Source organism: Citrobacter sp. Cf132, from assembly GCF_030333885.1.
Taxonomy (GTDB): Bacteria; Pseudomonadota; Gammaproteobacteria; order Enterobacterales; family Enterobacteriaceae; genus Citrobacter; species Citrobacter freundii.
Window position 1 is genome coordinate 57043 of the sequence record NZ_JAOWFA010000053.1, and the last position, 57671, is coordinate 114713.

The window sequence follows — 57671 nt, forward strand, 5'->3', positions numbered from 1 at the left end:
AGCTCATGGATTACGTCGGCGCGAGCGGCTCGGTTGTAAAGGTCACTGCGCTCAATGACTACACCACCGTAATCCCTCTCAGTGATTTCAAAAAATACAATGCCATCCTTGCGTTAAAAATCAACGGAAAATATATGCGCATCCGTGATAAAGGTCCTTTATTCATTGTGTACCCCTATGACAGCATGCCGGAACTGAATAATCAGATTTATTATTCAAGGTCTGCATGGCAGGTCAGTAGTATGGATATTGAGTAAACGTTCAGAGGAACATCATGAACAGAATACTGGCTGGCATCATCTTTTTTCTTTTTATATCTACCGGATATATCTCTTTCCTCGTGCATGAACGGCAACAAGAGTTACAGAAACTGACTCACTACACCGATTCCTGGTCTGCTGCTCAGCTGGTATCACAATATTACCGATTCGAGTCATTGCTGGGTCTTTACACTATCGATGACACGATGAATCTCGATGATGTACGCATGCGCCTCGACATTATGCTCAGCCAGAGTGATTTAATAAAAGAAGGTGACCTGGGGCGCTACATAGAAAGCAATATAGCCCACCGTGAGCTGGCGGTAAAACTTGAAAACACTCTTAGTTTTCTGGATGTTAATCTAGAGAAAATGAACCGTTCAGCACTCCAGGCTTATCTGAAAAAAATGCATACTCTGGATGCGCCACTGGGTCGTCTTTCATCTGGTGCGTTAAACAAAGATGTTAACTCGATCAATAACGCCAACCAAAAAATTCAAACGCTGTACTATATTTACTCAGCAACCTCGGTGCTGCTGATAATACTGAGTGCGATCCTGGGCGTGCTCATTTTCTATCAAAACAGAAATATTCTGCGGGCGTACCTGCAGGTCAAGAGTCTTGCCGAAGAACTGCAGAAATCTAAAGAAAAGCTGCAAATCCAGAATGCTAAACTGGAATATGACGTCTACCATGACTCTCTTACCGAGATGAATAATCGTCAACTATTCTGGAGCGATTTAAATAAAACAATTGAGATAGCAGAAAAAAATCACGATTCTGTGACTGTGATGTTGTTTGATTTAGATCGATTCAAAGAGGTAAATGATACGTATGGTCATGATGCCGGTGATATGTTGCTACGCCAGATATCAGACCGACTGGTTTCAATGAGCCTTACTTCGGATACGCTGTATCGCCTGGGTGGAGATGAATTTGCGTTTCTCTCAAGTGGCCTGACAGAAAGCCACGCCGTTTCGCGGGCCCAGAAAATATGTGAATTTATCAGCCAGCCCTACACTATTTATAACACGATTATCAACATAACCACCTGTGTTGGCATTGTTATCTCAGACACTGAACGTCGTTCCGACTATCTTTATAAATTTGCCGATCTGGCCCTTTATGAAGCCAAAGGTGAAGGCTCAGGTAAGATAAAAGTCTTCCGACAACGAATGTTAGAAAAGCTACAAGAAAGCAGAACGCTTGAGCATGATATGGCATTGGCAATAGTGAACAAAGAATTCGTGGTTTATTACCAGCCCATTGTTGACTCCTTCAGCCAGGAAATTTATAGCTATGAAGCCCTAATTCGTTGGCTCCATCCTCTGAAGGGCCTCCTGTCGCCGGATAGCTTTATTCCTGTTGCTGAAAAAACCGGAATGATTAATGAGATGGGGAAAGCAGTGCTTGAAATTGCCTGCAGGGAAGCGGCTTGTTGGGCGGTTCCTGCTAAAATTTCAGTAAATGTCTCTCCTGTCCAGCTAAGCAGCAAAGCCTTTGTCGGTATCGTACTGTCTATTCTGAAAGAAACTGGACTCCCAGCCGATCGTCTTGAACTGGAAGTAACAGAGTCCTCTCTCTTCACTGAGAGTACGACACCGATGAATACGCTTAATAAACTCAGAGCCCTGGGCGTAAAAATCTCCATCGATGATTTTGGTACCGGATATTCTTCTCTTTCGCGCCTGAGCAAGCTTGCCTTCGATAAAATTAAAATAGACAAATCTTTTGTGCATTCAATATCCACACATGAAGATGCGCTTAATATCATCAAACTGATCACGGGCATGGCGAAATCACTCAATATGAAGGCTGTTGCTGAAGGTGTTGAAACTCAGGAACAACTAAAAAGCCTTCAGGCGCTGGGCTGCGATTTCGCCCAAGGATATCTGTTTGGTAAACCTCAACCTTGTGTCAATGAGGAAATCAGAAATGGTCAAGTTGTGCCAATAAACAACAGAAAAACGATGCCATGAAGATTTTCTATCAGGCTTCAACTGCCCGTAACGCGCTGAATGGCAATGTCGATGCTAAACTCACCCTGACCTGAGGTTTAAAAAATGAGTACTTTTCATCAACTTACCGCCACCAGCCTGAATGGTCAGCTTATTTCAATGGCCGACTATGCAGGCAAACTGGTACTGGTGGTTAATACCGCCAGCCATTGTGGCTTTACGCCACAGTATGCGGGCCTTGAAGCACTGTATAAGAAATACAACACACAGGGCCTGGTGGTGCTTGGTTTCCCCTGCAACCAGTTTGGTAAGCAGGAACCCGGTGGGGCCGACGAAATCGCGCAGACCTGCTACGTCAACTACGGCGTGAGTTTTCCAATGTTTGAGAAAGTGGAGGTTAACGGTGCCGCTACACACCCAGTATTTCGTTACCTGAAAGATGAATTACCCGGCATACTGGGTGGGAGGATCAAGTGGAACTTCACTAAATTTTTGGTCGGACGCGACGGAAAACCGCTTAAGCGTTTTGCCCCCTTCACCACTCCAGAAAAAATAGATACCGTCATCTTTGATGCACTAAAAATCTAATGGTTGCTGTCATTCAAATATCACATTAACACTGTGGATATTCATTGGTTTTTATCTTCAGTAAGTCACCGTATTAGCCAAAATAAGCGGCAATCTTCAGCTAAAGTTGGTAAATCCCCTGAACGGTTCTATAGTCTGGACTGCTTTTCATTACAGGGTTTACTAATGCGATTTAACGGACTGACTAAAGGTTTCTTCATTTTCATACTTGCCCTCGTGACCTGGGCATTCTTCGATGTGCTGTCCCCCTACTTTTCCGCCATTTTGTGGGCCGCGATATTAACGACTATCTTTAACCCGGTAAAAAACAGACTGCGCAGCGCGCTTGGCGAACGCAACGGACTGGCATCGTTGATTACCATCGTCATTATCTGTCTGATTGTCTTTATCCCGCTGATGGTAATCCTGTCATCGCTGGCCATTGAACTGAACGTGGTGTACACCAAACTGCAACAGAATGACACGCAGTTCCCGGAGGTCGTCGCTTCTGTTCTTTCGTATCTTCCTGACTGGGCCAGAGGTTTTCTGGCAGAACACAATCTGGATGATGTCGCGCAGATCCAGAAAAAACTGTCCGATGTCGTGCTGCAGGGTGGACAATACCTCGCCGGCAGCGCGTTCCTGATTGGTAAAGGAACATTCGGCTTTGCTATTAGCTTTGGCATCATGCTGTATCTACTGTTCTTCTTACTGAAGGACGGACCGTACCTGGTGCGCCAGATTCTGGACTCATTACCGCTTTCTGATTTTGCCAAACAGCACCTGTTTGCAAAATTCGTCGGCGTGACGCGGGCAACCGTCAAGGGCACGGCGGTCGTCGCTTTGGTTCAGGGTATTCTTGGCGGCATCGCGTTTGCGATTGTAGATATCGATGGTAGCGTTCTGTGGGGCGCGTTGATGGCGTTTCTCTCCCTCGTGCCCGCCGTCGGTTCAGCGATCGTCTGGGTACCAGCAGCAATATTTCTGTTCGCCACCCATCAGCTATGGCAAGGGCTGTTTATCGTTGGCTTCTTCGTGATTATCGTCGGGCTGGTGGACAATATCCTGCGCCCGCTGCTGGTAGGTAAAGACACCAAAATGCCGGACTATCTGATTTTGATTACCACTCTCGGCGGCATGGAGATCTACGGTATTAACGGCTTTGTGATTGGCCCCCTGGTTGCCGCACTATTCATTACCTGCTGGAACCTGTTTTCCGGGCGTGACCATGAAGGTAACGTAGAAGGAATCGACGAAGCCTTTATGGAAGAAGGAAAAAATCCTCCAGATTTTTGATTGCAGGACGATAACAGAAGGCGGTTTAAGGACCGCCTTTTTTATTTTCACGCAAAATCATACGTTTCCTATAATTTCAATCATGCGTATTCATTAATCGTCGCAGAAGGAACTAATCAGTGCGAATAGCCACAATCACCAACTGGGCCTATAGCGCGACGGTATGTCTGACCATCGCTTCAGGCGTTGTCATGCTGATGGCATCCAGCGCCGATAACACAGAACGCCAGGTGGTAGAACAGCGTTATCAGTTCGATCAACTTACCGAAGAAGTCGAACTCGATGCCTGGTCGCTGTCCGACCTGGCGCGCGACTATGTTATTGCAAAAGATCCTGAGGTGCTCAACGCCTACCGCCAGAAAGAAGCGTCGCTGAAAGCCGTTGAGCATCGTCTGTCGAAGCTCAAAGACCTTGGTGCAATGGATGAAGAGCTGGCGCTATTGCATGAAGGGCTGCGGATTGTGGATGCTCTGCAGGATGAGCAGGCCGAGGCGCTTGCCAGCGTCGCGCGTGGAGAAGAGTCGCAGGCCATCGCCCTGCTGTACGGAAAAGCCTATGAACAGGAACTGGAGCGAGCCCAGGACCGTATAGATCATTTCCGCCAGTTACTCGATAGCCGCGTACGCAACACGATTGAAGATGCAACCCAGTCATCCCGCATGCTGCGGACGGCCTCTGAAGTGATGGTCGGTCTGACGGCGCTGCTGTTTTTATTCGTTCTCGGTTTCATTTTAAAGCGTCGTGTCCTGCGCCCCGTCGTGCGTTTGAGCGATGTCGTAAACCGTCTCGCATCGCAGGATTATGCCGTTGAGACGCCCAGCTTTAACCAGATAGACGAAATAGGCGACATGGCACAGGCGATCCGGATATTCCGCGAGAACGGTCTGGCTCGTCAGAGACTGGAGAAGGAGCGAGATGCCGACTGGGCAATCCGCGATCTGCTGGCACGTATGACGCAGCGTCTGCAGGGCTGCGAGAATTTTGCCGATGTCATCAATGTGGCGGAACTGTTTGCACCGAATATTGCCCCAGGTATTGCCGGGCGGCTTTACATACTGGACCGGGAACCCTGGCAAATGCGCTGCGTTGCACAATGGCTCTCACCGCAGGGTAAAGCGGATGCGTTCCACCCGGACGAATGCTGGGCTGTGCGCCGCGGCCAGAGCCACCCTCCGGTACAAGGTGAACCCGATATCGCCTGCTACCATCTGCCGGACTCATGCCAGCAGCATACCCTGTGCGTTCCACTGATTGCCCAGGGAGAAGCCATCGGTCTGCTCTCATTCCAGAACCTTAGCGATGATTCCGCCCCCTCTCGTGCGTATCTGGAGCTAATGGCAGAAGCACTCGGCCTCGCATTAGCCAACCAGCGTCTGCGTGACGCCCTGCTGGAGAAAGCGCTCTACGATCCGCTAACTGGTCTACGCAACCGTCATCATCTGGAAGATACCTTACGCACTCAGATGAGCCAGGCCGTACGCAACAAGGAGCCGATCAGTTGCCTGATGATCGATATTGACCATTTTAAAAATATTAACGATCGCTTTGGTCACGAGGCGGGAGACAGCGTGATAAAAAGTATCGCCGCCACCATTCAGCGCGTGGTTCACGACAGCGGCATGGCCTTCCGCTATGGCGGTGAGGAGTTTCTGGTGCTGCTGGCCAATACGGATGAACAGGCCGCCAACCGCCTTGCGACGGATATTTATAACGGCGTACGCGAACTGTCGCTGCGCTTTGGCGTCTCTGAAATTGGTCACGTCGATGTTTCTATTGGCGTAGCCAGCTATCCGCAGCACGCCCAGAGCGACAACCTGCTGCGTGCTGCAGACGTGGCACTGTATCGCGCTAAAGAGCTGGGACGTTCGCGCATCGTGAGCTTTGGCATGCTGGAGGCCAGTTGAACATGGCTTTACCTCAACGCCAGGCGGTGATATGTTAATTCAATGAACACAAAACACGATATCACCGCTTTTAATTACAACCTGTGGTGGCTGCCTTCTTAAAGGCGGTCAAAATGTGTTTTTCCCATTTTTAGATAACCGCCGAAAGGCGGTTATTTGCATTTAGAGACCCCTTTCGGTTTTATGACTAAGGAGTCTTACATGAACAATAAAACCATCATCCTCACTGGCGATCGTCCCACCGGCCCGCTGCATCTTGGCCATTATGTGGGGTCATTGCGCCAGCGCGCCGCGCTGCAACATGATTATCAGCAGTTTATATTGGTGGCTGACCTGCAAGGGCTAACCGATAACGGCAGCACACCGCAAAAGATCCGCGACAATATTCCCGAGGTACTTGCCGACTATCTTGCCGCAGGAATAGATCCTTCACTGACCACTATTTGTTTGCAATCGGCCCTGCCTGCCCTTGCGGAATTGACCGCGCTTTATATGAATATCGTCACCGTGGCTCGCGTAGAGCGTAATCCTACGGTTAAAAACGAAATTGCGCAGAAAGGGTTTGCCCGCTCGTTACCGGTTGGTTTTCTGGTTTATCCCATCAGTCAGGCGGCAGATATTACGGCCTTCAAAGCCGAAGTGATTCCCGTCGGCGACGATCAGTTGCCAATGATTGAGCAGACTAATGAAATCGTGCACAAGATGAATAGCCTGTTACCGGCCCCCGTCTTATCGCACTGCAAAGCGCTGCTGAGTGAAACCAGCCGCCTACCAGGGATCGACGGGAATGCCAAAATGTCAAAATCGCTTGGTAACACATTGCTCCTGTCAGCCAGCGAAGAAACCATTCATCACGCGGTCAGTGCAATGTACACCGACCCCAATCATCTGAAAGTATCCGACCCGGGGCAAATCGACGGCAATATGGTATTCATTTACCTCGACGCTTTTCATCCGGATAAAGCAAAAGTGGCGGAAATGAAAGCGCATTACCAACGGGGTGGACTGGGTGACCGGACATGCAAAAACGAGCTGGAGGTGTGCTTGCAGGAACTCATCGCCCCAATGCGCGAGCTGCGGGCAACCTACATTCAGGATAAAGGCATGCTGATGGCAATGCTCAAAAAAGGCAGCGAACAGGCGCACGAGATCACGCAGCAGACATTAAGAGAAGTGAAGCAAGGGCTGGGTTTGCCGGTGTTCTGAACTCGACCTATTACAGTCGGCCCAATAAATAAAGACAGCTCCCAACGAGTTACCTTCGCCGGGAGCTTTCAGAATCTTCCCCACGTTTTATCAGCAAAATGCACTAATGTTTTATTTCGAAATCAAAACCTCATTTCAGGCGATGGCCCCTCTGAGAAAAGGCATGGATTGTCGCCGAAGAGACTATGCTACTCAACGAGTGGCAAAAGGAAGCATTTCATCTGTATCTACAGACAAAGATGCCCGTTTTTCAATGTGAGTTAAACCAATGGAAAGTCGATCATTTATTCTCATATTAGTTCAAACTGGAGGTGCTGTTATCATTACCCCTATAATAGGAGCATTAAATATATTATAACGCTCCTATTGAACCTACCGCTTTGGTTAGGTAATGCTTATAGTTTAAAACGTTAGAGAAATTTACTCGGCTAAATATCCACCATCAATTGGATAAACTCCTCCGGTACAGAATGCGGATTTGTCTGATAGCAAAAACAAGATGAAGTCTGCTATTTCTTGCATTTTTGCCATCCTTTTCATAGGGTGGCTATTGGCGAAGCTATGTACGATATTTTCAGGAAGTGCACTCATTCGCGGGGTCTGGACATAACCAGGAGCGACTGCATTTACTCGAATTCCCTGACATGCAAATTCTAGCGCTGCGGTTTGGGTTAAACCAATTATACCATGCTTAGCCACGGTGTAAGGCGCTAATCCAGGAATGCCAACCAGGCCATTTACGGCAGATAAATTCACTATTGAGCCACCAAACTTCATCATCTGAGGTATTTCATATTTTAGGCAGTAAAAAACTCCGCTCAATGAGGTGGCAATAACCTTATCCCAGTTCTCAACTGTTTGCTCTGTTATGTTTTTACCATGATCACCTGTTAAGCCTGCATTATTTACAGCATAATCAAGTCTGCCGAAGCGTTCGATAACCTCATCGATCATTTGTCGTACTTGTTCGGGCTGTGATACATCACATCCGATCCCCATCGCTTGTTGACCCTGTGAAGATAATTGTTTCGCTTTTTGTTTAGCCTGCTCTGACGAACGGGCGACAATAATGACCTTAGCACCATGTATGTGTAATTGCTTTGCGACGGCCTCACCTATTCCTGTAGTGCTTCCTGTTATCACAGCAATTTTATTTTGGAAATTCATACCCCCCCCAAAGATGTAGAATTGAACCTTTCATCTGGGTTAGTATACAAATGAGCTGTGACAGTTTTTGTCAGTACTCTTTCTCCTCGCTAATCCCTTCTTTTACTCTCCATTTTTTCAATAAAACCGCCCTGCTTTCACTATAAAAGGAATCCAGTTGCTCAATTTCCTTAATTTTGTCAGTCCTAAAGTGGCGAAAATCATTTCTCATCTCACACCATGCAACCAAAAGCCAACATGACTCCATGTATACCAACCCAATGGGCCATATGACTCGAGAAGAGTAAGAGTCTTTCTTATCACAATACTTTATTTTGATTCTCTTTCGCTTTTTAATAGCATTGCGAATATCTTCAAAAAACATCTCATTTTTTTCTGAAGGACCAATCAGATAGGATTGACTTTCAATAAGATTTTTCAACTCACCGGAAATGACGGTATGTATTTTGGCAAGTGCATTCTTAGCGATAATTTTGAAATCATGGTCCGTATTATGAGAGACCCAATTCAATCCAAGCGTAATAGCATTGACTTCTTCATGAGACAGGTTTAAGGGTGGCAAATGAAAATCAGATTTAACGATATAACCAATTCCAGCACCACCTTCAATGCATACCCCTTGATGCTGTAGCGTTTTTATATCTCTGTAAAGGGAACGCACACTTATCCCTAATCTTTCTGAGAGTGTGGATGCAGTGATCGGATATCTTTGCGCCCTTAATATCTGTAGTAATTCGAGAAGCCTTTCTGTTCTAGTCATAGTGATAAATCCATCATGATCCTGAGACGATTTCTTAAAGCATCTATTAGATAAGCATCTTAGTACAAAGCAATTGTAGATGGCTAAGTTGAACTGCCCCAAGGTCTGACACCGCGCTAAGTTCGTAATGCGTTCATCAGTGCGTCTGTTTTGAGGACACATTTCATCTCATTGCAGGTGGGTTGTAGCCATTCATCGCTTTTGTCGCCGGCAATGCTGTGTCGGAAAGGCCACGGACTCCGACCAACTGCGGGGGATCTGTGGGGGATGAAATCAACGGCACGATCCGGAAAGAAGCGGAAAAGCAGCCCGTCCTGTGTCCACTCAGGCGCGGTACACTGGAGCCAACAATGGATATCCTTACGCATCACGCGATATGGACATGGAACCGCAAGGCGTCATTACAAAACATTCGTAAAGCTTTTCGGATAGTATATCGTGCTGTGGGTGTGAGTGAATTCAGGCAACGGGCAGATATCACCGCAACTTTTACTCTGAACTATAAATTACGAGTTCCTGTTTACTCGCCAACATTATTGTTGAGGCCTGACAATGGTCAGCTCAGGCCTTATTTCCAATTTTCAGCACCAGATACTCGCTGATATTTATAGAACACATCTGTAATTTACTCCTTATTGGTGTAACATGTAACTATATATTTCACCAAGTAACCAAATAATAGCAATTATGATTTCGCGTGAAACTATTAGTGTATTCATGACTGTGGGATAAGTAGATTATTAGTATATATTATATATATATTTCATTGGCATACAGTAAAAATCCAAATTCATTTAATTTATTGAAACAATCGTTTAACCTGTTTTGATAGTTTTTTTCTATTGATGATTTACTGACCGATCGATATTAACTTGTTTCAAGAGTAAGGGATGTTTGCAATACTTTTATGGCCGAAATATATGTCAACAAATAAATCAACATAAACAAATAGTAAACGGAGTCGCTAATGCACTTGAAATACAATATATCTAACGTTAACGCCAGAATCGGTCGATTCGTTCGTAGCAATCGACAAAAAATGAATATGAGCGCAGAAGAGTTAGCTGTTGAGTTAAATATATGTCAGCAGCATGTATCACGGTTTGAACGGGGACAGTGCGCTTTTACGTTAGAGTTTATTCTGCGAATTCTGAACGTTTTTAACATAAGACTGAGTCATCTTGTCAGTGAAGTTTTTTATGAGGATACACAGGTATTTAGCAAGGCCAGAAGCATTATCCAAAACAATTCAATGACTAAGACCATTAATTAACGGGCTTTATTTTTAAAAACAACATTTACTGGACAATATTCTTCGAGAGAAACCAAATACAGCATATTGCTTTTGTATTTCTCTAATTTTTACCGGGTGTGAATATCTAAAACCTGCTATATGAAGAAAGTCATGCTCCGCATCGCCATGTTTACTTGAATAAAGTGAACATGGCGCTGCACAGGCGTTGTATTTTTAAATCCATAATTAGGAATATTACTTAAATGAAATTAAATAAACTACTGGTTGCTTTATCACTTACTTTTATTTCCGGCTCAGCCCTTGCGGCAGGTGGAGACACGGCCACGCTTAAAGTCACCGGCAAATTAGTGCCTGGCGCATGTACCGTCAATTTGGATAACGCCGGTGTTGTTGACTACGGAACAATGTTAATGACGAACCTGTCTGCAACTGAAGACAATCAACTGCCGGAAAAACGTATTAATATGGGTATTAAATGCAATTCCGATCGACTCGTTGCGTATACCCTTCATGATGAACGTAGAGATTCTCTCTATAATGGTGTGATTAAAAATGCCACCGTTGATGGCGACGATATACCCGCGAGCAGCAATCAATTTGGTCTGGGGCTTACGAACGACGGTGAAGCAAGACTGGGGGCATATACTGTTATTAACTGGTTCCCTGATATGACTTATTCGGGTAGCGCTGACAATCTGGTGTTTATCGGAAGTAAAGGTAACAGCGACGACTGGTCACGCACGACTTCTGGCAGCACCGTAAACGGCGTGGATGTTGCGGCCAGATTACACACCTTAGGAAATCCTGATACATTAACCCCGGCAGCTTTCTCTGAATTGAAAATTCCATTATCTATTAAAGGAGTTCTTCGCAAAGGGGAAGACCTTAAGATTACGGATGAAACGAATCTCGACGGTGAGGCAACGATTTCTCTGGTTTATCTCTGATAATCTCCCGTAAATTAATACGAAATAATTAATTTTATCGACTCTGTTTATTACCGGGCCATGTTCTAATGGTCCGGTAAATATACTGGAATAACTACAATGCGTCAGCCATTTTTCTTCTGGAAAGTTCTTTTCATTCTTTCACTTTTCCTGATTTGCATCCCACAGGTCAGTATGGCCACCGGAATGCAGCCTGACAGTTCCCTTTTACTGATCCAGGAAAAGGAAAGCGGAGGCAGCATGAATGTCACCAATACAGACAATATCCCTTCCCTGCTTTACACACAGGTCATTAATGTTGACGGTGAGGATGACACGATTAAACTCCTGCCGACTCAGCCGGTAGTCCGGGTTGAAGGAGGTAAGACTCAGCAAGTTCGATTTATTCTTAAAACGGAAAAGCCGCTAATTACTGAGCATCTTAAACGTGTCATTTTCGAAGGTATCCCCCCAAAAATCCCCGGTAGTAACAAAATTGGTATTACTATACGTCAGAATTTACCCGTACTTATTCATCCAGAAGGATTACCGGAACGAAAAGATCCCTGGACGTTACTTACATGGCATAAAGAAGGCAATCAGCTGAAAGTTACTAATCCAGGCCCCTATGTCGTCCGCCTGGCCCAGCAGTTTGTCACACTACCGTCGAAGACACAATTTGACCTCGGGAGAACGTATTTACTGCCGGGCCAGCATATAACCTTATCATCAGCATCCTCGCTTACGGCTGATAACGAAGTACGTTTTGTTCCAGTCAGCCGTTACGGTGTTCAGGTGTCGGAGTTTATTGCTTCGCTAAATTGAAAGAAACTTTAGCGCCAGACCGGATGTCAGGTTTCAACGCTGAATATTTATTATAAAAACCTATTTCGCATCAGAACGATTTATATCCGAGCTCCTGCAAGGATAGCTATAAGGTTAATAAATGCCCTTTAATTTAATCAGAACATTGCCTGTTCACAGGTATGCATATTATTTATTTCTCGGTCTACTTGGTAGTTACAGTATGATGTTATCCGCCGAACCTTTACTATTTGATGACGGAAGATTAAAAAACCGCGGACTGGATGCTGGTCTGAGTCATTATTTTTCTCACGCCGCACGTTTTTCACCAGGCGAATATCCTGTTAGTTGGATGATTAACGGGCGCAATAAACGTCAGCTTATGACGCGATTTAATGCGCAGGGCGAACCCTGTATAACCCCTGAAACATCCCGAAATCTCGGACTTGCGTATGAGTTTAATCAAGGATGTCTGGATTATCAGACGCTTTATCCCGCAGCACAGTTAACGGCAGACCCGTATAAAAATCAGATTAGTATTACAGTTCCGACATCTGCGCTGACGCCAGAAAGCAGCTTATTACGGAAGGATATTATTCAGGGAGGCACATCGGGGCTGCTTAATTATAATCTGCAGTCGTCAACCACAGTTCAGTCCGGAAAGCACGAAACTTATCAACTGGGACTATTTGAATCAGGACTGAATCTGAATGACTGGCTGCTTCGCAGTCGTCATACGGTATCGTACAGTGACGGAACACGTCGTTCTCAGCGACTATATACTTATGTCCAGAAGACGTTTCAGTCGCTACAACAGACCTTTCAGGCAGGAGAGATATACGCTCGTCAGACGCTACTCGCCATTCCTGGATTAACGGGGCTTCAACTGTTTCCTGATAGTGCACTGCGTCCTGCTCGTAGCGGCGTTTCTGTTCAGGGAATAGCGCGTTCCGCGCAGGCTCGTGTTGAGGTTTATCAAAACGGACAGTTAATCGAGGCAACACAGGTTCCTGAAGGACCGTTTTCATTAGATAACATTTCCATGCTCAGCACGCAGTTTCCGCTGGATGTGAAAGTGACGGAACAGGATGGTCAGTTAACAACGTTTTCAGTACCTGTCACGGCCTTACAAACTCCGGCCGACGCTCCCCTTTATGGGTCTGTGGCACTCGGTAAAGTGCGCGAGACAGTTGCCAGCGATGAATCGGCCCCCTGGCTCATTACCGGAAGTCAGGGGATGCGGATTTCCCGACAGGCAACGCTAAGCGGTAGCGCTCTGGCCTCAGCACAGTATCAATCCGCGGCGGCATCCCTGAGTTTTATTCCGATACCGGCATGGTCACTGTCGCTGCAAACCACGATGGCACAGGAACAGTACACGCATCATGCGGGCAGCAAGGAAAGCCTCAGTCTCCGCTACCAGCTTAACCCTTCCGCCAGTATTCAGGCGGCCTGGACCACAACATCTGCGGGATTTCGTGAGCTCAGCGACGCTGTAAATCATACGACTTCCACAGCGAACAGTTACTACAATGTGGGAGGTAACTGGGCTCATGAACATTTAGGTCTGTTTTCGCTGAGTTACTCGACCTCCTCCGCGCGTGACCATGCCGCCACACCGAAATCATGGTATGCCTCATGGTCAAAAAACTGGCGCTGGGCTGGACATGGTCAGATTAACCTTTCGGCCACATGGCAACGTGTTTCTGGCTCCCGGACGAGTACGCAACGTGACGATGATGTCTTTTATATCCGACTTGGGCTGCCTCTGGGACACGATCGCGTAAATCTGTCCCTTCGTCGACAGGGCTCCCGGACTTATAACGATGTTCAGACCAGCGGACAATGGGACGATATGTCATATTCGCTATCGGCAGGACGGGACTGGCAAAATGCCCAAAATACCGTCAGCGGCAGTTTTGGGCAAAATTTGCATTACGCCCAGATGAGTGGGTATGCCAGCCAGACCGCCAATTATTGGGGGTATGGCGGTTCGCTAAGCGGTGGGATTTCCGTTAATCAGGAAGGGATACTTTTTTCACCTTATGCGATTCAGGAATCATACGGCGCGCTTTCATTAAATTCTCCGCTTTCCGGGATCAAAGTATCTACCCCGCAGGGCCCCGTCTGGACTGATTATCGCGGCAAAGCGCTGGTTCCCGGCTTAACACCGTGGCAGCCCTCTCGTCTCAATATTGATGTTAAAACGTTGCCCAGACATGTCGACTTAACCAATGGTGCCGCGGAGCTTACCGTTTCGCGAGGAGCCGTCGCATTCACACAATTCAGGGTATCAGACACCCGCAGGGTACTCATGACAGTCAGACGTACTGACGGAAAGCTTCTGTCTAAAGGAAAAGGGATCGTAGACAGCGATGGGCAGTACGTGACGAATTCTCTGGAAAAAGGCCTGGTTTTCTTTAGCAACCTGCAGCCCGGTGAGTCGTTCTTTGTGGGGGATGACAACGGTAGCCCCATGTGCCAGCTACAGTATTCCCTGCCCCCAACACCACCTCAGGATGGTTTATATGAAGAGTTAACGGGAGTATGCGAATGATTCGTTTAATATCATTATGTTGCGGCATCTATTTTATTGTCAGTCCGGTCGTTCAAGCGCAGTGCAATATTATTGCCAGCCAGTTGCGCCACGAATACGGCAAAGTCCGGTTTCAGGATACTGAGCCCACCGGGCAGGTACAATGGCAGCAGTTGCCCGCCCGCCAGGTACAGGTACAGGTGCGGTGTGATGTTCCTCAACCCATACATATCCGGTTTGATGACAATGACCGTCGAGGACTCGACTTCAGTTTCGGTGAGGAGGGACGGGCAACGGTGATGTTCAGTGAAGCGTTTGTCGATAATAAGAGCAGCCAGTTCGTTGTTCACCACGAGTTTAATAAATCGTCTGAATCACAGTCGCAGACCCCTATTGCTGTTCTCAACGGAGACACAGTTGAGCTCCAGCAGCATCATCAGCCCGTGAACGGGATGTCGGCCACTTTCCTGCTTACGGTTATTCCCCGTGTACAGGCCCGCAGCTTTCAGGTTTCAGATCAGCAGGCGTCAACATTGTCATTACGTATGACCGTACCAGAGAGAGAATAACTCGATGATTTCATTTTGGTTCAAGGAAATTTTTCAGCGTGTTATATACCACCAGTCAAGTGTTACAGGAAAGATGCGCCTGATTTCGCTTATTAAACGCCGGATACATCGGTGGCTTTGTTGTGCCGGGGGGATATTTTGCCTGTTGATTACGAAGGCGTATGCGGAAAATACGGTGGATGTGAGCTTTTCAGCTGAAATGATCCCGGCGGCATGCCGGGTATCGCTGGATAATGGCGGCACTGTGGATTACGGTACGCTGAGTCTCTCATCGATCCGTTCTTCATCTCCCTATCTGTTGACGCCACGTGTTATCGGCTTGCATATACAGTGCGAGAGCCTGCGACAGGTGGCATGGATGGTCAATGATGAAAAAGCGGAAACCCGGGTCCGTAACCTGATAATTGACTCTCACGATGATAAGACATCTGGTCGGCATTCATCTGACACCCTCTTTGGACTGGGTGTTACCTCAGGTCAAAAACCGATTGGTGGTTACCTGATAACCGCATTAGCCGGGGAGAGCGCCGTGGAAGGCGATATCGCGTCATGGGGGTATCAGACGGGGGAACAAGAACGGAGCATGTGGCAATCAGCCGGGACAGCACTAACACTGATTTCAGGCATCATGAGACTGACTCCGGTGGATGCGAAAAATAATCCCGTGGCAATTCGTCAGTTGACAATCCCCCTCAGGATCTCTGCCGCCATTGCCTCCGATGGCCTGAGCTTACAGGATGAGACTGAGTTACAGGGCGAGGCCACAATCAGCCTGATTTATTTGTAATATTGGGACAAGAATAGTATCCCGCAACACATGTCTGTTGACTTATTTTGTAAAAAGACTACTTTTCAGGACATGAAGAAGATACTCATCATTGTTCCCGATGGCGGCATGCTGTTTGAATCCGCCGGTATTGCCGACATCATGATGCAGGCCAACCGCCTGCATCCCAAAAGCGCTACGGAAACCTGTTATCAGGTTCAGTTAGCCACAACGCAACCACATCAGGTGATCCATGGTCAGTCCGGCCTGAACCTACTGGCAGATCATCGCCTGCATGAGATAGATCCTCGCGAACCTCTCGATACCATCATTATCACCGGCAGAGGTCAAAATCCGCAGGAAGGAATTGCTGTGGTTGACTGGCTGCGCCTTGCCGCTCCCCATGCCCGCCGCATTGCATCCATTTGCGGCGGTGCGATGCTGCTGGCACAAACCGGGCTGCTGGACGGCAGACGAGCCACCACCCACTGGAAACTACTTGAAACCATGCAGGCAGAATTCCCTCAGGTGCGCGTCGAAAGCGGTCCGCTTTATATTCAGGACGAACACATCTGGACATCGGGTGGCGTGAGCTCCGGCTTTGATCTAACGCTAGCGCTGGTTGAAGAGGATTATGGTTTCAGTCTGGCGCGCGACGTCGCTCAAGACTTCGTCATGTACCTGCGCCGTCCTGGGGGCCAGCTGCAGTTTAGCCGCTACAACCTTCAGCATACCAGTACTCTGGGCCCGATTAACGATCTGCTGGTCTGGCTGCTTGAGAACCTCACCGCCGACCTCAGCGTGGATAAACTGGCGGAAAAAGTCGCCATGAGTCCACGTAACTTCACCCGCGTGTTTACCCGGGAAACAGGAGCTTCACCGGCGCGCTATGTAGCTGAAGCTCGTCTGGCCGCCGCCCGGCAGCGTCTGGAGCAGACCAACGAGACGCTGGAGCGTATTGCCGAACAAACGGGATTCGGCAGCAGCATCAACCTGCGACGACTATTCGAAAAACAGCTTCACCTGACCCCGGGCGAATATCGCCAGCGTTTTCATTGTCGTAAAATGGCCTAAAGTGATCCTTTTTTGTCGTTTACGCCAAGCAGTGATCGGCCTAAATTTATGCCAGAGACAACAGATAAGGAGTTGATCATGGTAAAGGTCGGTATTAACGGTTTTGGCCGTATCGGACGTAACGTACTGCGTGCTGCACTGGGTAACTCGGATATTCAGATTGTGGCAATCAACGATCTGACTGACAGTAAAACATTGGCGCACCTGCTGAAATACGATTCGCTGCTGGGTAAACTCGATGCCGACGTCGCCGCCAGTGAGGGGCAACTGGTCGTTAACGGTAATTCCATTACTGTTTTTAGCGAACGCGACCCAGCCAAAATCCCCTGGCGTCAACGTGAAGTCGATATTGTCATTGAAGCAACCGGCTTCTTCACTGAACGAGACAAGGCGGCAGTACATATCCACAGCGGTGGCGCAAAGCGCGTAATTATCTCTGCTCCAGGTAAAAACGATGATTTAACCATCGTGATGGGCGTTAACGATCATCTCTACTCGGCGGATAAACACTTTGTCGTCAGCAACGGTAGCTGCACCACCAACGGTCTGGCACCTGCCGCGCAGGTTTTGCACCAACATTTCGGTATTAAGCATGGTCTGATGAACACCACCCATGCCTACACCAACAGCCAGGCGCTGCACGACCAACCGGAAAAAGATCTTCGTGGCGCCCGCGCCGCTGCATTGTCGATAGTGCCCTACTCAAGCGGTGCTGCAAAGGCGCTTGGCAAAGTCATCCCTGAGCTGGATGGTCGCTTAACCGGTTATTCGCTGCGCGTACCAGTTCCGGTAGTGTCAATTGTCGACCTGACCGTCACGCTTGAGCGGGATGTAACGGAAGAAGAAGTCAATAATGCATTTCGTAACGCCGCCGCGACGGGGCCGCTGAAAGGGATCCTGGGCTATAGCGATGAACCGCTCGTTTCAAGCGACTACCAGGGTGACCCGCGTTCATCCATTATCGACGGCCTGTCAACGTTGGTAATTGGTGGCAATATGGTCAAAATTCTCGCCTGGTACGATAACGAATGGGGATTCTCCAATCGGCTCGTCGACCTGGCGCTGTTAATGGCAAAAAACGAGCGCTAACTCCTGCTTCCCACGCCCTCTTAAAATCCACGCCTGGCGTGGATTTTTTAACTCTGCCACGGCAGATTAAATGTGAGTTTGATGGCGGAGCAATTCCTCTCAACTTAGTCATTTTATTAATCTTACGGTTGCTACCATAATAAAAAGTCACTAAGCGAAGCCTATAACCCGCAGGCAATATGAGTAATGTGAACTTAATTGAGGATTCCGGTATGACCACCTTTCATCAACTTACTGCCACCAGTCTCAATGGCCAACCCATCTCGATGGCCGATTACGCTGGCAAACTGGTGCTGGTGGTTAATACCGCCAGTCATTGTGGATTCACGCCACAATAGCAGGCCTCGAAGTGCTCGACCGCACAGGGTCTGGTGGTGCTGGGTTTCCCCTGCAACCAGTTCGGTAAACAGGAACCTGGTGGAGCCGATGAAATCGCACAAACCTGTCACATCGACTACGGTGTGAGCTTCCCGATGTTTGAGAAAGTGGACGTCAACGGCGCTGGGACGCATCCGGTGTTTCGTTTCCTGAAAGATGAATTACCCGGCGTGCTGGGTGGATCACGTGGAACTTCACTAAATTCCTGATCGGGCGCGACGGTAAGCCGCTTAAGCGTTTTGCCCCCTACACGACTCAAGAGAAAATAGAAGCCACGATCCTTGCAACGCTAAAAGACTGAGTGCTCATGTCATTCAAACCGTTCCCATTATGCCCCTGCCTACTGCATGAATAAAAAACACGCTGCAAAATCAACAAAATATAATCAACTTGCTTAATTACTCTGCAATCGCGTGAGATCAGGAAGAAAAATGCCATTTCCCTCTTGCCTCATTCGGTCTGTGCCGCTAATATTCGTCCCCGTTGTCACCTACAACGTTGCGTTCATAGCTCAGTTGGTTAGAGCACCACCTTGACATGGTGGGGGTCGTTGGTTCGAGTCCAATTGAACGCACCATCTTGCGTCCGTAGCTCAGTTGGTTAGAGCACCACCTTGACATGGTGGGGGTCGGTGGTTCGAGTCCACTCGGACGCACCAAATCATCTCTTCGATTTGGTGCTATTTCTCCTCAAAACTATCGTTTATCTTCAGTTTTATCATTTACTACGTTGCTACAATAGCAATGCGTTAAATCATTCTAAATTCCATGCTCAACGCGTATCATTCATCTTCTTCGTATAATGTCTTTCGTCAGAGCCCGGATACCATGCCCTCTTCCATTCTCCTGTTCGCCGCGGGCAGTTTACGCCCAGCATTTACCCCGCTGGTAAGCCAGTTCACGCGCATGAGTGGAATAGACGTCAAGATTGAATATGGTCCGGCCGGTTTACTGCGCGAGCGTATTGAAACGGGTGAACCGTGTGCGCTCTTTGCCTCCGCCAACCGGGAACATCCGCAAAACCTGCTGGTACGCAATAAAGCCGTCTCAACGCACACCTTTTGCTGGAACAAACTGAGCCTTGTCAGCAACCGAATCGGAACCTGGCTGGATTTACTCCGCGACCCAACGCTGCGACCAGGGACATCAACGCCCGGCTGCGACCCTTCCGGAGACTATACCTGGGCATTTTTCGACAATATGGATGTACTGGAACCAGGACTCGGGCAGCAACTTCGGGCGCGCGCTATTCCACTGGTTGGTGGCCGTGATACGGTAACAATCCCGCAAGGAGAACTGGCGAGCGCCTGGATCCTGCGCCAGGGGCTGGCCGATCTGTTTATCGGTTACGCGCATTACGCACACGCGCTGCACGCGATGACCGACGTACATTACGTAGCTATTCCGGATGAGCACAATATTTGCTGCGAATACCAACTGGCGGTGCTTGATGCTTCCAAAGAAGTCATGGCGCTGGTTGAATTCATACTTTCCCGCAGCGGTCAGGCGTTCCTTACCGCTGCGGGATTCTTACCGCTTAACGCCGAATAGAAAACAACGGTGCGATAAACGGCGTAGGGTGATTCTCCACGCTAAGTTTTCGCAGCGGTAAGCCATAGGCCAGAAACAGATTCTCTTCGGTCACAATGCTGTCCGTTGGCCCTGCCCGCCATTTACCTTCAGGGAGTAGCAGCAAAGTATGGGAAGCAACCTGCAACGCATGAAGCGGATCGTGGGTCGAAAAGAGAATGCTGCATCTCTGTTGATGGGCCAAATCGCTGATGAGCTGGAGCACCACCTGCTGATTGGCGAGATCCAGCGCGGAACACGGTTCATCAAGTAACAACGTTTGACACTCAGTCACCAGAGCCCGGGCAATCATCACTAACTGTTGCTGCCCGCCAGAAAGTGAGCCAAATGAGCTGGAGGCAAGATGCGCAATACTCAACTGCTCTAATGCCTGCATTGCTCTTTGTTGATCCTGCTGGCTGGGTTGCGCAAAAAGCTTCACGTGCTGTGCTCGCCCCATCAGCACCACATCGCTGACCGTATAAGGAAACGGTAGATGACTATGCTGTGCCACAATTCCTATCCCACCGTTATTTTCAATACTCCCGCCTAAAGCAGGCAGCGTGCCGGTTAGCGTATCAAGCAGCGTACTTTTACCCAGACCGTTACGTCCAAGCACGGCCCAGATATCACCTTTCTGGCAACAGAACGTTAGCGGCTCAAATAGCGGCGCGCGATACCCATAAGAAAGCTGATTTACGCGCAGTGCGGCAGGTATCATGATTTCTCCCGACGGCTGGTACGAATGAGCAAGAAAGCAAACAACGGCGCACCGAACAATGCGGTGATGATCCCCAGCGGTATCTCCGCGTGCATCAGGGTGCGGGCAATATCATCCACGACAATCATAAAACCGCCCCCCAACCAGAAGGCACACGGCAGTAGACGACGATGATCAACGCCCACCAGCAAACGCGCCAGATGCGGAATAACCAACCCAACCCAGGCAATACTGCCGCTGACCGCCACCTGAGCGGCGACCAAAAATGCGCAGCACACCAAAACGCTGCGTCGCAGAGGAACCACCGCCACCCCCAGTGCTCTGGCATCTTTGTCATTGAGCGATAACAGGTTTATCCGCCAGCGTAGCTGGAACAAAACCGTCGCGGCGATACCGACTGGAACCGCCAATAGCAGTACTTTATGCCAGTTGGCCGTCGCGAAGCTCCCCAGCAGCCAGAACACAATATTAGGTAACGTCTCTTCGGTATCAGCCTGATATTGGATCAGGCTCACCAGCGCGGCAAAAAAGCCGCTCAAAATGATACCTGACAGGATCAACACCAGCGTATTCTCCAGCCCCTGTAACGCAGCAATGGCATACACCAGGATCAATGCCGTCAGACCGAAGAAAAACGTTGACCCCATCATCAGCAAGGGCGAAAGACCGAGCAGGATGGCCAGCGTTCCGCCAAAGGCCGCCCCCGACGTCACACCGATAATATGCGGGTCGACCAGCGGATTATGAAATACTCCTTGCAACGTCGCCCCGCATAACCCCAGCGCGCCCCCCGCCAGCAGCGCCATCAGAATACGCGGTAATCTGACCGTCCAGATCACCTGGCTGGCTATTCCCTCAGCGTCGCTATAGTGCGTCAGGTGGTAAAACACCTCGCTTAACGACAGCGGATATTGTCCGAGGCATAGCGAACTGACGCCCAGCAACAGGACCACAACGATTAAGAGCGGTTGCTGGGGCAAAAAACGGTTACTTAGCTGCATCAGACTGCCAGTTCACACGATAAAAACGCTGATAGTAATCTTGCGCCTGCGCATCAACATCCACATCTTTATAGGCATCCGGATACAGTTTTTTGGCCATCCACAGTTCACCGATCGCCAACGCCTCCGGCATCGGATAGCCCCAGGCTTTGGCGTATTCAGGCATCAACCAGACACGATGATTTTTCACCGCATCAATCCCCTGCCAGTTCGGATCGTTTTGGATCTGAGTTACCACCTGCGGATAGCGATCCTGGACAAAAATCACCTGCGGGTTCCACGCTAATACCTGCTCCAGCGCAACCTGACGGGCCCCTTTCACACTGGCAGCCGCCACGTTTAATCCCCCCGCGTGCTGCATCATCAGTCCGGTGTACTTCCCGGAGCCGTAAGTCATCAGGTCGGGGTTAGCCATATAAATACGGACTTTTTGCGCATCCGGGATGTTTGCAACCGGCGCATTGAATTTTGCTCGTGCCGCAAAAACGTAGTCGATTAACGTTTCAGCCTGCGGTTTGCGCCCCACGACATCCGCAATCAGGCGAATACCCTGCTTTAACCCTTCGTTGTAGACCTGCTCTTCATCGGCCATAGTCGGGTTCATTTTATTCTGTTGCCCGTCGGCATCTTTGCGCAATGAGATAGCAACGACCGGAATACCGGCGTTCTGAATCTGCTGGATCATCTCCGCGGGCGCATAGTTGGCGACAAACACCACGTGTGGATGAATTGCCAGCAGGCTTTCAATGTTCACGCTGGTGAGATCGCCCGGTGTCGGCAACGTAGTAATCGTCGGCATAAAGCGCGCAAATTCAGGCCCGAGCTGTTTTTTCCAGCTCGACATCACGCCAACAATGTCCTGCTGCGCATTGAGCTGGACCAGAATATTCAACGTCTGGTGTTGCAGCACGACCACTTTGTCCACATGGTCAGGAATCGTGACCTGACGACCAAGCTGATCGGTGATCGTACGGTCGGCCTGAGCAGAAAACGCAAACAACATGCTGGCGCATACCAGCACAAAAGAGCGGAAAGTTAACATGGGATACCATCTGAATAGAGGAGTAAAAACGATATGCATTAAATTATATAACGTGATGACTGGCAACCCATTATCATCATGCAACGCACCAAACCCCACATTTAAGAGGGGTAAAAATGGCGTGCGATCCTTATCTCGCCTGTCTTTACACGCAAGTGTTACTCCTGTGGAGGTAACGCGTTTAAAATTCGCATCGCCTGCGCTGGAGTGAGCGAATAATCGAAGAACTGGCGATAAAAATCGCGCGTCACGCTGACCATATCCAGGCCGCTAAACAGCGTAGGATGCAGTTTTGATGCAGCCCATTGCAGCTGTAGCGCGCTTTCAGTGCCGTAACGATCCCAGGGGAACACGCCCGCCGGATTGCGCCAGACATTACCCTGCTTAACCGCGTCAAGTTCTTTGAACAATGCCGCATATGGCGAACTGGCGATATCACCGCAACCCGCACCGAGAATAATGACCTGCGGTTGCCAGTAGAGCACCCTTTCGGGCGACACCTCCTTCATGTTGCCGTCCACTTCATCTGCCGCATTCCGTCCCCCCGTCAGCGTAATCCAGGTATCGATCAACGTGTTCCTGCCATCGACTTTAAGCGGATTCAGCGACTGAATATGAAGTACCCGAGGGCGCTGATCTGCCGACAACTTCGCCGTTTTAGCCTGCACATCCGCGAGTACACGGTTGAGATACTGATTGTAAGCCGTCGCCCGGGCGCGAGCCTGCCCCGTCCCCAGAACCTCTGCGGTTGTAGTGACCGATTTTTCCATCGAAGCATAGTCAGTAAATGCCATTTCAAGGGCCGGGATGCCCGCCTGACTGTAACTTTGAGCATCCCCTTTTCCTTTTGCCACGAACACCACATCGACGTGCCGAGCCAACAAATCCTCAGTATTAAATGATGTTCCTCGTATCTGTAAGGCTTGCCTCAGGGAAGGGTTGATTTTGAACATCCATGGCTGGTTATCCTCATGGTTGACCGTCACAACAATGTTACGACCTGCGCCCAGCGTCATCAGCACCGAATGATGGGCAAACCAGCCATCCGCAATACGTTCAACATGTGTGGGAACGGTAACTGTGTGACCAGCATCATCCACAACCTGGCGCGTTGCCAGGGCAGGAAACGCCAGCCACACACAAAGCAGCCATGTGTGGCACGTTTTCATGAGCAACCCCTAAAAATCAACCTGAACAGAAACCTGAGCCTGACGCGGTGCACCAAGTTGAGCGCTGGCAGCCCCTGCGCCCGTGTAGCCGGTCAATGCGCCCGGAACAATATTGGTCCAATAGTGACGGTCGGTGAGATTGGTGATATCAAACCGGAAAGTGGTTGGCGTGTTCCACAGTCTGGTGGCATAACGCGTGCCGATGTCCACCGTGGTGTAACTCCCGACCCAACTGTCATTGGCATTATCGGTAGCCCGACGTCCGACGTAATGCACGTTCGTGTCGACATCCAGTCCCGGAACCCGTTCGATGGTGTAGATCGCGAGAATATTCGAGGCGAAACGCGGCAAACCAACAACTTGCTTACCATCCGCATTGCTGGCCGCGGTATTATGAAGCGTTGGATCTAGCCAGGCTCCGCCGCCTAACACGCGTAAATTATGAGTAATATGCCCATCAGCCATCAGCTCCAGCCCACGGTTTTTTTGCGTACCGTCCTGAGCAAAATCGCCGTTGTCGTTGGTATAGGCAAAGGGGCGTTTGGCTTCAAACAGCGCAGCGGTAAGCAGCAGGTCTTTTACAGGCGCATATTTTGCGCCCACTTCGATCTGACGACTTCGGTAGGGATCTAACACCTGCCCGGCATTGCGCGCCCCGGCGGGTGCGGTATCGCCCTGCTGCAAACTGTCCGCCCAGGTGGTATACAGCGTGACGTTCTCCACCGGTTTATACATCAGGCTGGTGGAACCGCTCATGCCATTGTCTTTCTGACGGCTGCTTTCATGCCCAGCTTTGTTGTAGTTACTGACGGTAAACAGGTTCTCGCTGCCGGAAAGCAGCAAGCTCCACTGCGGGGAAAAATGCAGCGTATCGCTTAGCAAAAATGCATGCTGAGTGGTGGTCGCCGAATGATAGCGATCGTTAAAATCTGGATACGGTGGTCGTGGATAGTCGGGATGTTGATTGAGAGAAGAATGCCCCAGAGTGAAAGTGCCACCGTTTCTTGGATTATAGTTTTTCCACACAAATCCACGCATTCCGGTAGCAATGTCCTGCGTCAGCCAGCCAGTATCAACGCTACCAGTCAGGTTCGCTAAATAGCTGTTGATGGTAAAGCGACTGGCCGCCGAATTGGCGGTTGTGGTGGTGTAATCTCCTTGGTTATTCGTCAGAGTATTGGTCACTGCCGTCGATTCTCGGTCTGCAACCTGGTGCAGCGCCCCCAGATCCAGCATCCAGTTGCCGTCAAAATCATGCTTAATATGCATATCGACGGTGGTTGTTTCGTCATCATGACCCGCATAAGACTGACCATACTTACTGTCCGTAGGATCAAATGCCGCGGGGAAGTGAACGCCTTTCGCCAGAGCAAAACTCCCCGGCATACCTTTTTCGTAATAATGGTAATAGCTGAAATTACTCTCCAGCACCGTTTGATCTGTCAGTTGAAAGTCCAGCCCCAAGCCAGCGTACTGTCGACGGACATGGCTATCGGTGGTGTAGCTATGACCCTCATCATTTAGCAAGTTGAGACGATATTTCACCCGGTCTCCCGCATCGATTGGGCCACTGAAATCCATCGACGTCAGCGTACCCGACCCTGTACCTTGCCCCACGGTGACGCGGTGTAACGGCGTATCGACGGGTCGTTTGGACACCAGATTAAACATCCCTGCTGGATTGGCGGGGCCATACAGCGACCCGGCGATGCCGCTCAACACTTCAATGTTCTGGAACTGTTCGGTCGAATATTCAGTCGTGGAGACGGCGTTCAGGCCATCAATCATATGGTTTTGTACCACACTCCCCTGCATGCCCCGGGTTTGCGGGCGGACGCCGTCACCCTGAACGGACGGTAGGTAGCGATAGGCGTCTTTCACATCTTTGATTTGTTGCTGATCCAGCACTTTTTTCGACAGCGTCTGCACCGACCAGGGAACGTCTATCAGCTCTCGCTCGCCGAGGCTACCTAACGTTGCTTTTTTTTCGCTCGCAGGAGGTTCATGTTCCGATAACGAGGATTGTGACGTGGCGGGCGCCGAAACGATGACGGTATCTTCAGCATGAGCCGTTACGACAGTGGAAAGACAGGCAAAGGTCAACAACCCAGAGGCCACTGGGGTAATTTTGTTATTTAACATTCGTTAATTCAATTCGTTAGATAGAAAGACTGGAGGCTGCTAACGCAAGCACCTTCTCTTGAAGAGTACAGTTATTATATTTGTATGATGAATAGGATAGATCTAATCGATATATATGTAAATATATAACGAGGTGTGATTGGTAAATTTACTGCAACAAAAAAGCCGACGGTAATGACGACCGTCGGCTTTAGGTAAAGGACAACTAACGAATTATTTGGTTGCCGCTTTGATGATCTGAAGCGCTTTGGCGAACTGATCCTGCGGAATCGTCAGCGGGTAAAGGAAACGAATAACGTTGCCATACTGACCGCAGGTCAGCAGCAGCAGTCCTTGCTCAAGGGCTTTCTTCTGCACGCGTTGTGCGGCGGAAGCGTTGGGTTCCCCTGTCGCTGGATCACAGAATTCAGCAGCAATCATAGAACCTAAACCACGCACTTCGGCCAGTTCAGGACACCCTGCTTGCGCATCTGTCAGAGCGGCGCGCAGCTGTTCGCCGAGGGCCGCCGCACGCTGGCACAGCTGTTCATCATGGATAATGTCCAGTACTGCATGGGCCGCCGCGATCGACAGCGGGTTCCCGGCGTAAGTTCCACCCAGACCACCCGGCGCAGGTGCATCCATGATTTCGGCTTTGCCCACGACGCCAGACAGCGGCATGCCGCCCGCGAGGCTTTTCGCCATAGTCATCAGGTCCGCTTTATCGGCGTAATGATCCATCGCAAACAGCTGGCCCGTACGGGCAAACCCGCTTTGTACTTCATCGGCGATCATCACGATGCCATGCTCGTCGCAAATACGGCGGATGGCGGCCACAAATTCCGGCGGTGCCACCACGAAGCCTCCTTCGCCCTGGACGGGTTCGAAGATAATCGCCGCAACCTGGGTTGGATCGATATCGGCTTTAAACAGACGCTCAATCGCTTTTAGGGAGTCCGCCGTGGAAATACCCTGCAATTCAGAAGGATACGGAGCATGGTAAACAGAGCCAGGGAACGGACCGAAACCTTTTTTATAGGGTGCCACCTTGCCGGTTAACGCCATCGTCATGTAAGTACGACCATGAAAACCACCGCCAAATGCGATAACGCCAGGACGCCCGGTATGTGCGCGTGCAATTTTCACCGCGTTTTCTACCGCTTCAGCCCCGGTGGTGAAGAATGTGGTTTTACGCTTGCCATCGATTGGCGCGACGGCGTTGATTTTCTCAGCCAAAGACACATAGCTTTCGTACGGGACAATCTGATAAGCCGTATGGGTAAAAGCCTGAAGTTGCGCTTCGACTGCCTGCACCAGGCGAGGATGGCGGTGTCCGGTGTTCAGCACGGCAATCCCGGCGGCAAAATCAATGTACTGATTGCCTTCGATATCGGTAATCGTGCTGTTTTCTGCCGACTGGGCATAAAAATCACACATCACACCCACGCCACGCGGGGTGGCATCCAGACGACGTTGTTGCAGGTTTTTATTGTTCATTCTCTACACCTTGTCCATTAATACATTTCGGTTGAATTACCCTTTAAATTTAGACGCCGTCTGGTACTTTAATCGAGAGCCAAATCGTTTTATTTTAAGGATCCAAATGCGTTCACTTGCTGGAGATGTGATCAAGCAGGCATTTAGTCAGCAGACTGACGAAAAACTACATCGCCGCCTGTATGCCGCCATTTGTAGTTGCATCCTCGAAGGTAGCCTGAAACCGGCTACCCGAATGCCTCCGTCGCGTGACCTGGCAGGAGAGCTGGCGCTATCGCGCAATACCGTTCTGCGGGTTTACGAGCAGTTGCAGGCCGAAGGTTATATTTCTGCGCGTACCAGTAGCGGCACATTTGTCACTGACAGCGTGCTGGACAATCTCAACCTGCGTCCCAATAAAGAACCTGTTGCTGCGGCTCTGGAGGATCACACCCGCTTATCTGCCCGCTGCCTTGAGCTGTTAGGTAATGCCAGCGCCAGTCCCCGTCAGTGGGGCGCGTTTATTCCAGGCGTACCTGATGTAGAGCATTTCCCGCACCGGGTGCTCAAAAAAATTCAGGACAGGCTGGCAAGACGATTGCGCCCGGAGTTTCTCACTTACGATGCCGCAGGCGGTGTGAATGAGCTGAAAGAAGCGCTGGCGGACTATCTGCGCACCGCTCGCGGCGTGCGGTGTTCGCCGGAGCAAATTCTGATTACCGAAGGTATTCACCAGGCGCTGGATCTGGTGACCCGAACGTTATGCAACCCGGGCGATTACGCCTGGATTGAGGAGCCGGGCTACTGGGGAATCAAAAATATTCTGCGGATCAATGCGGTAAATTTTTCGGCTATCCCGGTTGATGAACAAGGTATGATCCCACCAGATTCAGGCGAATCACCGCCAAAACTGATTTTTGTGACACCGTCACATCAATACCCTCTCGGTTCGGTGATGAGCCTCAGTCGCCGCCGGCAACTTATCTTTCGCGCACGTGAAACGCGAAGTTGGATAGTGGAAGATGATTACGACAGTGAGTTCCGCTTTTCCGGCCAGCCGATCCCCTCTTTGCAGGGGCTGGAAGAAGAGACACCGGTCATCTACATCGGGACATTCAGTAAGACACTCTATCCCGCACTGCGACTCGGGTATGTCGTGCTACCTAAATCGTTAGCCGCTCCGCTGAAAAAGGTTCATAACGACCTCTATCGTGGTGGACATCTGTTGATTCAGGCCGCGCTGGCGGAGTTTATTCGCGAGGGTTATTACGCAGCACACATTCGGAAAATGCGCCAACTATACAGTCGTCGTCGCCAGATGCTGGTAGAGCTTATCAGCCGCCAGCTTGGTGAGCATTATCTTGGTTCCTTCAGCAGCAACGCCGGGCTGCATATGATCTTACAGTTACCCGCAGGGAGCGATGACGCGGTCATTGCCCAACAGGCGAATGCGCAAGGGTTGTTGGTGCGCCCGCTGTCACGCTACTACGTGAATGAAGAGAAACGCAGCGGCCTGTTGCTGGGGTTTGCAAGTATTGAAGAGCATGAAATGGCGGCGGCGTTTACCCGACTCGCGGATATTATCAGGGCAAACACCGTGTAAGCGCTGCCGGATGGTGGTGCAAGCACTTTATCCGGCATACTGTTTAATGTGATGCTTTTTTAATCCCAGCCAGATCTTCATGGCTTACTTCGCCATTCCCTTCACCCCAGGTCTTACGCACGTAATTAATCACGTCGCGCATTTCGTTGTCACTTAACATGCCTCCGTAGGCGGGCATCTTAAAGGAGACGCTGCCACGCGTTGTCGGTGTTTCTGCGCCGTGGGCAATCACTCTGAACAGCGGCGTCGGATCATCAACCATGACCAGCGGATTGTTGACCAAAGAAGGTGCGTTATCATCCGTACCTTTCCCTTCCAGACCGTGACAAGTTGAACAGTAACGGTTATAGGTCACTTTGCCCGCCTCAGGTGAATTCGACCAGGATGCTGTAGTCGCAGCAGCACGCACCGTTTCAGGCTTCGCGCTTTTCAGACTCAGCAGATATTGGGCGATCGCCGTGGCATCTTCGTCAGTCAGATACTGTGTACTCTGCGTGACGACTTCAGCCATCGAACCTGAAACCGCGGCATGCTTACTCTTACCGGTCAGCAGCAACGATTTTAACGCCTGCTCAGACATACCGCTGCCCCGCAGCGAAGGCGCATACCAGCCGTCAATCATCGCGCCACTCAGGTACTCGGCATCAGCATGGGTATAGGCTTTTTCATTCATCGCCATACCTCTCGGTGTATGGCATGAACCGCAGTGTCCGGGACCTTCCACCAGATAAGCGCCCCGTTTTACCAGGGCTGCGTTGTCATCTGGTTTCGTGCTATCTACTGTCGTCGCTGGCGCGTCGGTAAACAGCCAGTTCCAGATATGCAGCGGCCAGCGGGCGGAGAGTAGCCACGGAATGGCATTCTCTTTATTGGGTTGCGCAGACGGTGTGACATCATGCATAAAATAGCGATACAGCGCCTGAACATCCTCGTCAGAAAGTTTTGCATAAGAGGGATAAGGCATGGCCGGATAGAGCGGATGACCGTCTTTGGCAATTCCCTGGCGTACCGCCTTTTCAAAATCCTCGTATGAGTAATTACCAATACCCTGTGCCTTGTCCGGGGTAATGTTGGTCGAATAAATATCCCCCACCGGAGTAGGAAACTTTTTGCCCCCCGCCATCGCCGCACCACCTTCAGCGGTATGACAGGCGACGCAGTCTGAAATTCGCGCGATGTATTCACCGTTAGATTCAGCAGCGCTTACCGAAGCGGTAAATAAACAGGCGGCGAGAATGGTTACGTTACGCATAGATCACCCCATATCCTTGAGTTCATTAACCGCACGCCATGCCTGATCGATTGCCGTGTGGGCATAAGCACTCCAGTCAGAATCGGAGTTAGCGATGGCAATGCGACCGACTGGCTGACGCGCCCGCTCGATAATTTCTGGCATTTTATCCATATCATCGAACAGTGAATTGGCGTAGTACGCATAGCCATGCGCCCAGCGGTTAACGGTAATGGCGGAGATATCGCGTTGATTATCAAAGCCTGTTGAGCCAAACATCTCCTGCAACTGGGAGCGAATCATCTCCTCATGCGCCGCAAAAGTGGTCCCTAGCAAATAGGCTCGTCCCAGGCGAAACTGCTCTCTGGCCGACAGGTTACTGCCCGGATAGGTCGGCACATACACCATGTGAATGACCATCGGATCGTCCGGGGAGGCCGGATGCTGATACCCACCAATACTGACCGGATAGTCGAGCTTAACCCGGCTGTAAGGTGCCGCTGGAGAATAAAATTCATGTACGCCAAGCTGTTTGAACGCCTGCCAGTTTTTGACCACCACGTTGGTGTACACCAGCGGAGCCTTGACGTTCAGTTTGAGATCCGCCTGCTGCTGTACTGACATCTCAGGCACCAGATACGGGATCATCATGTTATAGCCTGCCATGATGGTGTTCTTACCGCGCACACGGTGCATTTTACCGTCACGCAGATAGGTCACCACAACGCCATCCTGCACGTTGGCCGCATTAATCACTGTGCTATTCAGGCGCAGGCGCGTGGTGTTTTCCGGCAGATCCAGCTTTTCGTAATGCAATCTGGCAAGAACAGAGTCTTCCATAGTATTGCCCGGTAGCGCATCCGGCAGCATATACCTGACTAGCAGTCGGGCCAGACCGGCGTTACCGTCCGGGAAATGGTAAACATACGGCTCTTCGAGGTCGGCCAGCGACTCTCCGTCCAACGGCGGTAACCCCATCCCTTCCATGCCGGGTAAGGCGCACGCCCTGGCATCGCTGCAGGAGATGCCTTCAATGCCGATGGCAAAGAAGTCATTGGAACGCTGCTGAAAATAGAGCAGCGCCATTTTGCTCAAACCCACTTTTGTTGCTAAAAATTCACTGTAGCTGTGGGTATCCAGCCATTCCATTTTCTCATCGACCGTCATCCCCGGAAGGTAATCGCCAGGACGTACGTGCAGATCGATCAGCGCTTTTCTGTCGTTCTCACTTAGCGGGAAATCATTGATAAAGTCTTCAATTTTACGGCCATTGAGCCTGTCCGGCGGAATATCATCAGATACCGCGCGGCCCGGATCGCCACTGACGATTTTTGTTACGCCAAAATTCTTCTTGTCGAAAAAAACCCCGCGACTGAGCTGCCAGTCGGGGTAGAAGTTTACGTCAAAACTCTCTTTTAACCGCGTGACGCTGACGCCCACGGTTTCCATCAGCTTTTGTACTTCAGGGCTGAAATTATGCGCGGGTGACTGGAATGCTTCGCTACCCCCATAACCAAGTAATTTCTTGCCCGAGCTGGTAAATTCATTACGTTTGGCGTGTCCACCAAAGTCGTCGTGGTTATCGAGGATCAGGATCCGGCTATTTTGCCCAGCAACTTGACGCCAAAAACAACCGGCAGCTAACCCGCTAATCCCGCCTCCCACAATCACCAGATCGTACTCTTCCTCAACGGGCAGAGCGTTTAAATCAAAATGCTTATGCTCGCGACCTAGCGCATGCGCCATTTCAAACGATCCAGGATGATTACCCCGCAGCCCCGTCAGCGCAGGAGGATAATAATTTCCATCTATAAATGCGTTTCCCTTTCCTGCCGCCCTGACCCATTCCAGCGGGGTAAGTCCCGCCGCAATAGTCACCGCGACGCCGTTGAGAAAATCACGTCTGGTAATTGCCATTAACTTTTTTCCTTATTGCTACACACTGCCTTTAATACGACACAAATAAGAGATATACCCCTTCAAATTAATAAAGGGGTACAGCCGACTACTTCACTGGCTTTAACTCTTCATCCAGTTTTTTAGAATCATAATAATCACCCTGCCAGGTGATTTTTCCTGCTTTAACATGAATATAGCTTACGCCTTCAAATTTGATCGGATTATTTGTCGGCGGACTCCCTGCCCATTCACCACTATTTTTGCCTGAAAATTCCCAACGGAATGCCACGGTGTCTTCGTCGTAGACGGGTTTGCCAACCATTTTCCAGTTCAGATCTGGCACCGCCTTAATAAAAGCGCCGATAACCTCTTTTTCCGCTTTTTCTCTCCCGTTTACCGGTTCACCCGCGGCGGCATCATAATAAACCGCATCATCCGCAAGATATTGAGCGGCTCGCGAAGCATCATGCGCATTCCACGCCGCCATATATTCTTTTACGGTATTCAGCGATGTGCTTTCTGCCAGGCTATAGCCCGAAAGCATCACTAATGAAAGCACCGCAATTTTTAATGTTTTCATCGTAATCCTCTCTATTCAGAAATGTCACACATGATATGTTTCACCCGAGTATATTCTTCGAGTGAATAGGATGAGAGATCTTTGCCATAACCCGATTTTTTGAACCCGCCGTGCGGCATTTCGGCACACAGAGGAATGTGATTGTTAATCCACACCGTGCCAAAATCGAGGTCAATGCTGAAGCGCTGCGCGCGACCATGGTTACGGGTCCAGACGCTGGCGGCAAGACCATACTCCACATCATTCGCTTTGTGTAGTGCCTCTTCGTCAGTAGAAAACGACTGAATGGTCATTACCGTACCAAATACTTCATGCTGAATAGCTTCATCATTTTGATGCAATCCGGAGACAATCGTCGGCTCAAAATAGAAGCCCGGACCTGGCCCGGCGCGCCCACCGGTTTCAATTTTTGCATGTGCCGGTAAACGCTCAATAAAACCTTTCACCTGCTCCAGTTGATTCCGGCTATTCAATGCGCCGTACAGCGCATTCTGATCTTCTGGCGGCCCAAATTTGATACTTTTTGTTTTCTGGATCAGTTTTTCCAGAAACTCAGCATAGATGGATTGCTCGACCAGGATCCGTGTAGCCGCTGTGCAATCCTGCCCGGCATTAAAAAAGCCTGCCGTAGTGATTGTCGCTATCGCCTTGTCCATATCCGCATCGGCGAACACGACTGCAGGTGCTTTCCCGCCCAATTCCAGATGTGCTTTAGTCAGATTCGCCGCTGCTGATGCCGCAACCTGCAAGCCCGCGCGGACCGAACCGGTAATCGAAACCAGTGAAGCCTTCGGATTTGAAACCACCAGCGAACCGGTGCTGGCTTTGCCCAGCACAACGTTAAACGCCCCCCTCGGAAACAACGGTGCGGCCAGTTCAGCCAACAGCAGCGTACTCACTGGTGTGGTGTCGCTTGGCTTTAACACGACCGTGTTGCCTGCCGCCAGCGCTGGTGCAATCTTCCACACTGCCATCATGAACGGGTAGTTCCACGGCGTCACTTGCCCAACGATACCCAACGGTTCACGACGGATGGTCGAGGTAAACCCAGCGGAATATTCTCCGGCCGCCTTCCCTTCAAGACAGCGCGCCGCGCCAGCAAAAAAGCGGATGGCATCGCAGGATGCCGCAATCTCCTCTTTCTCAATAAAATGGCGAAGCTGACCGGTTTCCTGACTCTGCGCGGTTACCAGTCGCTCAACGTTGCGTTCAATCTCATCGGCCAGCAGCAATAACGCCTTTTGCCGCTGTGCTGGCGTCGATTTTCTCCAGATGCTAAACGCCGCCTCCGCTGCTGAGTAGGCTTGTTCTACCTCCGCCTCGTTAGCGTTGGGAGAAATTGCGTATGTTTCACCGTCAACCGGACTCACCAGTTCGAAGCTATCTTCGCTACTGCCTGCTACATAGTACCCATTAATAAAATGCTTCAGGGTTTTCATGTTTGTCTCCTGCCAATTAATACATAAAGAATCTTATGTAATATATATATTGTAAAATTTTTTCAAATGCGCAACATTGACACTATGATAAGCCTCGCATTTTTAACTTAATTTTCACATCCACAGGGTGAGGCTTTTCATTGCCAGCTGACGCGTTATGCTCAGCTCATCATGAGGTTATCGGGACACACATCCGCTTGTGCAGTGACGTTGCGCCCAGGCATGTAAACTAACTCGGCCATTCTTACCTTCCTTGCCCGACGGGCATGTGTTAAAAATGGTCGTTGTTTCAGGGAATTGAGTACAGAAAAGATTATGATTACTCACGCGGTCATATTTGCGCCTATCGGGCAGGTCAGTCGTTCAGACCAGATAGTCCAGCGCCTTTCAAATGCCATTATCACGGGGTTGCTGGAGCCAAAAGAACAGCTTCCCAACGAAACTGATTTGGCAAAAATGATGGGTGTCTCACATATCACTATCAGAGAAGCGCTAAACACGCTTCGGGCTAATAATCTTATCCATACGGTTCGCGGTCGTAATGGCGGGAGCTTCGTTTGCGAAAATATCGATGGCAAAAATAGCGCCCTGCACCCGTTCAAAGCGATCAGTACGGATTATCTGTCTGATCTGGGTGAAATGCATTGCGCCATTATTAGCCATAGCGCGAGGCTGGCTTCCCGACGGATGACCGGTGCGGATATCGCCAAATTTCGCGAGTTTGTCGAGGTTCTCAGAAAGGCAAACTCACCTGAGCTGATGACCCAGGCCGATATGCGTTGCCTGCTGGCGATTGCCGCCAGTTCGCATTCAGCGCGACTGGCCAATCAGGAGCTGCAAGTTCAGGCTGAATGGGCATCACTTGTGGCGATACTTTATCGCACAGACAGTATTCATGCGGAAATTATCGCGCTTTATTCAGCGCTGGCCGATGCACTGGCTGCTCACAACGAGGCAGAGTCAGTACAGTTTGCCACACGGATCATCGACACGTTTACCTACTACCTTATTGAAAAAAAGCTGAAATATAACTCGAACTGACAATCAGTGAAGGCAGGACAGACAATGAGCTCTTCGACATCCCTAAGCGCATTAATCCGTAAAATTGATGACATTACTGTTTCTACCGTAGATTCTACCGTTGCGCTAGCGAGGAGCATCCATGAGGCGATTTCAGGGGTACAAAAGGCCTCAGCCGAGGTCGTTCTCGACCCATCAGTAAGATCCACCGTTCAACAGCACATCAAGCGCACGCTCAGTGACAACCATTACTGTTCAGGGGCGGGATTCGCCAGCCATATTGAGAGCACCGCAAACACAAAAGAGTACTGGTTGCTGGAGTGGTGGTATAAGAAAGATAATGGTTTGAGCCAGGCGCATCTGGATTTGGATCAGGCCACGCAACAACGACTGGATTTCAGAACCTTTGAGTGGTTTAAGTATTCTCCTCCGGCTGGCAAAGCCTATATCCACGGTCCCTACGTCGACTATATTTGCAATATCTCCTATACCCTAACGTCAGCCGTCCCGGTCTACTACAACGACCAGTTTCTCGGTGTTGCCGCGGTCGATTTGCTGGTCAGTCAGATAGAAGCCGAACTGCTCTCCTGCGCTCATCCTGATTATGTGATTCTGACCAATCTGGAAAACAGGATCATTTTCTCCAGTTGGCCACGTTTTCGCGTGGGTGAATTGCTGTCACCTGCAAATAGTACCGTGGTGTATCAGAGCGACTACTTTATCCTTTATCACTATCAAAACTAAGGGCCCGAAGGCCCTTAGTTTTTAGTTATCCTGCCCCATATTGAGCTTACTGGCGTACGCAATGGCGTCGTTTTCCGGCGCCGCTGAACGACCAAACGGACGGGTCAGGAACATATAAATAAGTCCCGAGCCAACGACAATCGCCAGGCCGAACAGGACCGTCCAACGGTCAATGAAGTCGCTGCTGTCTGCCGGTTGCGCCAGTAACCAGATCCCGCACAATCCGTAAGCTAACGCCAGCACATTCACGATTACCCCCCAACCGCCAATGGTCCACTCCCCCGCCGGTTTCCAGCCTTTCAGGCGCTGACGCAGCGCGGCAAGCACAACCATCTGGAACGAGATGTAAATCCCGATAACAGCAAACGCGGTGATACGTGACAGGTTATCTGGCTGGAAATAAACCCAAACACAGATGATCACTGGCAGAAGGCAACTGACGACCATGGCATTATCCGGAACACCATTTTTAGAGATTTTGGCCATCCATTCACTTGCCGGCAGCATTCTGTCGCGGGAGAAAGAAAAGATAAGACGGCTTAACGCAGCCTGGAGAGACAAAATGCACGACAACATGGCGATAATCGCGACGACGATAAAGACAGTCGCGCCGGTTTCGCCCAGCGCTTCATTAAGGATTGCCGGGATCGGATCGGACGTTTTACCATTCACGATGCTGACCAGATTCGGTGAAGCCAGCAGATAACCCATAACAGAAATAATGGCGGAAATCGCGCCGAATACGATGCTTAAAATCATCGCCACTGGGATCTTTTTACTGGGATTCTGCACCTCTTCCGCAACGTTACCGCAGGCCTCAAAGCCAAAGAACATAAACAGTCCCATCAGCGCAGCAGACATAAATGCGGTGGAATAGCTGCCGTCATGAGCCAGCACACCCATCGAGTCAAAAATTACAGAGAACGGCTGCGAACGGTGGAAAATCAGCAGATAAATCCCCAGCGCGATCACGCTGACAATTTCACACCAGAAACCAATTTTCGCCACCCGGGCCAGATTTTTAGTCCCGGACATATTAACCGCCATCATCAACAGCAGCAGCAGAACGGAAGTCACCAACATCGTGGCTGGAGTCTGACCATAGTGGAAGAGTGATTCAACAAACGTTGATGTATATTCCGCGATCGACGTAATGGTGACCACCAGTGCCCACAGGTAGATCCAGGCGGCAATCCACGCATATTTCTTGCCCCACAACCTTCTGGCCCAAGGGTAAAGTCCGCCGGTTATCGGATACTGGGAAGCGACCTCACCAAACACCAGCGCCACCAAAAGTTGCCCGCATGCGACGATTAAAATCCACCATACTGCAGGCGGCCCCGCCAGCGTTACGGCCAGCGCAAACAGCGAATAGACGGCGGTAAGCGGCGACAGGTAGGTAAAACCCAACGCGAAGTTTGAAATTAAACCGATCGATCTATTGAACTGTTCTTTGCCATCTTTTTGAAAATTATCGTTTTTCTTATCAGGTGTTTGTTCCATATAGCTTTCTCTTTTGTGGAATAGTCGCAGGGTTGAACAATTAATGTATAAAAGATATTAAGTTATATGTATAGTGATTTTGTCGCAGATTTGTTAAAAATGATCGCGCATCACGTTAATGAAAAAGTGGGGGTAAAACGGTAGAGAGAGCGCGAATTTTGCGGTATTTACAACCAACGATTCCTTAGCAATTGCGATCCGTGTGCCACTTTGACGGATAAATACGCACAGCGGATTGCGTTCGATGCTAAGTAGCAAGAATCGCTGCTGTTAAGCAACATTTTTGCAATATAATAACGTGATGTTAAACGCTGAACCTGAGCAGGTGAATGATGGAAATTGATCTCGATAATCTGGTCTTTGATGGACTGGAAGAAGCGCAAGAACGTAACGCTGAACGTCTGGAAGATGCAGACAAGAAAGCGCAGGAAATTATTGCTGATAATGACTGCGGCGACGCCTGCAAAATTTGATTTCCAAACCGGCGCAATGCCGGTTTTTTATTGCCTGTTAACCCCCCACTTCAACCCGTATACCGTAAGGCCTCAATCAGTTGCGCAAAGGCAGCAGTATGCTGTTTTCGGCTGGGATAAGCCGTTCTCCGGCTTCGGTCGGCGCAACGCTGCGCGTGGTGCGGGTGAGAAGCCGTACATCCAGTCGTTCTTCAAGCCCGCGAATCGCATGGCTTAGCGCGGATTGCGAAACCCCAAGTTTTGCCGCTGTCCGGGTAAAACTACGCTCGCGGGCAACGATAATGAGATAATAGAGATCGTTAAAATTATCACGCAGCATGCTTATCCCCAATCCAAACCTGTTGTGACATATGGTACAGGTCTGGAGGGTATTCCAGTAAACCTTCTGTACATTAGCACAGCTCAATCTTATTCAAGCGTGCCCTCACACATAAACAAAATGCAAATTATTATCAGGCTTATGCACTATTTTACCTTTCACTCATGCATTATTTTCACCCGCTATTAACACATCCTTCACTAATAACATTTTGTATATAGATAAGAATTTTTTCTTATTTTGTCCCAACCGTAAGTTATGGGAGCGTAAAAAGCACAAACCAAAAACTACAGGGATTTCATACAATGATGGCTACGAAAACTTACCGCGCTAAAAAAACACTGCTGGCATTCGGCGTGCTGTTGGCCTCTGGACTTACCGTCTCGCAGGCTCAGGCTGACCAACTGGCCGATATCAAAGCCGCAGGCGTAGTAAAAGTCGCAACATTTGACGCGAACCCACCGTTTGGCTCCATCGATGCCAAAACGCATAAGATTGTCGGCTACGACGTCGATTTTGCCGAAGCGCTGGCTAAATCTCTTGGTGTAAAACTGGAACTGGTGGCGACCAATCCGGCAAACCGAATTCCGTTATTACAATCTGGTAAAGCCGATTTAATCGTTGCGGATATCACGATCACGCCTGAGCGGTCGCAGGTAATAGATTTCTCCGTCCCCTATTTTGTTACCGGCCAGCAGTTCCTTGTGCCAGCAAAATCTCCGGATAAGCTCGATCAATACAGCAAAGCACGCATCGGCGCGGTAAAAGGCACTACTGGTGAACAGGCACTGCATCAGCGCTTCCCGCAGTCGCGCGTACTGGCCTATGACGATATCCCGCTGGCGTTAACCGCACTGCGCAACGGCAATGTTCAGGCCATCACCCAGGACAGTACGATTCTGGCCGGTTTATTAGGCGGTGCGCCGGATAAAGCAGATTTCAAAATTCTACCGGACCTGTTGAGCAAAGAAGAGATTGGCGTGGGGGTGAAAAAAGGTGAGCCAGCGTTGTTAAAAGCCGTTAACGATGAACTTTTGAAGCTGGAATCTACCGGGCAGGCGGCCAAAATTTATGATGTCTGGTTTGGTCCTGAAACCAAAAATCCACAAGCCCGCGCCTTTAAAATAGAAGCCAAATAATATGCTCTCAGCCCTTTTTCATCGATCCGCAGCTTCGGCTGCGGATTTTACCCATTTGCGTCAGGCGAGCGTCGAACTACGCAATGTGGTTAAAGAGTATGGCGCTCAAACTGTACTTAACGGCGTCAACCTGGCAGTTGAGCCCGGTGAAGTGGTGACCATTCTGGGACCTTCCGGTTCTGGAAAGTCCACTCTTATACGTCTTATCAACCAGTTGGAGTCGCTCAGCGATGGCGAAATCTTCATTGATGGTAAACCGATTAGCCAGTTGCGCGGGGCGGCATTACGCCAGCTACGCAGCCGTATCGGTTTCGTATTTCAGCAATTCAATCTCTATTCGCATCTGACTGCACTGCAAAACATCGCGCTGGCGCTGGAATATGTTCACAGCTGGAATAAGACGGAAGCGGATCGTCGGGCACTTGAGTTGCTGGAAAAGGTGGGACTCGCGGAAAAAGCCAATGCCTATGCCGCACAGTTGTCCGGTGGACAACAGCAGCGCGTGGCCATCGCCCGCGCACTGGCTTCATCACCGCAAATTATTCTGTTTGATGAGCCCACCTCCGCGCTGGATCCGGAAATGATCGGCGAGGTATTGCAGGTGATGAAAAATCTCGCCCACAGCGGTATCACCATGATCGTCGTGACCCACGAAATGCATTTCGCCCGCGAGATTGCCGATCGTGTGGTTTTCATCGATGGTGGCGATATTCTTGAAGTGGCCCCGCCGGAGGATTTTTTCGTCCAACCACAGCACCCGAGAACCCAGCGTTTCCTGAAAAAAGTGCTCGACCCGTTACACCAGGAGTCATCATCATAATGCATGCAATGGACTGGCAGGGAGTGCTGAGCGGGCAACCCCTGCAATGGATAATTTCTGGTTTTCTTACCACGCTTTGGGTGACGCTGGCAGGTATCGTGCTCGCCACGCTCATTGCCATCTCACTGCTCAGCCTGCGACTGACGGGCAATCGTCTCGCTAAAACGATGGTCGGGGTGTGGGTCTCGGTGTTTCGCAATACCCCTTTACTGGTGCAACTGATGTTCTGGTATTTTGCCGCATGGAACTGGCTTCCCCGTGACGTCATTAGCTTCATCAATGCTGATCATCCATGGTCAATTCTGCCGGGTGATGTCTGGTGGTTAACGCCGGAGTTTATCTGTTCAGCATGGGGACTGGGCGTATTTACCTCAGCATTTTTGGTCGAAGAGATCGCCTCAGGTTTACAGGCAGTTTCTGCCGGACAACGCGAGGCTGCCGTGGCGCAGGGGTTTTCATCCTGGGCGATATTTCATCACATTCTGCTGCCTCAGGGACTGGCAAACGCCTGGCAACCCATTGTTGGGCAATATCTCAACCTGATGAAGCTTTCCTCGCTTGCCAGTGGTATTGGATTTGCTGAGCTCACCTACCAGGTACGGCAAATTGAGAGCTACAACGCGCACGCGCTGGAAGCCTTTGCCGTTGGCACCGCACTCTATCTGTTTACCGGCATCGTGCTGGGTATGTTGCTTACGCGTCTTGGGCCGCGGCCGGCGGCGGGTAAATCGTCAAAGGTAAGAATGCGCATCTTCAGCGTCAGGAGCATACTGCATGATCGCTAATATTTCGGTCATTACCGACAATCTTGACTATCTCCTGTGGGGACGTGTAGCTGAGGGGCAACCCGGCGGTGTACTGCTCACTTTGCTGATGGCTATCGGTGCGGCTTTGCTGGCGCTGCCTGGCGGGATCGTTCTTGCCTGCTGCGCCTGGCGATTTCCAGGCGCGGTTCGCAACGGGTTGTTTATCTGGGCGGAATTTATTCGCGGCATTCCGCTCATCTTTGTGATTTTCTGGATGTGGTATTTGCTACCCATGCTGACCGGAAGCGATCTGCCCGGTGCCGTTACCGTGACGCTGGCGCTGGCATGGTTCACCGCCGCTTCGGTGATGCACTCGGTGTATGCTGGAATTAGCGCACTGCCTGGTGGGCAATATGAAGCGGCAGTCGTTCAGGGGTTTCGCCCGGATCAGGCCCTGTGGCTTATCTTGCTGCCGCAGGTGCTGCGTAACGTACTGCCGTCGTTGACGGGGATTTTCATTGGGCTACTGAAGGACACGTCACTGGCATTTATCGTTAACGTACCGGAACTCACAACGGTTGCTGGTCAGGTTAACAGCCGGGTGCAAATCTACCCGGCAGCCATTTTTATCTTTACCGGACTGGTCTATTACCTGCTGTGCTTTAGCCTGGAGAAAATCACCCAGCGCCGCTTCGCACTAAAATGACCTCTCGGCTCAACATTCCACAAACTGATGGTCTTCGTTGAGCCGATATTTCACGCCCGCCCGAATGTTTTTTTCCCCTTCAACGGCAAGCGCAAAACGCATTCTCTCGCCATCGTGATAAGCCAGCGCCGCACATCCGCCGGGACCGAGCGTTATCGAATCTACAGCACCGGTACTGGCAACAACGGCGTTCTTTCCGCTGGCAATAATGTGGATATTGTCCGCGCAGTTAGCGATTTTCGCCTCTGCGCCAAAACAGGCTACCTGGGTTAAATCACCGCTACTGGCAATCCGGTTTCGGTCGCCAAGCGAACTGATGCGTACGCGCATGCCGGTACTGGCGATACGCGTTCCGTCGCCCACACTGCTGATACGCGCCGAATTTCCCGCAATCGCTATTCGCCCACGCTCGCCTGAACTGCCGATATGCGTGTTATAGCCTACACTGCCAATCCGTGCGCTGTAACCGGCACTGGCGATCTGTGCGGCATACCCGGTGCTGGCAATTTTAACGTTGTCACCCGCACTGCTAAATCGGGCATAATCTTCCGCACTCGCCAACGGACGACTGGTTTCCTCCACGGCTTGCTCACAGGAAATATTCCCCATTGCGTCAATATCCTGCTGAGCAAAACTCGCCTCTTCCCGCCATTTCGACCAGCCGTATTCCACCAGGCTATTTGCCCAATCGGTATACCCTTCCCGCTGGAGCGCGCGATGAACATCGGCATAGCTTCCTCCTGCGGGAAACGCGCGTAGAAACCAGCGATACATGACGGGCCCAACACGCCAGGCCCGTAAGTCACTTCGTGTAATCATCATCGCTTAATGCCGGTGGTAGCCATCCACCATACACTTGAAGGTTTCGCCCGGCGTGCGGCCCGTAGTGCAAAGATAAAGATGCCCAAAAATGAAAAACAGACTGACAATTGCCAGCGCAAAGTGCGCCTGAAGCAGCCAGTAACGCACACCAGGAAACAGATCTCCGACGACCGTCGGGTAAAGCGATAACAACCCAGAAATCAGCAGTAGTGGCAGCAACCCATACATCACGCCAACGTAGGCCGCCTGCTGTAGCGGATTGAATTTAGAACGCGGCGATGCCGGGAATGGATGTGACTCGCCCTGCATAATGCCAAACAGGTAAAAACGTGTTTGTCTTTGCGCGCGAGCGATCCAGCCCTGACGTTGAATAATATAGTGATGTCCGTTGCCGCCAATCAGGTTGATCAGCACAAAACCAACCCAGCAGGCAAGTAGCAAAAAGCCGCAAACCTCATGAACGGTAAGCAGGCTTTTCATTACCGGTGCGCTGACGGCAGAGAAGTGATTGACCAGGCCACTGACCAGAAGTAGCAAAAACAGCAGCGCATTTGACCAGTGCCACAAACGAACAGCCTTCGAATATAAATAGACCTTCTCACCGTGCCCTGCCGACGTTTTATGTGCCGCCCGAAAGCGCAGCATGGCGTGAAGCGCCAGCACCAGCCACATTCCCACCAGCATTAACCCGGCAACGACTAACCACACGGGCCAGTAGTCCGGTGAAAACAGGGGAACATACTGCGCAAGCTGGGCGTGAAACTGTTCGGCATTTTGCGACGCGTTCATACATTTTCCTTTTTAATCAAATGTTGACCGAACCGACGATACAGATGGGGTTTCCCGGCGCCTGCAAGTTGATATTCGTAATACTTGTTTTCTCGCAACCAGGTCTGAATTTCCGGGCTATCTTCACGGCCAAAAATCAGCGCATGTTCCGGGCAAGCGTTAACACAGATCGGTGGAAAACCTTTCGCCAGGCGTGATTCAGCGCAAAAGTCGCATTTATCCGCCACTTTAGTATGCGGGTTGAGATAACGAACCTGATAAGGACACGCACCAATACAGTAACTGCAGCCGATACAGGAAGACGTATCTACTCGCACAATACCGTTCTCATCCCGCCAGGAGGCACCGGTTGGACACACCTCAATACAAGGCGCATCATCACAATGCTGGCAGGATTGACGAAAGTAGTGATACAGCGTTTCGTTGTCGTTGTCTGAGACTGGAATATGCGCTATCGACAAACGGCTGCCCTGGGCAGGAACATGGTTGGTTTTCCTGCAGGCCCGCGCGCAGATATTACATCCGTTACACAGTGATTCGTCGTGAATCATGACGTAACGAACGGCTTTAGGGCTCCTGGTACTCGCTAACAGATTTTGACCTGGGCCGGTGAAAAAAATCACCGTCCCCATGCCAATGACAAATTTTCGTCGGGTGAAGGACATCGGGTTATCCTCTAAACTGTGACAGTGGTCGTCCACACGTTCCATGACATCAACCTGAATAATTCAGGGGTTCTGATACTGCTCAACCTCAAGCCATTCACACAGGCCGTACGCTTTGCCATAACTCATAAAACGTTCGCTAAACAGATAAGGTTCCGCATTTGACGATTCCACAGTACGTATATCTGCGTAATCGGGATGCGTTTCCATAGCCGTTAGCGCCGCTGTAATCTGCTGAGATTCAAAGCTATACGGCGGTTGCGTCAACATGGCGACCTTATAGGGGCGAGGATACGTGCGGCCGTCGAAGCGTACCGCCTCGGCAATTGCACGGCAGATGTCGTTTTCCACTACCTGCACGCACATGTCGGCGTAGTTTGCCGTCATGGTTTGCGTTGAGTAGAAATAGACATCTTCCGCGCCCTGCACACGGGTGATATCCGCGTTAATTGCGTCCTGACACAGCGCATCCAGCAGCGCGGATAGATCGGTTTCAGGGACCGAATAAGGTGGCTGCAGAAATACGCTGCGCCCCACCAATTGCCCGGATGCCGAATGCTGACGGATAAAATCCGCCACAATCGACTCCGGGCTGACAGGCTCCTGAACCTGCGGCGCAGTCACCTGTTCTACCGGCGGGTGAAACGCCTGTAGCCAGTGTCTCTTTTGACCATCTACCTCGTCAGGAAGCGCCTCTACGGGTGCCAGAACGTTGCTCACGTTAGTCATCTCACGTTCCTTACGCTGGCAACAGGTCTTGCGCCGCCAAATCAGCTGCCACGTCTTCAAGTCCGAGTCGGTTCAGGGTTTCACGCGTTGGGCAACCCAGCTCTGGATCCCAGCCCATTTCCTGATAGAACATCGTCAATGACTGACGCATATCCTCCCTGTCCATCTTGTCGGTTCCTTCAGTGAAGACCGGGATCTTCGGATCTTTATCGAATACCCAGGAGCAGATGAGATCGTGCTCATTGCGCATATCCTGGGTTTGCATCAGTTTGACCGTATAAGCGCGATGCAGGGTAAAGATGCGTTCAGCGGCCAGGTCCAGACTCGCCTGCGTGGTTTCATCACCGGTGACTGCCTGGAAGAACTTCGCTTCCAGATCCAAGTCTCCGCGATAGTTACGGCTCTTGAGTGGTGAAACTGTCATCGGCCAAACCCAGTTACACAACGTAACCGCGTTATGCAGACAGACTTTCAGCAGCGTCCATTTGGCATATTTGATCTTGGCTGCATTGATCGGGGTGTAGTTTTTGGTTTCATCGTAGGCATCCTGTGAACCAAACAGCTCGCCCGCCACTTCGCGCTGTAATTTCAACGGCAAACCGGAACCGATGAAGTTGATATGGGTGTGCGCCATGCAGTCACGGTTAAACATACAGTTGGTGATCGCCCCCACCTGCGCTGAAGCCTCGTTCGCATGGTGAACAGGAAAACCGAACGGCGACCACAGTTTATTTTTGGCATAACCCCAGTACTCTTCGCCCAAATCCCAGCGTTCAGCAATGGCATACGAGCCGTCCGCAAGGTGACTGAGTTCCCCCACGCGATGCGCCAACCGATAGTAGAAGTCTTTAATAAAATTAGGATCACCCGCTTCCAACTGATCCCAGCGGATCTCCGCATACTCTTCAGCCGGCAGTACGCGCTTAAAGACGCCTTTCGAATAGCAATAAGTAAAATCACGGTGCAACTGGCCGTAGTTACACCAGATACCGTAATCGTCAAACAGGTTCAGACCAATCAGGTTTCCCACCACGCGCCCATCGTCTTTATCGTCAAAATCTTTCGGGCCATTGGGGAAAATGGTGGTGTGCACAAAGTTCGCCACACAAGTGTTGCCGCCGGTACTCGGCACGCCAAAATCTTTCACCCGCGGAACATTGAGCTGTGACATACAACGAATAGGGCATGAATGACAGCCGCTCATTTTGACCGTGTATTTTTCTGCGGCTGGCCCCAGATCGAACACCGATTTATAGGTACGGAAACCTACCGTATTTTGGTTGCCCGGCGGGATTTCCCCGGTTTCGATTGGTCCGCCTTCTGCTGCGCCCCAGAACAGTCCCTTACGGGCTGTCCAGCGCGAGTTTGGCGAAGAGTATTCTGCCCAGGCCTGCGGGGTGCTTGGCACAACGTGGTTGTTGTTAGCGCCGATGAGCTCGGTCATCATGTAGTCATTGAGCCGTTTCATCTCTTTGCGATCGGCAATATTGACGCCTTTGGTCCCTTCTACCGCAATAGCCTTCAGGTTTTTCGAGCCCATTACTGCGCCGGTACCAGCTCCGCCGCTGTGGTTGCGACTGTTGATCATGCAGGAGAGCGGCACCAGATTTTCCCCTGCCTGGCCTATCGCGGCGACGCAGGTTTCCGGGCTGGTGATGCGACAAATTTCTTCAGTTGTGGCGCGCGTCCCCTTACCCCACAGGAAATCGGCTTTTTCGATGCTAACCTTATCGTCTTTAATGTTGATCCAGACCGGTGATGCGGACTTGCCTTCAATAATAATGGCGTCGTAACCGGCGAATTTCATTTGCGCGGCAAAGAATCCCCCCATATGGGCATCCACGACTAAATTGCCTTTGGTAAATGTTGATAAGGAGGTGATATTGACGCGGGAGCTACAGGGAGCGCCAGAACCCGTTAATGGTCCGGTGGCAAAAACCAGCTTATTCCCTTCATCAAAAGGCATGGTGCCTGGCGGGACTTCGTCGTACATAATTTTATAACCAAAGCCCATCCCACCGACAAATTTTTTAAATTTACTGGAATCTTCAAGGGTGATATTACCCGTGGTGAGATTGACCCGTAAAATAGTACCTGTCCAACCATTAGCCATCATGTTTTCCTTTGCAAGAAGGTTTAATAGATATACCCGCCATTCTTCAGGCAGCTTTTTTATCCAAAACTGCGGTATTTTTGGCAATTAATGGCGCGAATCAGGTATGCCTGCTATCTATCAAACAGTAATATCTTTCCACTCGATAATTTTTAATGCCCCAGTCGGACAAGCATTGGCGCATTCCCCGCATAACACACATTTTGAGGACTTTTTCGTTTCGGTATTTACGGTCGCCATCATCCACGGACAGGCTGTGGTACACGCGCTACAGCCAATACAGCGTTTGTGGTCCACCGCAATACAACCGTCTTCCTGTTTCCAGGTAATTGCACCTATTGGGCAAACCTTCATACACTGCGGATCTTTGCATTGCCGGCAGGTATCTGCGGTATAGTTTAAATCGCCATACAGCCCACCACCGGACCCGACACCATCATCGCCAAAGAAGAAATTGCGATGGATTTTTATCCGGGAAAAGAAGGTACCCACCGCACCATCGTTATAATTGGTACAGGAAATTTCACAGCGGTGACAGCCCGTACAGCGAGCTCGCTGGGTCACCAGAACCCCTTTAGGCGTATTGATAAGCCCAACAGTCCCACTATCGACATCTTCCTGCTTACAACCAAAAAGGGATAACAGCGCGGGAGCAATCGTTAATCCCGCCAGTCCTTTTCCTGATATCCGCAGAAATTCTAGTCGCGTTAAACCACAATCTAAAAATGGACGATCAACCTGGTTCATTTATTTCGCATCCTCTTCGCAAATGCTGTGGTAGCAACACCTTCAGGCTAATTTAAACCAGCGCAGCTCAAGCCATATCGGGCGGTTAAAGTTGCCAACAACACGTAAATTTTTGCCCTAACCTGATCGCATAAATGACGGTGGTTAAACTGAATGAATCTAATCCTTTAGGGTTAGGCACAGAAATAATGTGGTTATTCAGCATGCTTAGTCTTGATCGTCATCAATTAAAAAACGGAAGGGATATAATTAATGCGGAGTGAGATTTATTATCATTAAGATAAATTGAAATAGCACTTCATATGTCTTGCAAATATTTGTGACTCCACTCTCATATATATTTTTATATATCATCCGGTATACAATTAAATATATAGCGAGTTTGATAGCATTAATTGCAACGCTAAATTATAATTATTGATAGATTAACGTAATGAGAATAAGAGGACGGCGAGAGAAACTACCGCCCTCTTTTTGCGGATTATCCGGCCAATGCTTTAATTACGGTCTCAATAGCCTGTTTTTCTAACTCACTGCGCTTCACACGCTGGTTCGCAAGGGTGGTTCTCAGTACTCCCGCAATGACGATATGCTTAGGCTCTTGTCCCAGATCGCGCATTTCCAGCACTACTTTACCGACTACTCTGCACATTTCACGGTACAACTCGTCGTCTTTCGTCTGATTTCCCATTTTTGCCCGCTCGTCATTAACTCAAACCAACAGCATATATCACTCTGAGTATTTAGACAAAATTCAATGAAAATCAAAGAAATGTCATCATTCTACTGAACTCTCTGAAGTCGATTTACAAGCTCAGCAAGACTTCCCGCCTGCATTTTTTCCATCACCCGCGCCCGGTGCACTTCAACCGTACGCACGGCAATATTCATGGCATCAGCAATTTCCCGATTCATTAATCCTTTTGCTACCAGATGCGCCAGTTCCCGTTCTTTTGGCGTAAGCTGTTGATAGCAGCAGATGATCTCTTGTCGCGAGAACGCCGCTGCCGAGACCTGCAAGGCATGTTCTAATGCTGCCTGAAGCGGCACGGCCGACACCGGTTTTTGCAAAAAATCGACCGCGCCACGTTTCATTTGCTCAACCGCCATCGGCACATCGCCATGCCCGGTGAGAAAGACCACCGCCAGGGTGCTTGCTTTCTGACGCATTATTTCATGCACAGCGTGCCCATCCAGTACCGGCATACGCATATCCAGCAGCAGTACACCCACCTGGTGCAGATTTGCCTCAGCGAGGAATTTCACACCTTGCTCCCAGCAAGACACTTCATATCCCAGACTTTCCAATAAAAACGCACAGGCCTGGGTGACGGCAATGTCGTCATCCAGCAGATGAATTATCGCCACTACGGCCTCCTTCCCGATTTGGTTTAAAATATAATGTCACTCTCGCCCCCGCTTTTCCGTCCGGGGCCTGCTGATTGTTGATCTCAATATCTCCGTTTGCGTAGCGCACCAGTCGCTGACAAATGACCAGTCCTAGTCCCATGCCTTCTTTGCGAGTGGTCATAAACGGCTGAAACGCCTGATACAACTGCCCCTCGTCAATTCCTCCGGCATTATCCTGCACCTGAATACTCACACCACCATCCTTATGCAGGGCGCTAAACCAAACTGTGGTAGCCCCTGCCTGGGCGGCATTGAGTACCAGATTGGCCAGCACCTGCTCAAGAAGAACGCTTGGCAGCGTCAATGTTAACGCCTTGCTGACCTGTGTGTGCAGCGTTACCGCCGGGAATTGCTGGGGCATGCGCAGTAATTGCCAGACGTGATGGATAGCATCGTGAACGTTGATGGCTTGCCAGTCATCGGGAAGTACCGGATTGCCCTGTGCCTGGCTGACCCACTGCCGGAGATTGCGCAGCGTATCGGCCCCCCTTTGTGCCTGGGCGTCGATGTGCTCAAGCGCGGGCAGCAACGGATGCTGTTCATCCTGACCGCGCAGGCGAATCAGACAGCCTTGGGCATAATGGCGGATAGCTGACAACGGCTGATTGAGCTCATGGGCAAAACCGGAGGTCATCTCCCCCAGCACGCTCATTTGTCGGGCAGTCTCCAGCGCCTGTTCCTGTTTGTGCAACAACACGTTGTTTCGTTCCAGTTGCCTGCCACGTCGGCGAACCAACAACATCACCCAGATGTAGTTGAGCGTCAGCAACAACAGCACGATGGCCGCCGCTCCCATCGCCAGCCGATGTTGAATAAACCAGCTTTTGACATCCAGCCACAGCTGACGCTGCTGCGGATGCTGGCGGACATCACGCAACAACGCTTCCACCTCGCGGGTCGAGGCGGGCGCTCCCCAGCGAAATGTCGCGTTTTGCGGTGCATTGAACAGCACCCGCGTGACGCGATCGGCCAGCTCGTCACTCACTGCAGGTAGTGCGGCAAATGACCAGTCAGGATAGAGCGGTGTACTGGTCAGACAGGGAATTGAGGTCGGATGGTTCAACACGGTCATAAAATCGGTTTTACGAATGAGGCCTTCTTCATCCATTTTTTCCAGCAGGCACACCGGCACGATCACCGCCTGCACGGCTTTTTCACGTAATAAATAGAGTAAGGCATCGGCGGGAAATCCGGTAAACGTCAGACGTAAATCGCGTTCAGGGCGCAGACCGGCATCACTGAGCGCTTTATATCCCAGCAAATAGCCGCCAAACGCCTGAGCATCAATGGCGCCAACCGTTTTGCCGATCAGATCGTGTGGGGAGGTTATCCCGCTGTCGCGTCTGACGAGGATCGCGCTGCCGATCACGTTACTGGTGGCTTTCCCACCACGGGTGGAGCGTAGCGAAGCCAGCCAGCGCAGCGCAGAACGGCTGTTTAGCTGAACAAACTGCGCCGGATTAGTGACAACAAACTGCACCGTTCCACGATTCACCGCCTCCTGCATCTGTCGCAGGTCCAGCGGTTGAATATGAAACTGCTCACCGGGGATTTGCTGATTCAACAAGGTTTCCAGCGGCTGCCAGTGATTACGTGTAGAAACCTCCCCGCGCATCGCCAAAACGCCAATGTTCCATGTCTGCGCCCTGACCGCGCCGCTTAGCATCCACAGCGACGCCAGCACTGTCAGACATCTTACTACGTTGCGTCCCACTCAATTGTCCCTGTCAATTATGTTGTTTTAGATCAACAACAAGCCGGGTATGTGGTTAACCACAATAGAGTATACCCCGTCACGATTTTTACACTGTAAATCATTGAGATTCTTTATTCATCACACGCAAATCAACGGCGTGACCAATGTTTCGTTGTTGCATCGTGACGGGAGAAAATATGGACAGCAGTAAACGGCAGTTTCTCCAGCAACTGGGCGTCCTGACCGCTGGCGCATCACTGGTACCGCTGGCTCAGGCACAATTTCCCTTTTCGCCTGAACGCCATGAAGGCTCACAACAGCATCGCTACGCCATGCTGGTTGACCTGCGACGCTGTATTGGCTGCCAGGCCTGTACCGTCAGTTGCGCCATTGAAAATCAGACACCACAGGGCGAATTTCGTACCCTCGTCAACCAGTATCAAGTACAGATTGAAGGTCAGCAAAGCGTCACCAACGTCCTGCTGCCACGACTGTGCAACCATTGTGATAATCCCCCTTGCGTGCCCGTTTGCCCGGTACAGGCCACTTTCCAACGCGAAGACGGCATCGTAGTGGTCGACAACACACGCTGCGTTGGCTGCGCCTATTGCGTGCAGGCCTGCCCTTATGATGCGCGATTCATCAACCATGAAACGCAAACCGCCGATAAATGTACCTTCTGCGTTCACCGCCTCGAAGCGGGGCTGCTTCCGGCCTGTGTAGAATCCTGCGTCGGCGGCGCGCGCATCATTGGTGATATTAAAGATCCACACAGCCGCATTTCACAAATGCTGCATGAACACCATGACACCATCAAAGTCCTGAAGCCGGAAAGCGGTACGTCTCCTCACGTGTTCTATCTGGGACTGGATGAGGCATTTGTCACCCCATTGATTGGACGTACTCAACCCGCTCTCTGGCAGGAGGTTTAAATGAACCATTCACTAATTATCGACGAGGTTCTGGCCCATCCCCAGGACGTAAGCTGGTTACCCTGGGCCGTACAATATTTCTTTTTCATCGGCATTGCCGCTTGCGCCGCACTGTTTGCCTGCGTTCTCCACTGGCGCAAAAAAGAAACGGCAGATCTGGAGAATCTGACGCTGTTAATCGCCCTGACCTGCGCGATTACCGCACCGCTGGCGCTGACCGCTGATCTACACCAAACCGCCCGCGTCTGGCATTTCTATGCGTATCCGACGCCCTGGTCCTGGATGCCGTGGGGCGCACTGTTCTTACCGCTGTTTACCGGTTTTTTAGGTCTGTGGTTTCTGGCGCAGCACGTTAAACGGCTAACGCTAAAAAGTTACAACGTCACAAAATGGTTGGCACTTGGTAGCTCGCTGTCCGCCATCGGATTGCTGGTTTACACCGGCCGTGAAGTGTCGGTGGTGCAGGCGCGGCCCATCTGGTTCAGTTACGCCTTTCCGGTTGCGATGTTCCTCAGCGCGCTGCAAACGTTTCTTGCCCTGCTTATTGCCACGACAAATAACAAGGACGTACTGCCGCGTAAGCTAGCGTGGGGGCAAATGGTCACGTTGATCGCACTGGCTATCGTGGTGTTGATCTGGGCGAGCGGTAATACGCTTTCCGGTTCGGCTATCCGCCAATGGCTGGATGTGGCTTCTTCAGCACAACACTACGCTATCGGTTGGGTTGCGTTATGGCTTGTTTCACTTGTTCTTTGCGGGTTGGTTGTACGTTACCCCTTGTCGCTACCGCTGCGCATATTACTCGCTTTTAGCGCCATGGCGCTGTGCTGGCTAATGCGCTGGACGTTACTCATCCAGGTGCAGACCGTACCGAAATTTAACGCGCAGTTTAATCCCTACACCCTGCCCGGCGGCACCGATGGCTGGCTGGCCATTGTGGGTACTTTCGGCCTGTGGATAGCACTGATTATTATTGTTCGTGAAGCCCTGAACGCGATCGGAAGGAGAATGCAACATGGCTAATTTAACCCGTCGTCAGTGGCTTAAAGTGGGCCTTGCCGTAGGTGGCATGGTGACTTTTGGCCTGAGTTATCGGGATGTGGCAAAGCGCGCGATAGACGGTTTGCTAGACGGAACCTCGGGCAAAATTACCCGTGACCGCATCTTTGCAAACGCGCTCATCCCTGAAGCCAACGCCCGGCCGCACTGGCAGCAAAACCCGCAGCAGGTGATCTCAATGACACAGTGTTTTGGTTGCTGGACGCAGTGTGGCGTGCGGGTTCGCGTTGACACTGAGCAAGGCAAGGTGCTGCGCATTGCGGGCAACCCTTATCATCCGTTGTCGCACGAGCACCATATAGACGCCTCCGTCCCCTTTACCACGGCAATGGAACAGTTGGCCGGGGAGTCAGGTCTTGACGCACGTTCCACCGCCTGCGCCCGTGGTGCAACTTTACTCGAAGGTCTATACAGCCCGTTACGTATTCTGGAGCCCATGAAGCGCGTCGGTAAGCGCGGTGAGGGAAAATGGCAGCGCATCAGCTTCGAACAGCTGATCAAAGAGGTGGTGGAAGGCGGAGATCTGTTTGGTGAAGGCCACGTTGATGGTCTGAGAGCCATCTACGATCCCGCTACACCGCTTGATGCGAAACATCCCGGCTTTGGCCCAAAATCCAATCAACTGCTGGTCACTAATACCAGCGATGAAGGACGTGATACCTTTCTACGTCGCTTCGCACTGAACAGTTTCGGCAGTAAAAATTTCGGTGCTCATGGCGCTTACTGCGGTCTGGCCTATCGGGCCGGTTCCGGCGCGTTAATGGGCGATCTGGATAAAAATACCCACGTGAAACCCGACTGGGATAACGTCGAATTCGCGCTGTTTATGGGCACCTCTCCGGCGCAATCCGGCAACCCGTTTAAGCGCCAGGCCCGCCAGTTGGCCAGCGCCCGTTTACGTGACGACTTCCGCTATGTTGTGGTAGCGCCCGCCCTGCCATTAACCACGGTGCTGGCTGACGATCGCGGCCACTGGCAGCCCGTACGACCGGGAAGCGACTCCGCGCTGGCGATGGGGATGATAAGCTGGATTATCGATAAACAACGCTATAACGCTGATTATCTCGCCATTCCCGGCGTGCAGGCCATGCAGCAGGCAGGAGAAAAAAGCTGGACTAACGCCACTCATCTTGTGATTACCGATGAAATTCCAACGCTTGCCGGACAACACCTGACCCTCGCCCATCTGAGCACAAACGCCGCCCAGGAGCCGGTGGTCGTCAACGAGGCCGGTGAGATTGTCGCCGCCAACAGTTGCCCGCGTGCGCAACTGTTTGTTACCCGCGAGGTGACGCTGGCTGACGGGCAGACGGTAACGGTAAAAAGCAGTTTCCAGTGTCTGCGAGAGTCCGCAGAGAAACTGTCGCTAACGCAGTACAGCCAGCAGTGTGGGGTGTCAGAAGCAGACATTGGCGCTCTGGCCGACGCATTCACCCGCCACGGACGTAAAGCGGCAGTAATTACGCACGGTGGAATGATGGCAGGCAATGGATTTTATAATGCCTGGTCGGTAATGATGCTCAATGCGCTGATTGGCAACCTCAGTCTTGAAGGCGGTGTGTTTGTTGGTGGCGGCAAATTCAATGGTGCCACCGACGGTCCGCGCTACAACATGGACAGCTTCGCCGGGAAGGTAAAGCCGAAAGGGTTAAGCATCGCGCGCAGTAAAACCGCTTATGAGTCTTCCGAAGAGTACCGCAATAAGGTAGCTGCCGGACAATCCCCCTTCCCGGCTAAGGCCCCTTGGTATCCGTTTGTCGCAGGTCAGCTTACCGAACTCCTCGTCTCAGCGCTTGAAGGTTACCCTTATCCGCTGAAAGCCTGGATCTCAAACATGACCAACCCGTTTTACGGCATTGCGGGATTACGTGGCGTGGCGGAAGAAAAGCTCAAGGATCCTGCTCGCTTGCCGCTGTTTATCGCGATTGACGCCTTTATGAACGAAACCACGGCGCTGGCAGATTACATCGTGCCGGATACCCACAACTTCGAAAGCTGGGGATTTAGCGCTCCGTGGGCAGGCGTGGCCAGCAAAGCCACCACCGCGCGTTGGCCTGTCGTCAGACCTGCGACCAGCCTCACGGCTGACGGTCAATCGGCCTCGATGGAATCTTTCTGTATCGCAGTGGCAAAGCGCATTGGGCTACCTGGATTCGGCGACAATGCGATTACCGATCCGCAAGGTAATCACTATCCGTTGAATCGTGCGGAAGATTACTACCTGCGCCTCGCCGCCAATATTGCGTTTATGGGCAAAGCCCCGGTTGCAGAGGCACAGCCGGAAGACATAGCGCTGACCGGAGTACAGCGGATCATGCCTGTGATGACCCAAACGCTGAAACCCGATGAAATCAGCCGAGTTGCGTTTATCTACTCCCGCGGCGGGCGCTTTGCGCCGGACATCAGCGGACGAGTTGATAACCGCGTCGGCAATGCCTGGGAAAAACCGCTCCAAATCTGGAATGCGAACGTCGCCGCGCACCGTCATGCAATTACCGGCGAGCGCTACAGCGGTTGCCCGGCCTGGTATCCTTCACGTCTGTCTGATGGACGTGCGGTCGAGGAGTTGTTCCCGGAACAAGAGTGGCCGTTGAAACTGATTTCCTTTAAATCCAATACCATGTCCAGCGCCACGGCGGTTATCCCACGCCTTCATCATCTGAAACCGGTTAATCTGGTGGCGCTCAATCCGCAGGATGGTCAGCGGTATGGTTTAGCACATGGCGATATCGTGCGTATCACCACCCCTGGCGGTCAGGCGCAAGCGCAGATAAGTCTGCTGCATGGCGTCATGCCGGGTGTCATCGCCATTGAACACGGTTACGGGCATAAAGAGATGGGCGCAGCTCAGCATACGCTCGACGGCAAGCCAATGGCATTTGATGCACAGATAAAGTCAGGGATTAATCTCAATGATTTGGGCTTTGCGGATCCTACCCGGCAGGTTGCCAATACCTGGCTTGACTGGGTGTCGGGTGCGTCGGTGCGTCAGGGGTTGCCAGCGAGAATTGAGCGAGTGTAGTTCTGCGTGAACGCGTTTTACCCGGCCTACAAGACGTCGTAGGCCGGATAAGGCACTGCCGCCACTCGGCAAAAAGCGGATCAGTTATTAACCGGGATCACCGCGCCTTTATATTTGGTACGGATCCAGTCCTGGATTTCTTTGGAGTGCAGGACATCGACCAATGCGACGATATCCTTCTTCTTCTCGTCGCCACGATGCACGGTAATGATGTTGGCATACGGGTTGTTTTCACCACTTTCAACGGCAATCGGATCTTTCACCGGATCCAGCCCGGCGTCGATGGCGTAGTTGGCGTTAATCACCACCGCATCGCCTTCGTCGTTGTTATACATCTGCGGTAACAGCGCGGCTTCCACGTTTGGCAGGAACTTCAGTTTTTTCGGATTTTCGACGATATCGCTAATGCGCGCGGTTACTTTATCCACGCCCGGCTTAAGCTTAATAACACCCTCTTTTTCGAAGATCGACAGAATACGGCCTTCCTCAGATACCGCATCGCGCATGATGACTTTGCCGCCTTCCGGTAGATCTTTCAGCGATTTCACTTTTTTCGAATAGATACCAATTGGCTCAATGTGAATTGCTCCGGCGCTGACGAAGTCATACGTTTTATCGCCCGCATGATCTTTTATCACACTGTTCAGGTACGGAATATGCTGGAAGTAGTTAGCGTCAATCTCACGACCAGCCAGCGCGGTGTTCGGCAGAATGTAATCCTGGAACGGTTTAATCTCCAGATCGATCCCCTGTTTCGCCAGAATCGGTTTGGCCTGTTCAAGGATCTCCGCGTGCGGCACGTTAGACGCACCAACGGTCAGAGTGTCTGCCCAGGAGGCAAAGCTCAGGGCGCTTAAGGTTGCTGCGGCGAGTAACGTCAGTGATTTTTTCATGATAATGGTTTCCGTATTTTATTAGCGTTTATCTAACAGAGAGGTGATCACATCGCCGCAAAGCTGGATGATGAAGACAATGAGCAAAATCGTCACCGTCGCCACCAGCGTGACGTCGCTGTGGTTGCGCTGGAATCCTTCCAGATAGGCCAAATTCCCTAAACCACCGGCACCAATTACCCCTGCCATCGCGCTGTAGCTAACCAGCGCAATTAGCGTCACGGTGATCCCGGACACCAGAGCAGGAGAGGATTCCGGCAGTAAAACCCGAAAAATAAGCGTGCTCAGCCGTGCGCCCATCGAACGTGTCGCTTCAATAACGCCTTTATCCACTTCACGCAGAGCGATTTCGACCAGACGAGCATAAAACGGCGCAGCACCGACGATCAGCGCAGGCAACGCGGCATTGGCGCCGAGAATGGTGCCTACCATCGCTTTGGTAAACGGGATCAGCAGCACGATCAAAATGATGAATGGGATTGAACGAAAGATATTCACCACCAGCGAAATAGCGCTATATACCGCTCGGTTGGGGAACAATCCGCCGCGCGCGGTCAGGAACAATGCCAGACCAAGCGCGATGCCCAGAATAAAGGTCGCAGCACCCGAAAGGGCTGTCATATACAGCGTTTCCTGGGTTGCCGCTAACAGTTGCTCCCACTTCAGATGGGGAAACAGTTCTTCAGCCATGTTGAATCACCTCGCCTTCAATGTCGCTCTGGCGCAGGTCGGCCAAAATATTGTTCAATTGTTCCTCAGAGGCCACCACGTGCACCCAAAGTTGACCAAACACACCGTGTGCGGTTTGCGTCATTTTGCCGTGCAAGATATTGAATGGCAGCCCATAGCGCAGGGTCAACTCGCCAACCACAGGCCGGTGCGTGCGTTGCCCGGTAAACGTAAGCTTGATAACTACGCCGCCAAGCTCGCTTGCCAACTGCGGATTAAACTCGTCTTCC

General features: G+C 50.8%; 51 protein-coding genes, 2 tRNA genes and 3 pseudogenes (2 of these 56 only partly in view). 29 read left to right on the forward strand and 27 right to left on the reverse strand.

Going from position 1 to position 57671, the window contains the following annotated elements:
• The 6 genes from OGV85_RS10995 to trpS form a co-directional block, all read left to right on the forward strand.
• A protein-coding gene (locus tag OGV85_RS10995; RefSeq protein ID WP_003029241.1) for a putative pterin-binding protein crosses the window boundary here: on the forward strand, window positions 1-257 show its 3' portion. 238 nt of this gene lie to the left of the window's left edge; the window shows 257 of its 495 coding nt (coding positions 239-495); its start codon lies beyond the left edge, outside the window; it ends in the stop codon at window positions 255-257.
• 17 nt (window positions 258-274) lie between these two features.
• A complete protein-coding gene (locus tag OGV85_RS11000; RefSeq protein ID WP_286553539.1) occupies window positions 275-2239 on the forward strand; it encodes a putative bifunctional diguanylate cyclase/phosphodiesterase in 1965 nt (654 codons plus the stop codon).
• Between the two features lie 84 nt (window positions 2240-2323).
• A complete protein-coding gene (locus OGV85_RS11005; protein WP_003029247.1) occupies window positions 2324-2806 on the forward strand; it encodes a glutathione peroxidase in 483 nt (160 codons plus the stop codon).
• A gap of 165 nt (window positions 2807-2971) precedes the next feature.
• A complete protein-coding gene (locus tag OGV85_RS11010; RefSeq protein ID WP_044712332.1) occupies window positions 2972-4081 on the forward strand; it encodes an AI-2E family transporter in 1110 nt (369 codons plus the stop codon).
• Between the two features lie 119 nt (window positions 4082-4200).
• Complete coding sequence (locus OGV85_RS11015) at window positions 4201-5985, forward strand: diguanylate cyclase (RefSeq protein WP_032949209.1); 1785 nt, start codon at window positions 4201-4203, stop codon at window positions 5983-5985.
• 201 nt (window positions 5986-6186) lie between these two features.
• Complete coding sequence (gene trpS, locus OGV85_RS11020) at window positions 6187-7191, forward strand: tryptophan--tRNA ligase (RefSeq protein ID WP_061548441.1); 1005 nt, start codon at window positions 6187-6189, stop codon at window positions 7189-7191.
• 420 nt (window positions 7192-7611) lie between these two features.
• Here trpS and OGV85_RS11025 read toward each other — a convergent pair whose 3' ends face one another.
• The 3 genes and pseudogenes from OGV85_RS11025 to OGV85_RS24545 all read right to left on the reverse strand — a co-directional run.
• A complete protein-coding gene (locus OGV85_RS11025) occupies window positions 7612-8358 on the reverse strand; it encodes an SDR family NAD(P)-dependent oxidoreductase (protein ID WP_003029256.1) in 747 nt (248 codons plus the stop codon).
• Between the two features lie 70 nt (window positions 8359-8428).
• Entirely contained in the window at window positions 8429-9118 is a 690-nt protein-coding gene (locus tag OGV85_RS11030) for a helix-turn-helix transcriptional regulator (protein ID WP_003836487.1), read from the reverse strand.
• A 134-nt stretch (window positions 9119-9252) separates the two neighbouring features.
• A pseudogene (locus tag OGV85_RS24545) lies at window positions 9253-9426 on the reverse strand (DNA methylase); the annotation flags it as partial.
• A 659-nt stretch (window positions 9427-10085) separates the two neighbouring features.
• Between OGV85_RS24545 and OGV85_RS11040 the strand changes: the two are divergent.
• The 12 genes and pseudogenes from OGV85_RS11040 to OGV85_RS11095 all read left to right on the forward strand — a co-directional run bounded on the left by OGV85_RS11040 (window position 10086) and on the right by OGV85_RS11095 (window position 20065).
• Window positions 10086-10391: a helix-turn-helix domain-containing protein gene (locus OGV85_RS11040; protein WP_003029261.1), complete on the forward strand. Its 306-nt coding sequence runs from the start codon at window positions 10086-10088 to the stop codon at window positions 10389-10391.
• 224 nt (window positions 10392-10615) lie between these two features.
• Complete coding sequence (locus tag OGV85_RS11045; RefSeq protein WP_061548442.1) at window positions 10616-11320, forward strand: DUF1120 domain-containing protein; 705 nt, start codon at window positions 10616-10618, stop codon at window positions 11318-11320.
• 99 nt (window positions 11321-11419) lie between these two features.
• Window positions 11420-12124, forward strand: coding sequence for a fimbria/pilus chaperone family protein (locus OGV85_RS11050; protein ID WP_049016152.1), 705 nt, complete (start codon window positions 11420-11422; stop codon window positions 12122-12124).
• Window positions 12125-12245: 121 nt separating this feature from the next.
• The gene (locus tag OGV85_RS11055) at window positions 12246-14660 is read left to right on the forward strand and encodes a fimbrial biogenesis usher protein (RefSeq protein ID WP_061548443.1); all 2415 of its coding nucleotides are present in this window, start codon (window positions 12246-12248) and stop codon (window positions 14658-14660) included.
• On the forward strand, window positions 14657-15208 hold the full coding sequence (locus OGV85_RS11060; protein ID WP_032949204.1) for a DUF1120 domain-containing protein: 552 nt from the start codon (window positions 14657-14659) through the stop codon (window positions 15206-15208). Before OGV85_RS11055 ends, OGV85_RS11060 begins: the two co-directional genes overlap by 4 nt.
• Before the next feature lie 4 nt (window positions 15209-15212).
• Window positions 15213-15995: a DUF1120 domain-containing protein gene (locus OGV85_RS11065; RefSeq protein WP_178317598.1), complete on the forward strand. Its 783-nt coding sequence runs from the start codon at window positions 15213-15215 to the stop codon at window positions 15993-15995.
• A 72-nt stretch (window positions 15996-16067) separates the two neighbouring features.
• Window positions 16068-17048 carry a GlxA family transcriptional regulator gene (locus OGV85_RS11070; protein WP_003029273.1) on the forward strand — a complete coding sequence of 327 codons (981 nt, stop codon included), beginning with the start codon at window positions 16068-16070 and terminating at the stop codon, window positions 17046-17048.
• 78 nt (window positions 17049-17126) lie between these two features.
• Window positions 17127-18137 (forward strand): type I glyceraldehyde-3-phosphate dehydrogenase, encoded by a 1011-nt coding sequence (gap, locus tag OGV85_RS11075; RefSeq protein WP_016150174.1) that lies wholly within the window; start codon window positions 17127-17129, stop codon window positions 18135-18137.
• Window positions 18138-18403: 266 nt separating this feature from the next.
• Window positions 18404-18724, forward strand: a pseudogene (locus OGV85_RS11080) (glutathione peroxidase).
• Window positions 18725-19015: 291 nt separating this feature from the next.
• Window positions 19016-19092, forward strand: a tRNA-Val gene (locus OGV85_RS11085).
• 4 nt (window positions 19093-19096) lie between these two features.
• Window positions 19097-19173: transfer RNA gene (locus OGV85_RS11090), tRNA-Val, on the forward strand.
• 169 nt (window positions 19174-19342) lie between these two features.
• Window positions 19343-20065, forward strand: a complete 723-nt coding sequence (locus OGV85_RS11095) for a substrate-binding domain-containing protein (RefSeq protein WP_061548446.1) — start codon at window positions 19343-19345, stop codon at window positions 20063-20065.
• Here OGV85_RS11095 and OGV85_RS11100 read toward each other — a convergent pair.
• From OGV85_RS11100 to puuE, 6 genes are all read right to left on the reverse strand, one after another.
• On the reverse strand, window positions 20052-20804 hold the full coding sequence (locus OGV85_RS11100; RefSeq protein WP_003843516.1) for an ABC transporter ATP-binding protein: 753 nt from the start codon (window positions 20802-20804) through the stop codon (window positions 20052-20054). The two genes, OGV85_RS11095 and OGV85_RS11100, sit on opposite strands and share 14 nt — an antisense overlap.
• On the reverse strand, window positions 20801-21805 hold the full coding sequence (locus OGV85_RS11105) for a FecCD family ABC transporter permease (RefSeq protein WP_003029283.1): 1005 nt from the start codon (window positions 21803-21805) through the stop codon (window positions 20801-20803). Before OGV85_RS11105 ends, OGV85_RS11100 begins: the two co-directional genes overlap by 4 nt.
• The gene (locus OGV85_RS11110) at window positions 21792-22847 is read right to left on the reverse strand and encodes an ABC transporter substrate-binding protein (RefSeq protein ID WP_061548447.1); all 1056 of its coding nucleotides are present in this window, start codon (window positions 22845-22847) and stop codon (window positions 21792-21794) included. Before OGV85_RS11110 ends, OGV85_RS11105 begins: the two co-directional genes overlap by 14 nt.
• Before the next feature lie 158 nt (window positions 22848-23005).
• Window positions 23006-24016: an ABC transporter substrate-binding protein gene (locus OGV85_RS11115; protein ID WP_048218989.1), complete on the reverse strand. Its 1011-nt coding sequence runs from the start codon at window positions 24014-24016 to the stop codon at window positions 23006-23008.
• Between the two features lie 9 nt (window positions 24017-24025).
• On the reverse strand, window positions 24026-26158 hold the full coding sequence (locus tag OGV85_RS11120) for a TonB-dependent receptor (protein WP_048218990.1): 2133 nt from the start codon (window positions 26156-26158) through the stop codon (window positions 24026-24028).
• 213 nt (window positions 26159-26371) lie between these two features.
• On the reverse strand, window positions 26372-27634 hold the full coding sequence (gene puuE, locus OGV85_RS11125; RefSeq protein ID WP_032935874.1) for a 4-aminobutyrate transaminase: 1263 nt from the start codon (window positions 27632-27634) through the stop codon (window positions 26372-26374).
• 106 nt (window positions 27635-27740) lie between these two features.
• Between puuE and pdxR the strand changes: the two genes are divergently transcribed.
• Window positions 27741-29216 carry a MocR-like pyridoxine biosynthesis transcription factor PdxR gene (pdxR, locus tag OGV85_RS11130; RefSeq protein WP_061548448.1) on the forward strand — a complete coding sequence of 492 codons (1476 nt, stop codon included), beginning with the start codon at window positions 27741-27743 and terminating at the stop codon, window positions 29214-29216.
• Between the two features lie 43 nt (window positions 29217-29259).
• On the opposite strand, the gene OGV85_RS11135 is transcribed toward pdxR, so the two are convergent.
• The 4 genes from OGV85_RS11135 to OGV85_RS11150 all read right to left on the reverse strand — a co-directional run bounded on the left by OGV85_RS11135 (window position 29260) and on the right by OGV85_RS11150 (window position 34365).
• Window positions 29260-30468 (reverse strand): c-type cytochrome, encoded by a 1209-nt coding sequence (locus OGV85_RS11135; RefSeq protein ID WP_061548449.1) that lies wholly within the window; start codon window positions 30466-30468, stop codon window positions 29260-29262.
• Window positions 30469-30471: 3 nt separating this feature from the next.
• Entirely contained in the window at window positions 30472-32364 is a 1893-nt protein-coding gene (locus tag OGV85_RS11140) for an NAD(P)-binding protein (protein ID WP_061548450.1), read from the reverse strand.
• A gap of 88 nt (window positions 32365-32452) precedes the next feature.
• A complete protein-coding gene (locus tag OGV85_RS11145) occupies window positions 32453-32926 on the reverse strand; it encodes an ester cyclase (RefSeq protein ID WP_061548451.1) in 474 nt (157 codons plus the stop codon).
• Window positions 32927-32937: 11 nt separating this feature from the next.
• Window positions 32938-34365, reverse strand: coding sequence for a gamma-aminobutyraldehyde dehydrogenase (locus tag OGV85_RS11150; RefSeq protein ID WP_061548452.1), 1428 nt, complete (start codon window positions 34363-34365; stop codon window positions 32938-32940).
• Between the two features lie 315 nt (window positions 34366-34680).
• Here OGV85_RS11150 and OGV85_RS11155 point away from each other — a divergent pair, with 315 nt between their 5' ends.
• Window positions 34681-35406: a FadR/GntR family transcriptional regulator gene (locus OGV85_RS11155; RefSeq protein ID WP_003029304.1), complete on the forward strand. Its 726-nt coding sequence runs from the start codon at window positions 34681-34683 to the stop codon at window positions 35404-35406.
• A gap of 24 nt (window positions 35407-35430) precedes the next feature.
• Window positions 35431-36129 (forward strand): cache domain-containing protein, encoded by a 699-nt coding sequence (locus OGV85_RS11160; protein WP_061548453.1) that lies wholly within the window; start codon window positions 35431-35433, stop codon window positions 36127-36129.
• 21 nt (window positions 36130-36150) lie between these two features.
• On the opposite strand, the gene OGV85_RS11165 is transcribed toward OGV85_RS11160, so the two are convergent.
• Window positions 36151-37632: an APC family permease gene (locus OGV85_RS11165; RefSeq protein ID WP_061548454.1), complete on the reverse strand. Its 1482-nt coding sequence runs from the start codon at window positions 37630-37632 to the stop codon at window positions 36151-36153.
• A 332-nt stretch (window positions 37633-37964) separates the two neighbouring features.
• Between OGV85_RS11165 and OGV85_RS11170 the strand changes: the two genes are divergently transcribed.
• The gene (locus tag OGV85_RS11170) at window positions 37965-38105 is read left to right on the forward strand and encodes a hypothetical protein (RefSeq protein WP_003832695.1); all 141 of its coding nucleotides are present in this window, start codon (window positions 37965-37967) and stop codon (window positions 38103-38105) included.
• 115 nt (window positions 38106-38220) lie between these two features.
• Here OGV85_RS11170 and OGV85_RS11175 read toward each other — a convergent pair.
• A pseudogene (locus OGV85_RS11175) lies at window positions 38221-38424 on the reverse strand (LysR family transcriptional regulator); the annotation flags it as partial.
• A gap of 305 nt (window positions 38425-38729) precedes the next feature.
• On the opposite strand from OGV85_RS11175, the gene OGV85_RS11180 reads away from it, so the two are divergent.
• Genes OGV85_RS11180 through OGV85_RS11195 form a run of 4 tightly spaced genes read left to right on the forward strand, consistent with a single transcriptional unit; the run spans window position 38730 to window position 41835 of the window.
• Window positions 38730-39563 carry an ABC transporter substrate-binding protein gene (locus tag OGV85_RS11180; RefSeq protein WP_003029319.1) on the forward strand — a complete coding sequence of 278 codons (834 nt, stop codon included), beginning with the start codon at window positions 38730-38732 and terminating at the stop codon, window positions 39561-39563.
• A 1-nt stretch (window position 39564) separates the two neighbouring features.
• Complete coding sequence (locus OGV85_RS11185; protein ID WP_061548456.1) at window positions 39565-40383, forward strand: amino acid ABC transporter ATP-binding protein; 819 nt, start codon at window positions 39565-39567, stop codon at window positions 40381-40383.
• The gene (locus OGV85_RS11190) at window positions 40383-41168 is read left to right on the forward strand and encodes an amino acid ABC transporter permease (RefSeq protein ID WP_061548457.1); all 786 of its coding nucleotides are present in this window, start codon (window positions 40383-40385) and stop codon (window positions 41166-41168) included. Before OGV85_RS11185 ends, OGV85_RS11190 begins: the two co-directional genes overlap by 1 nt.
• Window positions 41158-41835: an amino acid ABC transporter permease gene (locus tag OGV85_RS11195; protein WP_003029326.1), complete on the forward strand. Its 678-nt coding sequence runs from the start codon at window positions 41158-41160 to the stop codon at window positions 41833-41835. Before OGV85_RS11190 ends, OGV85_RS11195 begins: the two co-directional genes overlap by 11 nt.
• A gap of 9 nt (window positions 41836-41844) precedes the next feature.
• Here OGV85_RS11195 and ydhT read toward each other — a convergent pair whose 3' ends face one another.
• The 9 genes from ydhT to ttrS form a co-directional block, all read right to left on the reverse strand.
• Window positions 41845-42657 carry a protein YdhT gene (gene ydhT / locus OGV85_RS11200; RefSeq protein WP_061548458.1) on the reverse strand — a complete coding sequence of 271 codons (813 nt, stop codon included), beginning with the start codon at window positions 42655-42657 and terminating at the stop codon, window positions 41845-41847.
• A gap of 3 nt (window positions 42658-42660) precedes the next feature.
• On the reverse strand, window positions 42661-43446 hold the full coding sequence (phsC, locus tag OGV85_RS11205; protein WP_003029330.1) for a thiosulfate reductase cytochrome B subunit: 786 nt from the start codon (window positions 43444-43446) through the stop codon (window positions 42661-42663).
• A complete protein-coding gene (locus OGV85_RS11210; RefSeq protein ID WP_003029332.1) occupies window positions 43443-44111 on the reverse strand; it encodes a 4Fe-4S dicluster domain-containing protein in 669 nt (222 codons plus the stop codon). The genes phsC and OGV85_RS11210 overlap by 4 nt, the downstream gene beginning before the upstream one ends.
• 63 nt (window positions 44112-44174) lie before the next feature.
• Window positions 44175-44840, reverse strand: coding sequence for a YdhW family putative oxidoreductase system protein (locus OGV85_RS11215; protein WP_003029334.1), 666 nt, complete (start codon window positions 44838-44840; stop codon window positions 44175-44177).
• Between the two features lie 10 nt (window positions 44841-44850).
• Complete coding sequence (locus OGV85_RS11220; protein ID WP_177712983.1) at window positions 44851-46953, reverse strand: aldehyde ferredoxin oxidoreductase; 2103 nt, start codon at window positions 46951-46953, stop codon at window positions 44851-44853.
• 120 nt (window positions 46954-47073) lie between these two features.
• Window positions 47074-47700: a ferredoxin-like protein gene (locus OGV85_RS11230; protein ID WP_003029338.1), complete on the reverse strand. Its 627-nt coding sequence runs from the start codon at window positions 47698-47700 to the stop codon at window positions 47074-47076.
• Between the two features lie 481 nt (window positions 47701-48181).
• The gene (gene fumD / locus OGV85_RS11235; RefSeq protein WP_003029345.1) at window positions 48182-48391 is read right to left on the reverse strand and encodes a fumarate hydratase FumD; all 210 of its coding nucleotides are present in this window, start codon (window positions 48389-48391) and stop codon (window positions 48182-48184) included.
• Window positions 48392-48483: 92 nt separating this feature from the next.
• Window positions 48484-49068, reverse strand: coding sequence for a tetrathionate respiration response regulator TtrR (gene ttrR, locus OGV85_RS11240; protein WP_061548460.1), 585 nt, complete (start codon window positions 49066-49068; stop codon window positions 48484-48486).
• Window positions 49043-50776 carry a tetrathionate respiration histidine kinase TtrS gene (ttrS, locus tag OGV85_RS11245; protein WP_101739859.1) on the reverse strand — a complete coding sequence of 578 codons (1734 nt, stop codon included), beginning with the start codon at window positions 50774-50776 and terminating at the stop codon, window positions 49043-49045. The genes ttrR and ttrS overlap by 26 nt, the downstream gene beginning before the upstream one ends.
• A gap of 227 nt (window positions 50777-51003) precedes the next feature.
• Here ttrS and ttrB point away from each other — a divergent pair, with 227 nt between their 5' ends.
• The 3 genes from ttrB to ttrA are packed head-to-tail and all read left to right on the forward strand — an operon-like array spanning window position 51004 to window position 55819.
• Window positions 51004-51738, forward strand: coding sequence for a tetrathionate reductase subunit TtrB (gene ttrB / locus OGV85_RS11250; RefSeq protein ID WP_032949168.1), 735 nt, complete (start codon window positions 51004-51006; stop codon window positions 51736-51738).
• Window positions 51739-52761: a tetrathionate reductase subunit TtrC gene (gene ttrC, locus OGV85_RS11255; RefSeq protein ID WP_032949167.1), complete on the forward strand. Its 1023-nt coding sequence runs from the start codon at window positions 51739-51741 to the stop codon at window positions 52759-52761. It begins immediately after the preceding gene.
• Window positions 52754-55819, forward strand: a complete 3066-nt coding sequence (gene ttrA, locus OGV85_RS11260) for a tetrathionate reductase subunit TtrA (protein WP_061548462.1) — start codon at window positions 52754-52756, stop codon at window positions 55817-55819. Before ttrC ends, ttrA begins: the two co-directional genes overlap by 8 nt.
• An 80-nt stretch (window positions 55820-55899) precedes the next feature.
• Here ttrA and OGV85_RS11265 read toward each other — a convergent pair whose 3' ends face one another.
• The 3 genes in view from OGV85_RS11265 to OGV85_RS11275 are tightly spaced (at most 21 nt apart) and all read right to left on the reverse strand, a layout consistent with a single transcriptional unit that may run on beyond the window.
• Window positions 55900-56712, reverse strand: a complete 813-nt coding sequence (locus tag OGV85_RS11265; RefSeq protein ID WP_003029358.1) for a MetQ/NlpA family ABC transporter substrate-binding protein — start codon at window positions 56710-56712, stop codon at window positions 55900-55902.
• Window positions 56713-56733: 21 nt separating this feature from the next.
• Window positions 56734-57402: a methionine ABC transporter permease gene (locus tag OGV85_RS11270; RefSeq protein WP_003029361.1), complete on the reverse strand. Its 669-nt coding sequence runs from the start codon at window positions 57400-57402 to the stop codon at window positions 56734-56736.
• Window positions 57395-57671, reverse strand: the 3' portion of a protein-coding gene (locus OGV85_RS11275) for a methionine ABC transporter ATP-binding protein (RefSeq protein ID WP_048219006.1). 746 nt of this gene lie beyond the right edge of the window; 277 of the gene's 1023 nt are visible here — the last part of the coding sequence; the start codon falls outside the window, past its right edge; the stop codon is at window positions 57395-57397. The genes OGV85_RS11270 and OGV85_RS11275 overlap by 8 nt, the downstream gene beginning before the upstream one ends.

Coding starts and splice junctions, on each gene's coding strand:
- OGV85_RS11000 (WP_286553539.1), top strand. CDS start 275: ATGAACAGAATACTGGCTGGCATCATCTTTTTTCTTTTTATATCTACC.
- OGV85_RS11005 (WP_003029247.1), top strand. CDS start 2,324: ATGAGTACTTTTCATCAACTTACCGCCACCAGCCTGAATGGTCAGCTT.
- OGV85_RS11010 (WP_044712332.1), top strand. CDS start 2,972: ATGCGATTTAACGGACTGACTAAAGGTTTCTTCATTTTCATACTTGCC.
- trpS (WP_061548441.1), top strand. CDS start 6,187: ATGAACAATAAAACCATCATCCTCACTGGCGATCGTCCCACCGGCCCG.
- OGV85_RS11025 (WP_003029256.1), bottom strand. CDS start 8,358: ATGAATTTCCAAAATAAAATTGCTGTGATAACAGGAAGCACTACAGGA.
- OGV85_RS11030 (WP_003836487.1), bottom strand. CDS start 9,118: ATGACTAGAACAGAAAGGCTTCTCGAATTACTACAGATATTAAGGGCG.
- OGV85_RS11040 (WP_003029261.1), top strand. CDS start 10,086: ATGCACTTGAAATACAATATATCTAACGTTAACGCCAGAATCGGTCGA.
- OGV85_RS11045 (WP_061548442.1), top strand. CDS start 10,616: ATGAAATTAAATAAACTACTGGTTGCTTTATCACTTACTTTTATTTCC.
- OGV85_RS11050 (WP_049016152.1), top strand. CDS start 11,420: ATGCGTCAGCCATTTTTCTTCTGGAAAGTTCTTTTCATTCTTTCACTT.
- OGV85_RS11055 (WP_061548443.1), top strand. CDS start 12,246: ATGCCCTTTAATTTAATCAGAACATTGCCTGTTCACAGGTATGCATAT.
- OGV85_RS11060 (WP_032949204.1), top strand. CDS start 14,657: ATGATTCGTTTAATATCATTATGTTGCGGCATCTATTTTATTGTCAGT.
- OGV85_RS11065 (WP_178317598.1), top strand. CDS start 15,213: ATGATTTCATTTTGGTTCAAGGAAATTTTTCAGCGTGTTATATACCAC.
- OGV85_RS11070 (WP_003029273.1), top strand. CDS start 16,068: ATGAAGAAGATACTCATCATTGTTCCCGATGGCGGCATGCTGTTTGAA.
- gap (WP_016150174.1), top strand. CDS start 17,127: ATGGTAAAGGTCGGTATTAACGGTTTTGGCCGTATCGGACGTAACGTA.
- OGV85_RS11095 (WP_061548446.1), top strand. CDS start 19,343: ATGCCCTCTTCCATTCTCCTGTTCGCCGCGGGCAGTTTACGCCCAGCA.
- OGV85_RS11100 (WP_003843516.1), bottom strand. CDS start 20,804: ATGATACCTGCCGCACTGCGCGTAAATCAGCTTTCTTATGGGTATCGC.
- OGV85_RS11105 (WP_003029283.1), bottom strand. CDS start 21,805: ATGCAGCTAAGTAACCGTTTTTTGCCCCAGCAACCGCTCTTAATCGTT.
- OGV85_RS11110 (WP_061548447.1), bottom strand. CDS start 22,847: ATGTTAACTTTCCGCTCTTTTGTGCTGGTATGCGCCAGCATGTTGTTT.
- OGV85_RS11115 (WP_048218989.1), bottom strand. CDS start 24,016: ATGAAAACGTGCCACACATGGCTGCTTTGTGTGTGGCTGGCGTTTCCT.
- OGV85_RS11120 (WP_048218990.1), bottom strand. CDS start 26,158: ATGTTAAATAACAAAATTACCCCAGTGGCCTCTGGGTTGTTGACCTTT.
- puuE (WP_032935874.1), bottom strand. CDS start 27,634: ATGAACAATAAAAACCTGCAACAACGTCGTCTGGATGCCACCCCGCGT.
- pdxR (WP_061548448.1), top strand. CDS start 27,741: ATGCGTTCACTTGCTGGAGATGTGATCAAGCAGGCATTTAGTCAGCAG.
- OGV85_RS11135 (WP_061548449.1), bottom strand. CDS start 30,468: ATGCGTAACGTAACCATTCTCGCCGCCTGTTTATTTACCGCTTCGGTA.
- OGV85_RS11140 (WP_061548450.1), bottom strand. CDS start 32,364: ATGGCAATTACCAGACGTGATTTTCTCAACGGCGTCGCGGTGACTATT.
- OGV85_RS11145 (WP_061548451.1), bottom strand. CDS start 32,926: ATGAAAACATTAAAAATTGCGGTGCTTTCATTAGTGATGCTTTCGGGC.
- OGV85_RS11150 (WP_061548452.1), bottom strand. CDS start 34,365: ATGAAAACCCTGAAGCATTTTATTAATGGGTACTATGTAGCAGGCAGT.
- OGV85_RS11155 (WP_003029304.1), top strand. CDS start 34,681: ATGATTACTCACGCGGTCATATTTGCGCCTATCGGGCAGGTCAGTCGT.
- OGV85_RS11160 (WP_061548453.1), top strand. CDS start 35,431: ATGAGCTCTTCGACATCCCTAAGCGCATTAATCCGTAAAATTGATGAC.
- OGV85_RS11165 (WP_061548454.1), bottom strand. CDS start 37,632: ATGGAACAAACACCTGATAAGAAAAACGATAATTTTCAAAAAGATGGC.
- OGV85_RS11170 (WP_003832695.1), top strand. CDS start 37,965: ATGGAAATTGATCTCGATAATCTGGTCTTTGATGGACTGGAAGAAGCG.
- OGV85_RS11180 (WP_003029319.1), top strand. CDS start 38,730: ATGATGGCTACGAAAACTTACCGCGCTAAAAAAACACTGCTGGCATTC.
- OGV85_RS11185 (WP_061548456.1), top strand. CDS start 39,565: ATGCTCTCAGCCCTTTTTCATCGATCCGCAGCTTCGGCTGCGGATTTT.
- OGV85_RS11190 (WP_061548457.1), top strand. CDS start 40,383: ATGCATGCAATGGACTGGCAGGGAGTGCTGAGCGGGCAACCCCTGCAA.
- OGV85_RS11195 (WP_003029326.1), top strand. CDS start 41,158: ATGATCGCTAATATTTCGGTCATTACCGACAATCTTGACTATCTCCTG.
- ydhT (WP_061548458.1), bottom strand. CDS start 42,657: ATGATGATTACACGAAGTGACTTACGGGCCTGGCGTGTTGGGCCCGTC.
- phsC (WP_003029330.1), bottom strand. CDS start 43,446: ATGAACGCGTCGCAAAATGCCGAACAGTTTCACGCCCAGCTTGCGCAG.
- OGV85_RS11210 (WP_003029332.1), bottom strand. CDS start 44,111: ATGTCCTTCACCCGACGAAAATTTGTCATTGGCATGGGGACGGTGATT.
- OGV85_RS11215 (WP_003029334.1), bottom strand. CDS start 44,840: ATGACTAACGTGAGCAACGTTCTGGCACCCGTAGAGGCGCTTCCTGAC.
- OGV85_RS11220 (WP_177712983.1), bottom strand. CDS start 46,953: ATGGCTAATGGTTGGACAGGTACTATTTTACGGGTCAATCTCACCACG.
- OGV85_RS11230 (WP_003029338.1), bottom strand. CDS start 47,700: ATGAACCAGGTTGATCGTCCATTTTTAGATTGTGGTTTAACGCGACTA.
- fumD (WP_003029345.1), bottom strand. CDS start 48,391: ATGGGAAATCAGACGAAAGACGACGAGTTGTACCGTGAAATGTGCAGA.
- ttrS (WP_101739859.1), bottom strand. CDS start 50,776: ATGCTAAGCGGCGCGGTCAGGGCGCAGACATGGAACATTGGCGTTTTG.
- ttrB (WP_032949168.1), top strand. CDS start 51,004: ATGGACAGCAGTAAACGGCAGTTTCTCCAGCAACTGGGCGTCCTGACC.
- ttrC (WP_032949167.1), top strand. CDS start 51,739: ATGAACCATTCACTAATTATCGACGAGGTTCTGGCCCATCCCCAGGAC.
- ttrA (WP_061548462.1), top strand. CDS start 52,754: ATGGCTAATTTAACCCGTCGTCAGTGGCTTAAAGTGGGCCTTGCCGTA.
- OGV85_RS11265 (WP_003029358.1), bottom strand. CDS start 56,712: ATGAAAAAATCACTGACGTTACTCGCCGCAGCAACCTTAAGCGCCCTG.
- OGV85_RS11270 (WP_003029361.1), bottom strand. CDS start 57,402: ATGGCTGAAGAACTGTTTCCCCATCTGAAGTGGGAGCAACTGTTAGCG.